A 47,713-nucleotide genomic window follows, 5' to 3' on the forward strand; every position below is an offset into this window, starting at 1 on the left:
GGATAGCCTTCGGCTGAGCGTAAAAGCCCTTCATCTAAATAAGGCACACCTGGCAATGATGTAATTTTGTTTTTCACATCGGCAATAATACCTGTAATATCATATTTCAATTTGCCAATTTTGTTGCGATAAGTTGCCGAAAATTCCCAACCACGATTTTCCATCGAACCAAGGTTTAAGTAAGCAGGACTAAGCCCTACGTAGTTAGGAATAGGTTTACGAAGTAAAATATCGGAGATTTGTTTTATGTAATAATCAGCCGTGATACTCAAGCCTTTGATAAGCACCAAGTCGATACCAATATCAGTTTGCTTTGATTTTTCCCAGCCAATTCCTGCATTAGCGGCTTCGGTAAGTGCATAGCCAGGATTAATAGTACCATTGAAATAATAGTCAAGTCCAGATGAATAGTTACTCGCAAAAGGATAATTATCAGGCAAACCTTGGTTTCCGAGTGTTCCGTACGAAGCTCTAATTTTGCCAAATTGCAAGAAAGAAAGCTCTTTCATGAAATTCTCGTTGGTAAATACCCACCCTGCTGAGGCAGATGGGAAGAAACCCCATTGCTTATTTAAGGCTTGTGAAAATCTTGAAGAACCTTCATAACGACCATTGACCTCGATCAAATATTTATCTTGAAAAGCATAGGTCAAACGCCCGAATCCAGCAGCTAAAGCACTCTGGCTTGTTCCTCCATTATTGTTACGATTCGCTCCACCTAAATCTAAATAAGGCAAATTTTCATTAATAAAATCGGTTCTTGATGCACCTAAACTACGATTTGAGCTTTCTTCACTTTGAAAGCCAAACATAATTTTAGCATCGTGTGCAGCTTTTGTAAGTTGGTAAGATGCTTGAGCCAAAAATGTATTACGGAAATTGAACGAATAACTTTCACCTAAGCTATTGGTGCCTGGGTATCTTGAACTAAGGTCGTAAGAGCGAGTGCCGATATTTGGTGTATAAATGTCGAAATTCTTTTGAAAACGCTTGCTGTTTGGAGTCCATTGTTCACGGGCATAAGAGGCTTCAAATTCCAATCCTTTGATTGGCGTATAATTGATTTGAGCTTTCCCAAAAATAGTTGGCGTAATGACAGTAAGTGTTCCACTCGACTCGGCTTGTCCAAGTGGATTTCGATTATTCGATTGACCTGCATTGCCATACATACCATCACCAAATTTGGCTGGACCAGTAGCAGGAAGACCAATTGCTTGACGAATAATGAATTCGGGAGTAGAGCCTGCTGGTTCGACTCGAGTGCCTTGGTTGAAAAACAATGTGCCTGACAAGCGTAATTTTTCATTTATTTTAATGTCAGGATTCATTCTAATATCCAAACGACTATATCTATTATTTGGAATTAATCCTTGTTGTGATAAATATGAAACTGAGGTAAACAAACTTGCCTTATCAGAACCAGCATCAATCGTAACATTATGATTTTGCATGATACCGCTATTTGTCAGCAATAATTTCACCCAATCATTATCAAAAACTTCGATATTATCAACAGGACTGGTTTTGTATTTTTCAATCAAAGCCAATGGGAAAACAGTTGCAGTTGGATTTCCTGTTTGTGTTTGTTGAGCAATATTGCTCAATTCCATGTGTTCAACTGCGGTAACTTTTCCAGGAATATTCGTTGCACTTTGTTGAGTCAAGAAACCGTTGTAACTAACCTTAATTCCACCTTTACTACCACGGCGAGTTTTTACAAGTACCACGCCATTTGCTCCACGAGTACCGTAAATCGAAGTAGAAGCAGCATCTTTCAATACGGTGATACTTTCTATCGAATTTGGGTCAAGATTATCCATGCTCGACACAACTCCATCAACCATAATTAAAGGTCCAACACCTGAAAAAATAGAACCAATACCACGAATACGAATGTTTGCCCCATCGGCACCAGGTTTTCCCGAAGATTGCCAAACTGAAATACCGGGAGCTAACCCTTGTAGCAATTGGCTCGATGAAGATACTTGTCGGCGGGTAAGTTCTTCGGTTTTGAACTGTGAAACCGAACCAGTAAGGTTAGCTTTTTTCTGAATTCCGTAGCCAACCACCACTACATCGTCTAATAATTTGTTTGATTCTGCCAAAGTTACTTCAATCGTACTTTGATTTCCTATAAGCACTTCTTTGGTTTCATAGCCAATAAAAGAAAAAATTAACACAGCTTTTTCTGAAACAGTCATGCTGAATTTGCCTTCTGTGTCTGAAATAACTCCTTTACCAGAAGTTTTTTCAAGAATTGATACATTCGGAAGAGCTTCGTTGGTAGCTCCGTCGATAATTTTTCCCTTAACGATTTTTTGCTGTGCTTGAAGCGTCAGCAACACCCAAAAGGAGAAAAAGAGCGTGAGTAGAGATTTTTGTTTCATATTTAATACTAATAGTTTAAAAAAAACATGATAAGCAGTGAAATAATGTAAGAGATTCTTGTAAAATTTTACATCATTAGAATGATAGCATTTGTTTAAATTTTAAGGGTTAAAGTGCAAAAATATTTGTTTTAATTCATTTTTTAACAAACTTATATAAAATTTTAAATAAAGATTGTAAAATATTTGAATTTATTTCTGACTTTTGTTCAATCATATTGTTAAATGGTAGTTTTTCTGGGGGAAAATACAGATTTTAGCATAATTACTGAAGCATTTTATTTAACCCTAATATTTGATAAACCAGTATGAGAAAAAACATAGTTATTGTCATTTATTTACTTTTTTGTATAGCTCTACCTTCAATCTCTCAGAATAAATATTCGAGTAAAATTTTGCTTATTCCATTAGATGACCGCCCACCGTGTTTGCAGTTTCCTATCAAGATGGGTTTAATAGGGGATGTTGAACTTGTGACACCGCCAAAAGAGCTATTGGGACGATTTTTAGAGTTTGGCAAATCAGATGAAATAATCAATTGGATTTCGAGCCAAAATTTAAAGACTTTTGATGCAGCCATTGTATCAATAGATATGCTCGCCTACGGAGGTTTGGTTGCTTCACGTGTGCATGAAACTCTTTTAACAAAAGCTTTGAAAAGAGTAGAAATTGTGAAGGCAATTCGTCAGAAATCGCCAAATATGAAAATCTATGGTTCGAGTGTTATCATGCGTTTAGCTCCAACAGGTGATGGGAAAAATGAAGATTACCGAGAAAAATTGGCAAAATGGGCAGAGGTTTCGCCAGATGAAACTCAAAAAAAATTGATTGAAAAACTCGAAATGGAGATTCCAAAAGATGCACTTTTCAATTATAAAGCTGCCAGAGAACGCAATCTCAAAATTAATCTTTACGCCGCAGAATTGACTAAAAATAAAGTTTTTGATTACCTGATTTTGTCACAAGATGATGCTAAACCCAGAGGGGTTCATGTAAAAGATAGAGAAATACTTACCCAATATGTAAAAAACAATAATTTGGGCGAACAAATAGCCATTCAACCAGGAGCCGATGAAGTTTCAATGTTATTATTGGCTCGTTCGGTAGCTGATAAATACAATTATCGACCGAAAATCAAAGCCATTTATTCGTCAGAAAGCATGGCAAATAAAGAAATGCCGTTTGAAGATCGTCCATTACGCAAAACGGTGAGTTTTCATATCAAAGCGGTGGGAGCAAAAGAAGTAACGGATGAAAAACAAGCCGATATTTGCTTTTTCGTATTCACTTCAAGACTTGAAGAAGGTCGAGCCAAAAGCTTTGCCGATACAATCAATCTGTTTTCAAAGCAAAATAATAAAGGAATTATCGTTGTTGATATTGACCCAAAAGGCGATGTACAAGGAGGGGATATTCCGTTTACTGAAGCATTGAAAAATGAAGCTGTTTTCTCAAAAACGTATGGTTATGCCTCTTGGAATACCGCAGGAAATGCAATCGGAACAGCTCTGCCTCACGGAATTTTGTATGGAGTATCGAAAAATGTGTCTAAATTAAACTCTAAAAATGAAATTATTACTCGAATGAGCGAAGCCCAAACTTGGTTTATGTTGAATCGCTTGTTAGATGATTATAGTTATCATTCGATCGTTCGGCCAATGGCAGCAAAAATGATTCGTGAAAATAAATGGAATGCTTACCGTTTGACTGATGAACAAACCAAAACAACCCAACAATTCTGTACCAAAGAATTATTGCCGATTGCTGTTAAAACTATTGAAGGCTTTTACCCAAAAAACAGTGGTAAATCTATACAACTTTTATCATTTACATTTGACTTGCCTTGGAATCGAACATTTGAAGCTGAGATTACTTGCCAAATAAAAAAATAAACACCAGCATATCTAAAGGAGATAATTCCTCAATCTTAATTTTTTAGCAACTAAATATGATTGCACTTGGTTTACTTCTGATATTTATCGTTTTCGCAACACTCATGTTTTTGCGAAAAATACCTGCTTTGCTGGCATTACCTGGAATGGCAATTATGATTGCATTAATTGCCGGCCTTCCTACAACAGATGTTTTGAATAATATTATTGCTCAAGGTTCTGTAAAACTCAGCTCAGTTTACGTGGCGGTTTTTGCAGGGGCTATGATGGGGCGTGTACTCATTCAGACAGGAATTGCAGAGGAAATAATTAAGCGAGCTGCCGAGTTTGGCGGAGAAAAACCATTAGTTGTATCTTTCGGTTTGATGTTTGTAACAATTATTTTATTTACGACTTTACAAGGTTTGGGAGCAATTATTACGGTTGGTTCGCTTGTTTTACCTATTATGATGAGCCTTGGAGTGCCTCGAAAATTGGCAGGTACACTTTTTATACTCGCTTTTGCCACAGGTTTTATATTTAATCCGATTTTATTTACACTTTATCGACAACTTTTACAACTCAAAGAAACCGAACCCATACCTACGCAGGTATCAACATTTGCCTTTATTTTGTTAGGATTAATGCTTGTAATGCTTGTGAGTTATGCTCTCATTGCCGCAAAGCGTTCGGGTGAAATGTTATTGATGTCGGCAGTTTCAAAAGATGAGCTACTCAAAAGAGATAAAAACAAAAAAGTGCCATTTATTGCATTGTTTACGCCCGTCGTACCATTGATATTGTTTTTTGGATTCAATTATTTTAATACCAAACTCGACTTTATAGCGGCATTTATCATTGGTTCATTGTTTGGAGTATTAGTAACTGACTGGCGAAATGCCATAAAAACACTCACCGCATCAGCCATAAAAGGTGTAGAAGATGGAGCTCCTGCGGCTATTTTAATGATGGGCATTGGTATGTTGCTCAATGCACTAAACCTACCAGTTATTAAAACAGCTCTTGAACCACTTATTTTATCATTGCCTTTTCATTCAACATTATTTTATATAGCTTTTTTTGGACTTCTTTCGCCTTTGGCTCTATATCGAGGTCCTTTAAATATTTTCGGCATTGGCATCGGTTTATTTACAATTATGTTTGGCACAACAGTTTTACCGCCAATAGCTTTGTTAGCTGCAATTATGTGCGTAGTACAGGTGCAAAATGTGTGTGATCCTACCAATACACATAGTGTATGGATTGCCAATTTTGTGGGTATTCGAGTAGAAGACTTTACTAAAGAAACCCTTCTTCCCATGATGTTGGTGTGTATTATTGGTTTGATAGTTTCAGCATTAATGTTTCTTTGATTTTAGATGTGAAAACTTGCGAAATTTGTCACATCCTTCCTAAAAATATGAAAAAACAAGTTCGAGTTGGCATTGATGTAGGTGGTACTTTTACCGATGTGGTGGTCATTGACCATTCTACCAGAGAAGTGATTTCTCAACTGAAAGTGCCAACTACGCACGATTCAACTGAGGGAGTAGCGGCGGGCATTATTGATGCTATCAATCGTGCATTATCTGAATTAGGTATTTTGCCCGAAGAAGTAGTTTTTATAGCTCATTCTACTACACAAGCAACTAATGCACTTTTAGAAGGTGATGTAGCAAAAGTTGGTATTATTGGTTTGGGAAGTGGGCTTGAAGGTTTAAAAGCAAAAATAGATACAAATATTCCAGCTATTGAACTTGCTCCCAATCGCTTTTTGAATATTGAACACGCTTTTTTGTCTGACCAAAATCTTACAGAAAAAACAATTATTGACCAAATAATTAGTTTTCAGAAAAAGGGGGTTGAGGTGATTGTTAGCTCGGAAGCATTTGGAGTGGATAAACCAGAAAATGAGTCTTTGATAAGCAAAAAAGCTCAAGAAATGGGTATTTTTGCTACTTCTGGTCACGAAGTTTCAAGCCTTTATGGGCTGAGAATACGCACCAGAACTGCTGTAATCAATGGAGCAATTTTGCCAAAAATGATACATACGGCCACCATGACCGATGAGTGCGTAAAACGTGCAGGAATTACTGCTCCCTTAATGATTATGCGTTCGGACGGAGGCGTAATGAGTGTAGAAGAAGTGCATCGAAGACCCATTATGACGATGCTTTCGGGGCCAGCGGCGGGTATTGCAGGAGCATTGATGCACGAACGAGTTTCGGATGGAATTTTTATCGAAGTAGGTGGAACAAGTGCTGATATTTCGGTGATTCGAGATGGACAACCACAAACAAAAGCTGCCAAAGTAGGTGGGCATCGCACTTATTTGAATACTTTGGATGTAAGAACTTTGGCCATTGCTGGAGGTAGTATGATTAGAGAATCGGGCGGAAAAATTGTTGATGTTGGCTCACGTTCTGCACATATTGCGGGTTTGCATTATGCTTGCTTTCAAAAAACAGAGATATTTGAAAATGCTCGATTGGTTCATCTTCGACCTACCGAAAAAGATGCCGATGATTATATTGCCATTGAAACTATCAGTGGACAACGTTTTTCGCTTACGCCAACTTGTGCCGCAAATTTATTGGGTATTATTCCTGATACAGCTTTTGCAAAAGGAAATGCAGAAACAGCTAAATTAGCTTTTAAGCCTTTGGCAGATAAAATAGGTAAAACGGTTGAAGAAACCGCCCAAGAAATACTCGAAATTTCATGCCGAAAAGTAGCTAAACAGTTAGATGAATTGATTGAAGAGTACCATTTAGATAGAAATACAGTCGAACTAATTGGCGGCGGAGGAGGTGCTGCTTCATTGGTTTTATTTACAGGAAAATTAATGAATCTTCCTGCAAGATTAGCCAAAAAAGCCGAAGTAATTTCAACCATTGGCGTAGCTTTAGCAATGGTGCGAGATACGATTGAACGAAATATTGTAGAGCCAACACCCGAAGATATTTTGTCTGTTAGAAAAGAAGCTGCAGAGGCAGTTATAAAAATTGGAGCTGTTCCCGAAACGGTAGAAGTACAAGTAGAAGTAGATACCCGAAGAAACTTGGTAAGAGCCACAGCATTTGGTACAACTGAACTTAAAAGGAATGATGGTAGCTCAAAATCAATAACCTTGGATGGTTGTAAGGCTGCGGCGGCACATTCGATGCAAACTGATATTGATACTGTTTATTTGTTAGGAGAAACGGCTTCTTTGTATGCTTTTGTAGCTGAAAAGGAATTTAAAAGCCTGTTTGAACTATTTAAAAATAAGCAAAAAGCAGTAAGAATTATTGATAAAACAGGCGTGGTTAGGCTTCAAAGAAGCAATGCAGTTGTTTATTCGTGCCAAATAGCTGAGGCTTTAGATTTACTCGAAAAAGTGATTAATGATTTAACCGACTTCGGTGATGCTGGTCGTAGTTTGCCCGACATACATTTATTGGTTGGCTCAAGAATTATAAACCTTTCGGGCTTGGCGGAGTTAGAACAAGCTATCGCTTTAGCAAGAACTGAACTCGAAAATATGCCGAACGATGCACCCATTGTGATAGTGGCTTCAATCAAATAATTACAATTCTAATGACAGATTTTCAAACAGATATATTAATTGTTGGTGGTGGAGTAGGTGGAGTTGCTTGTGCAAAAGCTGCTTGTGAAGCTGGCTTAAATGTGATTTTAACTGAGGAATCCGACTGGATTGGTGGGCAATTTACGAGCCAAGCAACGCCTCCCGATGAGCATGGTTGGATAGAGCGATTTGGCTGTACGAAGTCGTATCGAAAATTCCGTGAAGATGTGCGGGTATTTTATAGAAACCATTATCCACTAACAAAAGAAGCAGCTGAAAATCCATTTTTCAACCCTGGTGATGGTTGGGTTTCTCCACTATGTGCCGAGCCGAAGGTTTTTTTAGCTGTTTTGGAAGAAACTTTAGCACCTTTTCTTGAAAAAAAACAATTGACAATTTTAAGACAACATATTCCTATTGCTGCGGATTTTGAAGAAAATAAAGTCAAAAATATTACGCTACTAAATACTCAATCCTCTATAAATATAATTATTTCTGCAAGCTATTTTGTTGATGCAACAGAATTGGGAGATTTACTTCCTCTTACTCAAACTGAATTTGTAACTGGCTCGGAAAGTCGAACTGAAACGGGTGAACCGAGTGCAAAAGAAGAGGCAAATCCTCATAATTCACAAGCATTTTCGATGTGCTTTGCGATGAGCTATCACGAAGCAGAAGATTGGACAATTGAGCGACCTATGAATTATGAATTTTGGCGAAGTTTTATTCCTAATTTACAACCAGCTTGGAGTGGAAAATTATTGAGCCTCACAGGCTTGAGTCCCCGAACACTTGAGCCAGTCTATTATAATTTTAAACCAAATAATGAGCCAAACAAGGCTTTTGCGGGTTTATGGACATATCGCAGGATTTTACATAAAAATAATTTTCTTGAAAATGCTTACGATTCGGACGTGACTTTGGTAAACTATCCTCAAATTGATTATTTATTGGGCGATTTATTAGGGGCAACAAATAATGAAAAACAAAAAATAATAGCAAAAGCCAAAGAACAAAGTTTGTCATTTTTGTATTATTTGCAAACAGAATTAGGCTTCAAAAGCCTGAAATTAAGAAAAGATATGGTGGATACGGAAGATGGTTTGGCAAAGAGTCCGTACATTAGAGAATCTCGTCGAATCAAAGCGGAATTTACCATAAAAGAACAGCATGTTTCGGCAAAATATTTATCTAATCAGACTTTGGCAAGTCAATTCGATGATTCGGTTGGTTTAGGTTTTTATCGCATAGACTTACATCCTACCATTGGAGGCGATAATTATGTAGATGTTGAAAGTTTACCTTTTCAGATTCCTTTAGGTGCATTGATTCCGCAGCGAGTCGAAAACCTTTTACCTGCTTGTAAAAATATTGGAACTACGCACATTACTAATGGTTGCTATCGCTTGCATCCAATCGAGTGGAATATTGGAGAAGTTGTCGGTTATCTGACGGCATTTTGCCTTTCGAAAGACTTAAAACCAAGAGAAGTACGAAATAATAAGGCTTTTTTGACGGAATTTCAGGAATTAATCACCAATAGAGGTGTGGAAATTGCGTGGCCAAAAGATTTGAAATTAGAAGAAGGCGACCCTCATATTCATGCAATGTAATGGATAATTAAAAATGTCAGGCGAAGAATTAGCAAAAAATATCATCCAAGAGTTTAGTACGCAAGATATTTTTATGCTTTGTGAAAAGGCAGGTATAGTGCTTCGTTACGAATCGTGGTATCCAGTAACTTTGGGTGAATTTGACAGAAAAACTAAAAAAATTTGTATCAATTTGAATGCAAAAATTGACCAAAAACAAATAGTTGCCCATGAATTAGGACATTATTTCATACATCGAAATGGACTAAAACTCAGTAAAATAGAAGAAGAAATTATGGCAGAAGCGTTTGCAAAAACTCTTCTGTTTTACTGAAACACATTCTCCATCACCAAAGCATACGCTCCCAACATAGTTGTTTTGTCGCCTAAATGCGAAGTTTTGATTTCACAATCGGCAACTAACTGGGGCAAACCATATAAACTTAGACCCTTAATAACGGGGTATTTTAGCAATTCGCCAACATCGGTAAATCTCCCTCCTAAAATTATTAATCCAGGATTAAGCGTTTGAACCAACATCGAAAGTGCTTGCCCTAAACGTTCGCCCATTTCTATCAGTAAGGCTCTTGCACTATTATCGTTGGTATGGGTGAGTTGAATAATTTCTCGGTATTTTAATTTGTTTGATTCATTGCTTGTGCTTAATTCTCGAAATTGTCTTTCTAAAGCATAGCCCGAAACAACGGTTTCTAAACACCCTTTTTTTCCACACACGCATAACTTTTCATTGTCTTCAAAATGAATATGCCCAAACTCGCCCGCAAAACCCGATTCTCCATTATGCAGATGTCCATTCGAAATAAAACCAATACCTAATCCACGACTCAAATTGACATAAATTACGTTTAGTTTTTCACGAGCAAAGCCAAAATTTTGTTCGCCCAAAGCCATCAGACGAGTATCATTATCTATAAAAACAGGGTAGCCCCAACGCTCACTTAAAAGTTTTGCAAGTGGGGTTTCAAAATTCAAAAAGCTATAACTTATACCTTTTTTTCCATCAACTCGTCCTGTAATTCCGATGCCTATTCCAAGAATTTTATTATCAGGAATTCCTTTTTTGCTAATCAAATCAGGTACGATTCGAGCTACAAAATTGAAGGCTTCATCACGGTTATTGATGTCGAAATTATCAGTTTCGTATTCATAAATCAACTCATGGTTTAAGTTGACGATGCTAAATCTAAAAGAACTAATAAGTAATTCAATGCCAACAATATAGCCTAAAGAAGAATCAAGACAGAACAATGATGGTGGTCGTCCGCCCGTAGATTCTCTTTTACCAGATTCAACCAAAATGTGCTGTTCTACTAATTCATTGATAAGCTTGGTTGTTGTTGGTAAACTCAATCCCGAAAAATCTTTTATTTCAGGAATCGTTTTTTCGCCTTCTTGTAAAAGATATTGTAATATTTTTTTGGTTTGTGTATGTTGGTGACCCCTTCCATTTCCTGCAGTTAATGTTTCGATATATGTTCTCATGCTTTCTAATTTATCTGCCTTAGAGGTTGTTTAAGTTTTTTTTTGCTGGTAAAAAATGATACTTTTTTGACTTAATCAAGGTTGAAAAAGTGAAATTTTGCGAGCAAAATGAGCCTTTTTGAACGAAGAGAAATTTAAAAAGGTATATTTTAAGCCCAAATCAAAAAACTTAAACAACCTCTAAAAGTGCCTAAAATAAAATTAATTTAAGAGTTTTATAAAATATTTAATAAAGATAATAAAATTATTACAGAATTATCCTCATTTTTGTAATACACAATTCTTTTGGAGTAATAATTGAAATATTTTACTAAACTAAGCATAATCTTTGACTGTGAAAAATCTCGAAAAATATAGTAGCCAATACAAAGACGAATTATTAAAAAATATTATCCCATTTTGGCTCAATCACTCGAAAGATGATGAGTTCGGAGGCTATTTTACTTGCCTCGACCGTGAAGGGAAAGTTTTCGATACCGATAAGTTTATTTGGCTGCAAGGTCGTGGTGTTTGGATGTTTTCGATGCTATATAATCATTTGGAAGCCCGACAAGAATGGTTAGAGTACGCTCAACACGGAGCCGATTTTCTACAAAAATACGCTCGTGCCGCTGATAAAACTTGGTATTTTTCGCTTACTCGTGAGGGAAAACCTTTGATTCAACCCTATAATATTTTCTCTGATTGCTTTGCAACACAGGCGTTTGGGCAGCTTTATAAAGCTACAAACAAAGCAGAATATGCCGAAATTGCCCGAACTACTTTTTATTCAATACTGGAGAGAAGAAACAATCCAAAGCGAAAATGGTCGAAAGCAGTTGATAATACTCGTCCTTTAAAAAACTTTGCTTTGCCAATGATTCTTTGCAATTTATCGCTCGAAATAGAGCATTTGCTTGAGCCTTCGATGGTTGAGAAACTTATTAATGAATGTGTACATGAAGTAATGGAGGTTTTTTATGACAAAAACTCAGGTTTAATTTTAGAAAATGTATTGCTTGACGGACAATTTTCAGATAGTTTTGAAGGACGTTTATTGAACCCCGGTCACGCAATTGAGGCAATGTGGTTTGTTATGGATTTGGGCGAACGACTCAAGGATTCGGCTCTCATTGAGAAAGCAAAAGAGATTACATTGCGTACCCTTGAATATGCGTGGGATACTGAATATGGCGGGATTTTTTATTTTATGGATATTAAAAACAAACCCATGCAACAACTCGAATGGGACCAAAAACTTTGGTGGGTGCATATCGAAACAATCATTGCTTTGCTGAAAGGATATTTACACACGGGCGATGAGCGATGCTGGGAATGGTTTGAAAAAGTACACGATTGGACTTGGGATCATTTCCCTGACCCAGCATTTGGCGAGTGGTATGGTTATCTCAATCGAAGTGGCGAGCCTTTATTGACTTTAAAAGGTGGAAAATGGAAGGGAAGCTACCATATTCCGAGAGGTTTGTATCAATCATGGCAAACATTCGAGAAACTGAAAGTTGTTCAGCAAATAGAAGTTGCATAGGGTGTTTTCCTATTCTGCTTCATAATATTTATGAATAATCAGTGAAATAGGCAAACCCACACAAATCATTAATATTGCTATGTTTTTCATTACTCCCTCTACCGTAAAAGAGCTTGTTTTGATGCTCGAAAATGGTAAAATTCCTAGATTTATCACAAACCAAACAAAAATGTCGTAGAGCAAGCCGACAATAATTTTTTGATTCTTTAAAGGAATTTTCTTGAAAATAAAAAAGAAGAAAATCGTAAATATTAGAGCAATTGCGAAGTGAATAAGAATGCCATAAATAACCATCAAAGTGCCGCCCTCGAAGGCAGATTTGCCGAGAAGCCCACTGGCAATGTATTGAAAAAGAAATTGAAATTTCATATTTGCAAGCAATATGACAGCGGCCGAACCGTCTAAAAAACCTGCGATTAACCCTGCTTTGAGGATAGTATTTGTAGCATTTTTCATAGAAATTTAAGGTTTTACACTTTTATTATATTTATTTCGATATTCAATGGGTGTCATACCTGTTATTTTTTTAAATACATCTCTGAATGCCTTGGTGTCTGTATAACCGACATTTAACATTACTTCGTTGATATTTTTTCTACTGGTTTCAAAACTTTTCTTGGCCGCTTCAATCTTTACTCGTTGCATATATTCTATCACCGTATTATTGGTGGCTTTTTTAAATCTGCGTTCAAAACTCCTGCGTCCAATGGCAAACATATCTGCCAATTGCTCGACAGTTATTTTGTCGTGGTAATTTTCTTCGATAAAATCTTGTGCTTTTTTTATTTCTTCATCGGTATGCTCTCTTTGTCCTTGAAACATCATAAATGACGACTGACTTTCACGGTCAATATCAATAGCAAAATATTTAGCTGCAAGAATAGCCGTTTCACGGTCGGTATATTTTTCGACTAAGTATAAAAGTAGATTCCAATAAGAATTTGCTCCACCGCTCGAATAAATACCTTGTGCTTCAGTAATAATGCTACCATCAACTAACTCAACTTCGGGAAACATCGCTCTAAATTCATTGGCAGAGTTCCAATGAGTTGAACATTTTTTGCCATTCAATAAGCCCGTTGCTGCCAACAAAAATGCACCCACACAAAGAGAGGCTACTTCTGCCCCGTTTTTACGTTGCTCAACTATCCACGGTATCAAACCTTTATTCATTTCTATGGCAGTAGCCATATCACCACTTAGGGCTGGTATAAAAATAAGGTCTGTCTTTTTTACTTCTTTCAATAACTTATCTGTATGAACAGAAAATAAGCTATTGCCTAACCTTATTTCGTTGGAAAGTCCAATCAACTGAACATCAAATAAAGCAGTTTTTCCTGACATTTCTAAAAACTGATTGACAGCTTTAAACATATAGTTAGGGTCGGCTATTGCCTCTATTACAGCAGTTTCAGGAACAAGAATTGATACATGCTTCATTGATACAATTGATTTGATTTTAAGAAATGTGATATGTTTGTTTGACAAATATTCGTAACTTATTTCATCAAACCAAGATCGAAATATATCTTGTCGTAATCAACCCCTTAAATAGTCGTAATTACACATTTTCGTTTCTAAATAAGTAGCATACATTTGTATCGTAAAATAAAAATAATAATCGTAAATATTATTCTGATGAAAACAACGATAACAGTAGAAAGCACAGTTAATGCACCAGTAGCAAAAGTTTGGGAATATTGGACCTCGCCTAAGCATATCACCCAATGGAATAATGCTTCTGATGACTGGCACACACCTTATGCCGAAAATGATTTACGTATTGGTGGCAAATTTATTTCAAGAATGGAAGCAAAAGATGGCAGTTTTGGATTTGATTTTAAAGGTGTATATGATGAAGTAGAAGAAAACAAAACGATAGTTTATACACTTGAAGACGGAAGAAAAGTAGCAATAACTTTTATAAGTGAAGGTGGCTCAACAGAAATAACAGAATCTTTTGAAGCCGAAGATATTAATTCGATTGAACTGCAACAAGGTGGATGGCAAGCGATTTTGAATAACTTTAAAAAACACGTAGAAACTTCTATTTAAAATGACACATATAAACACGTATCTGACATATAATGGCAATTGCCGTGAAGCAATGACTTTCTACCAAGAATGTTTGGGCGGCGAGCTTTTTTTGCAAACCATCGGCGAATCTCCAATGGCAGACCAAATGCCGCCATCAATGAAAGATTGTATTTTGCACTCCACTCTCACGAAAGGAGCATTAATCATAATGGCTTCTGACATGGTAAGCGAGCAAGGGCTCATCAAAGGCAATAATGTTTCGTTGATGCTAAATTGTAGCAGCGAAGACGAAATCAGAACTTTCTACCAAAAACTTTCGGAGGGCGGGCAAGCCACTCATCATTTAGAAGACACTTTTTGGGGAGCATTATTTGGTGGTTTGACCGATAAGTTTGGTAATCAATGGTTACTACAATTTGATAAAAATCAACAATGAAACCTGCAAATTCAGATGGAAACTCCAGTAATTCCTTTAAAAGATACTGATAGCTATATCGCTACTCAGCCCGAAGCTACGAGGCTCATTTTGGAACAATTACGTCAAATAATTAAAGAAATCGCTCCCGAAGCAGAAGAATCAATTAGCTATCAGATGCCTGCCTTCAAACTAAACGGAATGTTGGTTTGGTATGCAGGTTATAAGAAACATGTTGGTTTTTATCCATCATCTAAGCTAATTCAAGTTTTCAAAGATGAATTGACGGATTATAAAACTTCAAAAGGTGCAATTCAATTTCCGCTTAATAAGCCGCTGCCAGTTGAACTAATTACCAAAATTGTAAAATTTAAGATTGATGAAAATTTAGCAAAATCACTTACTAAAGCAAAAAAGAAATGACAAAACAAATTTTTCCATGTTTATGGTTTGATGGTCAAGCCAAAGCAGCAGCAGCCTTTTATTGTTCAGTTTTTAAAGATTCAAAAATAATCTCTGAGTCGCCTATGGTTGTAATCTTTGAATTGAATGGTAGTAAATTCATGGGCTTAAATGGCGGCCCTCAATTTAAGTTCGATGAAGCGGTTTCGTTTGTTGTAAATTGCGATACACAAGAGGAAATTGATTATTACTGGGACAAACTCACAGCAGATGGAGGACAAGAAAGTATGTGTGGCTGGCTGAAAGATAAGTTTGGCGTTTCGTGGCAAATTGTGCCGTCAATATTAGCTGAATTAATGAGCGACCCGACTAAAGCAGAGCGTATCATGAAGGCTTTTATGACTATGAGAAAGTTGGATATTGAAGTACTGAAAAACGCCTAAAAGGTTAAATAATTATTTAAAATCTATTCAGAAAATGGTAGAAGTCTTTCAAACAAATGTTGAGCAAATAAAGCATTCAAAAATGCTTACAAAACAACTCCTTTGTCGTTTTTCTGAAAGTAAAGTAAGTTTTGATTTGAATGATTGCGATAGAATTTTAAGAGTTGAAGGTGAAAATATTGAGCCTCAATCGATAATTGAGTTATTGAATGTAAATGGCTACTATTGTGAAATTTTGAAGTAAAAACAGTTTATAACTTAAACCTTAAAACAATGCAACCAAAAACTACAAAAATCATTTTCTGGGTATCAACTACCCTCATTTTTCTCTTTGAAGGCGTATTACCAGCATTTACTTCTCAAACCGATATGGCAAAAGAAGGAATTAGACATTTGGGCTATCCTGAATATTTCGGAACAATGTTGGTCGTATTTAAAGTATTAGGCACACTTGCTTTAATTATTCCACAAGTGCCATCTCGCATAAAAGAATGGGCTTATGCCGGTTTTGTCTTTGATTTTATATTTGCTTGTGGAAGTCATTGGGCGGTAGATGGTTTTAGCGGACAAGCCATTTTTCCATTGATTGTTTTAGCAATTTTATTAGTTTCTTATGCTTCTTACCACAAATTACAAGGCACTAAAATACTCTAATGGTAAAACTATAATAGCAAAAGAATGAATTTTACTTCATTCTTTTGCTATTAATAAATACCTGATTACCAACGAATGAGTGCCGAACCCCAAGTAAATCCACTACCAAAAGCAGCTAAGCATACCAAATCGCCATCTTTTACTTTTCCTGCTTCCCATGCTTCGCACAAAGCAATTGGAATAGATGCGGCAGTGGTATTGCCATATTTCATGATATTATTAAATACTTTTTCATCTGGTAATTTCAATGCCCGTTGCACAAACTGAGCAATACGTAGATTAGCTTGGTGCGGTACTAACATATCAATATCGGCAACTGTCAAGCCTGTTTTATTTAGAGCTTCCATGATTACTTCTGGAAACTTCGTTACGGCAGTTTTGAACACCAACTGACCGTTCATATTTGGATAATAAGTCTTGTTTTCGAGCAAGTTTTCATAAACAAATATTTCGCCATATTCTACATCTGGAAAACCAAATTGCTCTGCTCCTAAATGATACCCACCATGACTTCCCGGGCTAATCAATGCCAATTCTTCGGCGTGCGTACCGTCAGAATGGAGGTGAGTAGTCAAAATTCCCTTGCCTTCTTCTTCTGTTGGTTGAAGCACAACTGCCCCTGCACCATCGCCAAAAAGAGCCGAAACGTTACGTCCACGGGTCGAGAAATCAAGACCCATTGAGTGCATTTCAGAGCCAACCACGAGTACGTTTTTATACATACCACCTTTAATAAATTGGTCAGCCACCGAGAGTGCATATATGAAACCAGAGCATTGATTTCTGATGTCTAAAGCCCCCATTTCTTTGTGTGTAATGCCTAATTCACGTTGTAAAAGCACCCCACAACCTGGAAAATAATAGTCAGGACTCAATGTGGCAAATATAATGAAATCTATTTCTTCGAGTGCGATACCTGCTCGTTCACATGCAATTTTTGTTGCTGCTGCACCCATTGTAGTAGGTGTTTCAAACCCTTTTTTTCCGTAACGCCTTTCTTTTATTCCAGAACGTTCCTGAATCCATTCGTCGGTTGTGTCCATCACTTTCATTAAATCGAAGTTCGTAACAACGGTTTCGGGAACATAAAAACCTATCCCAGCAATTTTTGAATGTAACATATCTTTTGTGTTTTAGAATCTTGCTGCGAAGTTAATAGAAAAACTTTTGATTGTGCAAAACAATCTTAGGAATGTAATATTTTCACCAATCGTATTTGCTATTCAAAATACTAAATTATATAAAATAAAGAATGATTATTTCGTTTTCATTTTCAAAATCAATACTTTATGTCGATTTTGCATTTTAAACTTGCATACTAATTTTTTTCTTAAACAATGAGAAAAACCGTACTGACGCTCGCACTATTGACTTTATTTTTTGCATTTACCTTTGAGGACGATTTAATTGATAAAATTGTTGCTCAATTTGACCTTTATAGTACTTCATTTCCACACGAAAAAGCCTATTTGCACCTCGATAAACCTTATTATATGGCAGGTGAAACTATTTGGTTTAAGGCCTATTTGGTTGAAGCAGCTTCATTATTGCCCGATACTGTGAGTATTCCTTTGTATGTCGAACTTATAGATAATAAAAAGGGCAAACTTATCGACAAAAAAATATTGAAATTGGAAGGTGGTAGCGGCTATGCAGATTTCGCTTTGCCCGATACACTCAACGCAGGTTACTATCGCATTCGAGCCTACACCAACTGGATGCTCAACTTTGATGAAAGCCTAATTTTTAGTAAAGATTTCAAGGTTTTTAAATCTAATCAAACCGATGAATTGATTAAATTAAATTCGCAAGAAATTGATTTTCGGTTCTTTCCTGAAGGGGGAAATTTGGTAGAAGGGCTCGAAAGCCGACTGGCATATAAGGCAGTAGATGCTTTAGGTAATGGACTTGATGTAACTGGTATCGTTCTGACCGAGAAAGGTGATACAATAATAAATTTTGAAAGTGAACATTTTGGTATGGGAATGTTTAATTTTAAACCAGAAGTAGGAGAGAAGTATATTGCTAAAGTTAAATACCGCAATATTTTTGAAAAAGAAATAGCACTTCCCGTGGCAGAAAGAGAAGGTTTTGTAATTGGTGTAGAATCGGTAGCAGACCGTGAATATATTCGCTTATACGTAGGACACACTATTGAGAACCTGAGTAGTCCAATTGCTATTATTGGGCAAGCATCTGGGCAAGTTTGTTATGCGGCTAAAACTATTCCAACCAAAAAAGGTTTATTAATGAAAATTCCTAAGAATAAGTTTCCTCAAGGAGTTGTACAATTTACAGTTTTTGATGAAAAAGGCGTGCCACGATGTGAGCGAGTGGTTTTCTTGAAGAAAGATAAACAATTGAATATCAGTATTTTATCTAATAAAGAAAAGTATTTGCCAAGAGAAAAGGTTATAATAGATATAAATGCCAAAGATGAAAATGGTAAACCAATAGAGGGTGATTTTTCGGTGGCAGTGTTGGATGCCAGTCAGGTTTTAGAGATGCCTAACGAAGAAAATATTCTAACATATTTACAGCTTAGTGCAGATGTTAACGGTAAAATTGAGCAACCAGCTTATTATTTCTCAAAAAACAATGGCGAAGCTGGTCGTCATCTTGATATATTGATGATGACACAGGGTTGGAGGCGTTTCAAATGGGCAGATGTGTTAAAAACCGAACTTCCTGCACCGAAATTTTCTTTGGAGCGAGGCATAAGCCTTTCGGGAGAAATTAGTAGGCAAAATGGAAAACCTTTTGAAAAACCAGTCAATCTGACTTTTATTTTTTCATTGAAAGACAGCACCCGACTTTTTGGAATGGGTTTGGCAGAAAAAAATGGCTCATTCACAATCAATAATTTGAATTTTATTGACTCGGCAAAAGTAATTGTGCAAGCCATTGCAGGACAGTATAATCGAAGTACAAAAATACATGTCAACCGAACCTTTTCTCCCAAAATTCAGCTTGTGGCTATTCCGTATAATGCCGTTGCTTTCGAAGAAAAAGAACTTGCCGACTACCTTAAACGAACCAAAGATGCCTTAGAATTAGAAAAGATTTTGCGATTCAATAAATCTCAGATGTTAAAAGAAGTAGTCGTAAAAGCCAAGCGAAAAGAGGTTGAAACCGATTCTCGTGTACTTTATAGCAGCCCAAGTAAATCAATCACTATTGACCAAACAATGATGGGTTATCTGAATGTGCTTGACTTGCTACGTGGGCGTTTGGCAGGTGTTCAGGTGTCGGGTAGTGCCAATGACCCGACAATTACAATTAGAGGAGTTAGTTCACTTTCGGGTTCGTCCGAACCACTGTTTTTATTGGATGGAATGCGAACAGATAAATCGGCAATTTTGATGATATCAGTTGCAGATGTGGAGAAAGTAGATGTACTAACAGGCGGAGAAGCAGGCGTTTATGGTTCGGCAACGGGAGTAGTGTCTATTTTAACAAAACGTGGAAATTCAAGCTATGATTATACTAAAGAAAAAGCAGAAGGTATAGAGATTGTTGGTATGGCAGGGTATTATCCAACGAAAGAGTTTTATGCACCAAAATACGATGAAAAGATTCCCGAGCATATTCGCCCAGATTTTCGTTCAACTATTTTTTGGTTGCCAAAAATAAAGACCGATGCTCATGGTAAAGCCCAATTTACCTACTTCAATTCCGAAGCCGAAACTAAGGTGAATATTTGTTTAGAGGGTTTGACGTCAAAGGGCATACCAATCGTAGCAAAAAGTACTTACTCCATTGTAAGGAAATAGCAATTAATTTTGTTTTTTTGGAAACTTAGAGGAGTAGATGCTTTCCAAGAAAATTATTGTAAAATCAATGAAAAATTGTACTTTTGTTGTAGAAGATTTCAGTTTTCCTATTATCTGATTTCTCAAAAAACCTTCGTCCAAACAAGTAAAATGATTTCTAAAAAAGCGAAATATGCTCTGAAAGCCTTAAAAGTGCTTTCAGAAAAATACGAATCGAAGCAGCCGATTTTGATTGCTGATATAGCTGAACAGCAGAGTATTCCGAAGAAATTTTTAGAAGCTATTCTGCTCGAACTTCGCAATAATGGAGTGTTGCATAGCCAAAAAGGAAAGGGTGGAGGATACCAATTACGAATGCCCCCCGAAGACGTTACTATTGCCAAAATCGTTCGTATTATTGATGGACCAATCTCGCCAATGCTTTGTGTTTCGCTTCATTTTTATGGAAAATGCGACGACTGCGTTGATGAAAAAACCTGCTGTATTCGCCCAATTATGGAAAAAGTGCGTGATGCAAATTTAGCTGTTTATGAGCATACAACCCTAAGAGATTTGATGGATAAAGAAGAGGTTGTTGTTGGTTAATTCATTTTTAAATAAATTTCATTTCTCAAAACTTAATCGGAGGCAATTTTTTAGCATTTACAGGAAGTTCACGAATCTTCAAATCTACTGGTAAAGGTTCTAAATCAACGCTGATACGTGGGTCCAGCAAAGTGGTGGCATTTTTTAGCCAACTATACGTATTTACAGGAAAAGGATTTCCTACTTCATCTATTCGTAAATAAGTCATGTGCAAGTGCGTATCTGAGCGAGGCTTGGCAGCATTGAAACCTGTTCTACCAACCAAGGCGATTTTTTGACCAGCCCTCACAATTTGCCCTGTTTTTACATAGATTTCTCGTTGATGGGCATAATACCAAAGTCCGCCCGTAGTGGTATCATAAATCCAAATATAATTTCCTCCCCGATATTCGCTGCCTGTTTGCCAATTGTTTTCTGTAGCAATCACTACGCCATCGCTTACTGAAAGTACCGCCACGTAGTCACCCGTTCGGTCGTCTTTGCAGTCTTGGTTTTTATCTTTCATAAAAATATCGTGTGCTGGGTGGCTTCCTTTTTTTGTTTGGTCAAACAAATCGTAGCCTCGAGGAATATAACCTTTGCCATAACCACCCACCGCTCGAAAATCGAAACCCATTAACGGAAATGCAATACTGACTTTCGTAGAATCGTAATAGGTAGTTGGAAATGCCTTTTTAAAAACAAACATCATGTCTTGAAAACGCTCCTTTGCCTCTTCGGGTGTCAGCTTATATTCACGAATATCCACCAATAGCTGTTTATACCCGTTGACAGCTTCTTGGTATTTTTTTAAAGTAATACTAGAACTATCTTTCTGTAAAACTAGCAAGTTTAAACAAAAAACAAAAACTTTAATCATACTTCTCAACTATTTGCTGCATTTGTTTGAAGCACGAATTTAAGAAAATACTTGTCGAATATAGAAATACAGGTCTTAAATTTGGAAAAAAGGTATTTATTTGGACTTGTATTTGTGTTTTTTTTAGAAAGAATTTAACTAAATTGATTTTTGTCGATATTTTAAGATTATTTTAATTTGTATTTATCTAACTTTGCACTCAGAACCAAATTTATATTTGAATGTTTAAAAAACTTTTGATTGGTTGGCTGTTTGTCGTTTATCCGTTATTAGGTCTTTCTAATGACGATATTCTCACCAAAAAAACAACTACTGGGCGGTACTCTGCTTCTACTACTGAAGTTTCGATAAAAGACCCATATTTAAAATTAGCCGACGACATTCAGCGATATTCCAAAAAATTTATTGGTACACCTTATTTACGAGGAGGAAAAGCTACCAAAGGATTCGATTGCTCAGGATTTGTAATTTATGTTTTTGCCAAATTTGGACTTAAATTGGGAGCGTGTAGCACCGAATTGGCCAAGTTAGGATACGATGTATCATCGGAAGCGGCAATGCCCGGTGATTTGATTTTCTTTAAAAGAGGAGCAAACTCAAAAAGCGGCGTTTCGCACGTTGGAATTGTGATAGATTCTAATGAAAGAGGTGTGAAATTCATTCATTCTGCGAGTAGTAAAGGTGTAACGATCAGTTATTTACACGAAAAATATTATACTACTCATTTTGTAGGCATCCACCGAGTAATTGATAGTTTGAAACAGTAATAGTTTGAAACAATATTAAGTATTAAATGAGTTTTTATTGAGTGAATGTGTGATTCTATGAATTTATTAAATCACACATTCATTAATTCAGTCCAATTACTCCGTCAAAATCTCCAAACTTTTAATTTTCGTAGGAAACCAAACCCGCATTTCGCCTTGCCCACGATTCGAACGGGCGTAATATGGAATCAAAATTAATGGTTGAGCTTTGGTGCTTACCGTCAAATTATTTTCGATATTGATTGCGTGAGCCGCACCTTTGAGCGTCATTACACCGTTCAGCAAATTAGGTTTAAATTCTTCTGAAAAGAACTGATCGTCAGGCACAACGAGGTTAGATGTTTTACCATTATTATCTGCAAATTCCGCACAGTAAACTATCGGCCCACGTTCGATAGCAATTTTTCCTATATTGTCTTTTACTTTCTCGTGGGCTATTACTTGTTGAATATTCATGGGTAGTTCAAAGATAATTTTGTCTCCTTTCTTCCAAGTTCGGTCTATAATGGCATAGCCATTTTCTTCTTTATATTCTATAGTTTCTCCTTTGATATTAGTGACTTTGAGTTTTTTCAATCCTATATTATCTTTATTATAATGGTACAAATCGGTAGGGAAAGCCACATTTTTTGCAAACCCTGGAATACGAATATACAATGGGAATTGTACACCATTTTTATTACTTGGCTCAACCGAAATATCAACCATTCCTTGCCAAGGATATTCGGTTTTTTGCGTAATCGTCACATTTTCTTTAGGCAAAACTTCCAACGTTGTCGTATTCGACATAAAAAGATTTACATAAACACGGTTGTCTTTTTGGGCATAAACATAACTCGGAATCGAAGGCATAAAACGGCAAATATTGGTTGGACAACACGAACAGCCGAACCACGGTGAACGTTTGTTTTCGCCACTCAGTTTACCTTTTTGGAAATTATATTCCATCGGATTCTCATAATTGAATGATTTTCCATCCAATCCTATGCCACTGATGAGTCCGTTATAAAGCGTTCTTTCCAAAATATCAATGTATTTTGAGTCGCCATACATCATAAACATTCGGTGATTCCAGTAAACACTGGCAATGGCTGCACAAGTTTCGCAATAAGCCGAATGATTTGAAAGCTCATAATCTGGGCCAAAACCTTCCCAATTTCCTGCTTGTCCGAGTCCGCCTGTGATGTAAGTTTTTTTCGTGAAAGCATTATCCCAAATTTTATTGAGGGAGGTCAAATATTCCAAATTATTGGTCATGGAAGCAACATCTGCCATGCCTGCATACAGATAGGCTGCCCGCACCGAGTGCCCGAGAGCTTCGGTTTGTTGTGTTACAGGAATATTATCTTGCCAGTAAGCCCCTGTCTGCCAGACAGTTGCGTCTTTTTCGCCAGTTTTTTTGTCATACTTTCGTTGCCCTCTACAATCAATAAAGAATTTCGACAAATCGAAATATTTTTGATTGCCTGTTACCCTGTAAAGTTTCACTAAACCTATCTCAATTACTTGATGTCCAGGAGCAACTGATTTTTTTCCTGGCCCAAAAACTGTCAACAAATGGTCAGCGTTTTTAATAGCAATATTCAGCATATTTCGCTTATTTGTTGCCAAATAATGTGCTGTTGCTGCTTCATAAAAATGCCCCATATTATAGAGTTCGTGGCTCAATTCATGCTCTTTTTCGTAGCGAACTTTGCCAATCCACGGGTGAGTGGTATCGCCCATTGTGCGAGTAGTATATAAATAGCCGTCAGGCTCTTGAGCTTTGCCGATAAGCGTAATGAGCGAATCTAAATAGGTGTCTAATTTAGCATCGTATTTTACATGAAGTGAATAAGCTGCTCCTTCGATGATTTTGTAAACGTCCGAATCGTCGAATGGGTAGGTGGTACAAAGTTTGCCTGTGTGAGAAACTGCCTGTTCAAAATTTTTGATACGTCCTGTTTCTTTCGATTTTTGGAAAGACCAAGGAATGGTAACCGTTCGGTTGATTTCGAGTTTGGGTAACCAAAAATTATCATTGAGTTTGACTTTCGTGAAAGGTACACCACGATAAGGATAATCTTTTTGGACTTGAGCCAATGAGATAAGAGATGTAAGACAAAAGACAAGAGACAGGTAGCGTTTCATGCGATGTAAGGGTTGATGATTTTTTATAAAGTAAGAAATAAATTTTCGTAATTTGCCAAAAAAAATCCTCTTAAAAATATGAAACCTAAAATTACACTCGAATATTGTCCAAAATGCCATTGGTTATTACGCTCGGCATGGTTGGCTCAAGAATTATTGACAACATTTGAAGAAGAACTCGGCGAAGTAAGCCTTCGTCCAAGCGAAATTGCAGGAAGTTTCAAAGTTTTGCTCAATGAAGAAGTAATTTTTGACCGTAAACATGAAGGTCATTTTCCTGAAATAAAGGAATTGAAGCAATTAGTCAGAGATTTGATTGCTCCCGAAAAATCATTGGGGCATAGTGATAGGAAATAACGAAATTTAAGATTTACGCAATTTCCAAAGAAGCATTCCACAAATTAATTATTTGATAATCAACAATTTGACTTTTATTCGTAAATATTTTAATCTTATCGGATTAAGTTATCTTTAAAATTTCGACTCATTCTTAAAACCTTTTCATTTTTCAGGATAACTGAATAATCGCCATTGAAATGCGACTGAATTTCTTTGATAAAATGTAGATTAACGATGGTTGAACGATGAATACGCACAAATGTTTTAGGATTAAGTTTTGACTCAAAATGGGCGAGTGTTTCGGAAAGTAAATGCCTTGATTTTTCAGTATGGAGCGAAATGTAATTTCCATCGGCTTCGATGTAAATAAGGTCGGCGGTTTTCAATAATTGAATCCTTCCACCGTCTTTTACCGTTACGATTTCGGCATAAGTAGGTTGCGACATTTGCTGAAAAAACTGCCCATATTTCTCAAAAACTGCTGTAAATTCTTGCTTATTTGTTAACTCTAATTGTTTAAGAGCTCTTTGGAAAGTTCGGTCAAAACGTTCATCATCAAATGGTTTTAATAAGTAATCAATAGCGTTTGCTTCAAAAGCTTGAATGGCATAATTGTCGAATGCCGTAACAAAAATAATCAATGGTAATCTGTTGATTTTTAGACTTTTAACTAAATCAATCCCATTCAATTCGGGCATTTGAATATCTAAAAAAAGAATGTCTGGTTCGTGTTTTTCAATGGCTATCAATGCTTTTTTCCCATCTGTGCAAGCAGCCAACAACTCAACTTGGGAGTAGCGTTTAAGTTGAGTTTGCAAGATTTCTCTCGCAATAGATTCATCGTCGGCTATCAAAACTTTGTAGGTCATGTCAGAAGAGGTAAAGTGATTGTTACAGTTATTCCATTTTCTGGCGAATTGCTTGAAATTTCGAGATTTGAGTCTTCTCCAAAAAGGTTTTTTAGCCGTTCTTGTGTATTCATCAAACCAATACCAAACTTAAAATCCGAGAAAGTTTCGATGCCATTATCTTTCACTGAAAGCAAGAGTTGATTTTGCTTAGTGGTTGCCGAAATCTCAATATTTCCTTGCTTGGCAAAAGGTTCAACGCCATATTTTATGGCATTTTCGACGATTGGTTGCAAAAGCATTGGTGGCACAAAAGAATCTTGTAACTCGTTATTTATCAGTATTTTATAATCTAATCGTGCTTCAAATCGAATCTTCAGAATGTCTAAATATAGTTCTAAAAGTTGAATCTCTGTTTTTAATCTTACCAAATCTTCATTATTTTCTTTGAGGCTTAGTCGCAACAAATCACTTAGTTTCATCAACATTTTTATTGCTTTTTCGGTATCGCCTTTTTGCATTAAACCGATGATATTGTGGTGAGTATTAAACAAAAAATGCGGTTGTAACTGCATTTTCAGTGCATTAAGTTTTGTGTCGGAAAGCTGTTTTTCGAGTTGCGATTTTTCGATGATTGATTGTTGATAATCTTGGTAAAAATTGATAGCCTTATGTGTAGCCAAAAGTAACCAGTAATTGATATATTCATTGAAAAAAGAGAGCGAAAAAACTCTTTTCATGAAAAACAAAAATCCATCATTTTGGTTAAGTAAAAAGTTTGTCAAAAATGCAACAATGATAGAGTTTACAAAAATAGCTAATACGCTTATTATCAGCGAAATAGATAAATGAAAGAATATTTTTCTGAAAAGTTTTGGTTGTTCTAATGGCAGTTTTTTGCCCAACCAAAACACAATAAAAGTGATAGGGATATACAAAAGCCACTTGATTTTCATAATAAAAATATGAAACCAATTGATGTTTTTGCCATCTAAACGATACACCAACACGTCTTGCCCAATCATCAAGAATGTAACGATTATCCAAAATGTAGGAATCAGCCAATATTTTAGTTTTTTGAGTTCCATTTCTTGATTTTATAGTTCTCTTTTTTTACCGTCTTTTCCTACAACTACAAGCGTAGAAGTACTTTTTTTGGCTAAAGCGTGAATGCCTACTTCGGTTGAATTATTCAACAAAACTAAGCCAGAACCGTCTTCATTTGCTCCAAGTTTTACCCTAATTGTGCCAGTTTTATCACGCAAACGAAGTATTACTTCTCCATCTGGCTCAACTTTGATGGCTGCACGAACTGTGCCTGCATTATCAACCAATTCAAATTCTTTGACACGAATTTTTTCAAAAACGTCGGGACTTGGCTTGGCAGCAAAAAACAAAAGAATAACCAAATTGAGTAAGCCAATTAGCATTGCTAATCGTTGATTTTTCATAAAAATAAGGATTAAATGTTGAATATTTTTTCAAAAAAGTAGAATCAAATCTCAATTAAATCTGCTTTTTTAATACGAATAACTCGCACTTGATCTAAGGCATTATTTTCAAGTATCCAAAGGTTAGCATTTTCATCAAAAACACCACCAGTAGGATGCCATGTAAGCGAACTTTTATAGATGATAGTCACTTTCCCATCAGGCGAAATCTTACGAATTTCGCTTTTGTTATAGACTGTTACATAAATATTTCCTGCTTTATCGTCCCATATACCAAAAATACTGTGGTTAGGCTTCCGTAATGGATTATAGTCTCCTACGCTGTCTAAATTTTTCGTAATCAAAGATACTTTTTTGCCTTTTATTTTGTATAAATCATTGTCATCAACGTAATAAAAAGTGCCATCTTTTCGACAAAATTGCCAACGAACATCAATGGTTTTGAGGTTTTGAAGAATAGAGGCTTCGCCATTATTCGCTTTTTTCATAAAAAGGCTTTCTGTTTTGCCTCGTTCTATCCAATATATATTTTCATCGGCATCACGATTGAAACTATAATTACTCAGAAAGCCTTCAGTATTTGGTATTTCTTTTGAAAATTTACCATCAGCACTATATTTCCAAGCAAAATGTCTCCATTTGTCAGTAGATTCTCCTTCATACCAAAGATGTTCACCATAGAGATTATTTTTTGCATCGAGATGGAGTTCGTGTGTATGCACATTTGGTACGACAACGATTTTAGTTTTTCCATCGCTTGAAATTTTCCAAACTTGAAATAAATCGGTGTAGAAAATCTCACCTTTGGTGTTTTTGACGATGCCAATACCAGGATGAGCATCAGTCAATGAAATAATTAATTGACTGATTATCAATAAAATAAATAGCTTTTTCATAAATCATTAAATTTGATGAACAAACTTAATACTCATGTAAAAGCTATGAAATATATTTTTGACAAGAAGAGAAAAAAAGAAGTTAAAACGATGAAATGTTTATTTAGAAAATTTTATTTCATGCCCCGAATCCATTCTTTGATGAGTTCTACGCTTTCTTTGTGCATAGTTTTTCGACCAACTTCGGGCATCATTACGCCTGGGTCGGTAGATTCCATGCGATAAATGATAATAGATTCGTCGGGTTTGTTTGGTACGATGTCATATTTTAGATTACCTGAGCCACGCCCAGCGGCTACTGGCGTTTTCATTATTCCGTAGGCGATTGGATCGGTTTCGTGAATACTCAAATTCAAACCAGAAGTTTGAGCGGGTCCACCCAAACGATGGCAATGGGCACAATTAATATCGAGCCAAGCTCTGGCACGTGCATCTAAGCTGCCACTTTCGGGCTTGTTCCAAATAGGTGCTTTTGGTACATTTTCGATGGGTGGTAAATTAGTTAAAACACCTAATTTATTCCAGTTAAGTAATTGATTATGCGAAACGCCACTCGCAGTTGATTGTGTCATATTCCAAGCGGAATACTCTCCGTTTAATTGCCTCGCAGAAGGTCCAATCGGCAACATTTTTTCGTTGCGATTATGACAACCTTTACATTGATTGAGATTTGGAATTACGTATTCGTGTTTTTTCTTTTTGCCGTTGGCATCAATGTAACTTACTTCTTTTGTATCACCTGCAACTTCCAAAAAAGCCTCGGTTTGCTCGTTATTCCAAACATAATCTAATGCTTTCCAACCGTCTTCTTCGTGAATAAGTAAGCGAGTTTCGATTAATTTTCTGCCCAATTCAGGTTTTCGAAAGTCGTTTGGATAATAAAAAGTTTTGATGAGAGTTGAGCCAACAGGAAAATCTAAAACTTCGTTCTCATTATAGGCAACCGACTGATTATTAGGTAGTTTTAGAAAACGAAGTTTCTCGGCATAATCAGTAAATAGAGGAGTATTTAATGAATAAGGAAGTACGCCCAACACAGGTTTTTGCTCCGAACCATTGCCTTCAAAGAAATGATAATCAGACAATTTTTCTTTGGGCATCAATGTTATATTATAAGCTTTTTGATGAAAAGCCGATAACGTAAAAATGCTTAGTGAAATTAGAAATAGAATTAGTTTTTTCATTTACTTACACAAATGTTTACTCATATCACGAGAGATATTCTTGAAATTATGCTCGACATCCATGTTGGCAAATGATTCGTTTTTGTTGTTTTTGAAACAAATTACAGGATTTGAATTTTTAGCATCAACAATGCCATCCCAAAGGATATGCGGCACTTTTTTGCCGAAACGTAGCTTGAATCTATAAATTTGCCCAAATCGACCTTTGTGTGTTGCCTTCACTTTCTCACGCTCAAAATTATTATTGTGAATACTAATTGCTTCCGAATATGGATAATACTCTTTGTCTTTAATTTTGTTTTCGGTAGTAAAATAACTAATCACTCCTACGCCCATTGAATTATTGTTAATAATCTGATTATCAAATATTTCTACGTGATTGGCGGCTAAAATTAATATACCCGTTCCATCTGGAACTTTACCTACAATGTTTCCTTTAGGAGCAAAGTTTGGTAAATTATTGTGGTGGATATTATTGTTAAAAATTTTGGTATAACCACCTTTTTTCAAAATTAAATCGGGTAAATCGAACACCAAAATGCCGCCTGTGTTTTCGGTAGCTTCATTTTCGTAAACTTCGGCATTGAGTGAGTTTTCGATTTCGATGCCAGCCACATTATGATAAGCCCTCGATTTTCGAACAATTATATCTTTCGATTGACCAACATAAATACCTGCATCCGATGCCCCGATGGCTTCGCAACCTTCAATCAAAACCTTTTCGCATTGCACAGGATACAGCCCATACGAGCCATTTTCGGCTTTTGGTTCGCCAGTCCATTCGGTTTTTACATTACGAAAAGTAATGCCTATCACGTTCATGGTTTTCACGGCATCTCCTTTGGTGTCTTGTACTGTCAGGTCTTCGAGCGTAATGTTTTCGGCATTCGAAACTCGTATTCCTTCCGCACCGTCGGTCTGACCTTTAAACGATAGAATAGTTTTGTCTTTTCCCTTGCCTTTGATGGTTATATTCTTTTTCCCTTCCATCGAAAGGCTTCCTGTAAATGTAAACGTGCCTTCATCAAGTATAATGGTTGAGCCATTTTCTGCCATGATGAATTGGGTTTGGATGCGTTTCTGCACATCCTTTTGAGCAAAAACTGCGGATGAAAACAGCAAAAGACTTAAAAAAGAGAGGCGTTTTTTCATTATTGTCGGAAGGTTATACAAATCTAATGCCCAAAATAGCACTATTTTCTTGAAATTAGTATTTGATAAATGTCAAATAATTGGTTTTGATGATATTTAGATTTTTGGTTGGGAATTTGGAATTTGCGGAAGTAAAGCCTAAAATCGAACGATTAATGAGCCAATATACTTTCATTGGCTTTGGCAATATTACTCCTAATTGACGGCTTTCCATATCTACATCAATTTGGGCTATTAAACTCACTTTTGACTTCTAACTCTACTCAGTGTTTCGAGTTGAATTCCTAGAAAAGAAGCAAGGTGTTTGAGCGGAATACGTTGGATAAATTCGGGTTTGTACGTAATGATATATTCGTAACGTTCACGAGCAGAAAGCGTTTGAAGAATCACTTTTATTTCTTCGATTTGCACCAAATACTGCTCAACAATGAGCCGTCCGAGGCGTTCGATGTCGTGGAATTGGTCAAAAAGCTTTTGTAAATCTTCGTGCTTGATAACAACAGTTTTGAGGTTTTCGGTTGCCTGAATATTGGTCAAACTTGGTTTTTGCGAGAAAAAACTATAAGTCGAAACTGCGATAGAATTTTCAAAACCAAACCAAGTATTAACTTCGTTGGCATTGGAATCTTCAAAATACTCTCGCACACAACCCGAATAGACAAAATACAATTCGGTCGAAATATCGCCTTGTTTGACCAAAAATTCTTTTTTTGCAAAATTTTTCTGAGAAAGAATAGACAAAATAGCTGCTATACTTTCAGGCTTTAATTTATGAATTTTCTGAAAAAATTGGAGGCAATGTTGAAATGCTTCTTGCATGATATTGTGAAAACTTTTCACAATAATGACTGAAAACCTTCGTAAAACAATATTTTTTTTCAACTTTGTATTTCTCTATTAACCTTAAACAAGCTGGCGTATGGAATACGCCACAACTACTAATGAAAAACTTTTTATTCACCCTATTTCTAATGGCTATTTTGGCAAACACATTCGCACAAAATGAAACAATTTTATTATTCCCCGAAGGCACACCAGGTTTGAAAACTGGAGTAAATATACCCGAAGATTCAAAAACTACCGATGGAATTACACGAGTGAAAGATGTTACTCAACCTGCTTTATATGTCTATGTACCCAAGAAAAAAACATCAGATGCTACCGTAATTATTTGTCCAGGTGGTGGCTATGGAATTTTGGCAATTGATCATGAAGGCTATGATATTGCTAAGTGGTTTAATGAGCGAGGAATGACCGCTTTTGTACTAAAATATCGCTTACCGCAAGATAATTTGTTTGAAAATAAAGAGATTAGACCTTTGCAAGATGCCCAACAAGCCATCAGAATTGTGCGTAAAAATGCCATAAAATATGGTATTTCGCCAGATAAAATCGGAATAATGGGTTTTTCGGCAGGAGGGCATTTGGCTTCGACCGCTTCCACGCATTTCACTACCCAAGTGGATGAAATTACCGAAGCAAACGTGAGCGTTCGTCCAGACTTTTCGTTATTGATTTATCCAGTAATTACTTTTAGCGATAAATTTACACACTTTGGTTCGAGAGATAATTTGATTGGTAAAAACCCTCCCGTAGAAAAAATGGAATGGTATTCTAACGACAAACAAGTAACGAAAGATACGCCTCCAACCTTTTTGGTAAGTACAACTGATGATATGGTTCAACCCGAAAATAGTATTGGTTATTTTTTAGCTTGCAAGAAAAACAAAGTACCAGTTGAAATGCATATCTACGAAAAAGGTGGTCATGGTTATGGACTCAAGAAAAAAGGTAGAGGCCCAGTCGAAACATGGTCAGCTCGTATGGAAGATTGGCTAAGAGATAGGAAGTTGATGAAATGATTTTTTAGATACGAGATTTGGGATTGGAGATACGAGATTATATTTTTCTCGTATCTCAACTTAATCTTCTCATAATCAATCCTTTAATTAATTCATAAAATAAATTTGGCTTCAAAGTTCGCCAATTATCAATTTGAAGAGTACCACCGAAATTGATATATGAATCTAAATGATAGCGTCTAAATTCTTCTAAAACAAAGTCTCGAAAACTTACGGCGGCAATCCAACCGTCTTCAACATCTTCAAACCATTCTTCGTAATAATCGGTGTCGCCGCCGTGAAACTGAAAGATATTTTCACCAATCAAAATGAATTGATTAATGCCTTTTTTTGTCAAATGGTCGATGATTGTTCGCTTTAAAAGCATAATGTCGTTGTGGAGCGTGTCGTTCCATTCGCCAAAAAGTTCGATAACGGCATAGTGAGCTGAATAATCAACCATCAATACTTTGGCGTAGAGTGTTTCGGAGCCAATATCGTCCCATAGTGGGTCGATGTAATAGCCATAAATGGTGTTTTGGTAGGTATTTCCGTAACTTAAACCGTAGAAAGGTGATTTTTTGTCGTCTTCGCTGATATAATATTTTCGCCAGTTGTAGGTGGGTTCTATTTCGTGCATAATAATAAAACAGCGTAGTTTTTAAGTTTTATTTCTTAAATAGCTCTATTTCTTGTTGAAGTTTCAGATTATCTTTATTGAGTGAGTCAGATTTGAAATAAAAATATAAAGTTGTCGCCAAGAATATTTTAGATAGAATAAAGATGGCAATAAAGGCTGGTCGCCAATATTTATGTACCCGCAAGTGCGTGTCGCTTACTTCTACTTCCAAATATTTTACTTCTTCTTTTGGTGTTTCATTTTTTTGATGAGATTGCTCATTAAAATCCCACTTTTTTAGGCTGGTATCTTCGTACTCTTTGATACGCTGACGCACATTTGGTGGAGGAATATTAACCGAAAAATGTTGATTAATGACTTGTCCTAAATCTTCGAGAGCAAAAGAAATTTCAGGATAGGTATGCGTATGTTTTTCTACATCTTTTTGTTGCTCGTCAGAGGCTAACCCTAAGATGTAAGTTTCCAAAATACCGCTTTCGATGTATGTTTTAGGATTCACTTTTATATAATTTAGGGTTTACGAAAAGATTTAACGTGTTGGCTGATAGCTTTCATGGTGGCTTCTTTTGACAAACCCAGTTTTATAGCAATTATTTCAAGAGATAAGCCTTGTTTAAAGGATAGATTAAAAATCAATTTGGGGAGCGAATCACCATCGAACTGAGATTCTTCATTACTTGATAATAATAAATTGAATCGTTTATTAAACTCAAGGGCTCTGGCTCGTGCATTGCGAATGATACAAATGGCATCACTCACTTCATCAATACAATTAAGTAGATGAGGCGAATTGAATAGTTCTACAAGCACTTCTTGAGCAAGGCGTTCTTGTGGAATTATCTGCAAAATCACGCCATAGGCCATTGCTCCGTATCGGTCATACAACGAAAGTGATGGCACTGCATTCGTTTTGTCTAAAGCTTTATTTGTAGGCCTTAATGTGCTCATTTTATTGTTTAACTACCGAGTAGTATTTTCATTGTTTGATTTGTGCCTATCACTAAAAAACCACAAGAAAGTGTTTATTTAAAAAAAAACGAAGTTAATGTGCAATAAATTTAAAAGCAAATTCTCTTGTTACTATTTTATGAGTTTGACAATTATATTTTCAATTCAAAACCTTTCTCATTCGCCAAATAGCAGCTTCTAATCTTCGCATTTGTGTGCCGAAATTTAGTCGAATATAACCTTTTCCGTCAAAATAAACCCCACCGTCCGAAATGCCTATGCCAGCATTTTCTAATAACTCAGCAATATTTTCAATGCCCGACTCTCGAATATCAATCCATGCTAAATAAGTGGCTTCCAGTGGTTGCATTGTAAAGCCGTTAAATGAATTCATTTCTTGCAAAACAAAGTCATGGTTTTTGCGTAAATAGCTTAATAATTGGTTGTGCCATTCATCGCCATCACGGTAAGCAGCAAGGGCAGCTTGATAAGCAAACGCCGAAACTTCTGGCTCAATAATAGAACGTAATGTAGCAAATCTTGCCCGAATTTCGTTATTTGGAATAACTGCAAATGAACAACCCAAACCTGCAATATTGAAAGTTTTACTCGGAGAAAGTAACGTAATCGTCTGATTTTCAGCATCTTTGTTCAAAGTTGCAATCGAAATATGTTTTTTTCTTTCATCCAAAATCAAATCGCAATGAATTTCGTCGGAGCAAATCACAATATTATGTTCTACACAAATATCAGCCAAAGTTTGTAACTCCTCTTTAGTGAAAACTGTACCCGCAGGATTATAAGGATTACACAACATAAATATTTTTGTACGAGGTGTAATTGCTGCTTTGATAGCCTCAAAATCAAAAGTCCAACGATTATTTTCTAAGAGTAAAGGTACTTTTACCAAATTCTTTTTAGCGGCTATTGGAGCTCTCATAAAAGGGCCATAAACAGGAACAGTCGTAATTATTTCATCACCATCATTGCCCACAGTCATACACGAAAGCGTTAACCCAGGTACAAGACCTGGAAGCCAAATAATCCATTCTTTCTTTATTTCCCAGTTGTGGCGTTCTTTAAGGCGTTTGATGACTACATTAAGCAACTCGTCTGGCGTGTGCCAATAGCCAATAACACCTTGTTTTACTACATTTTCTAATGCTTGCAAGATAGGTGGAGCCGCCTTAAAATCCATGTCAGCAACCCAAAGCGGAATAATATCACGGTCTTTATATTTATCCCATTTAACACTATCGGTATTTGTACGGTCAATTAATTCGTCGAAATCGTAAGTCATTGATTCTAAAGTGTTTGTATTGGTTTTATTACCGTTTGAATGAAAAATATTTGCAAGATAAAAGGATAAAACTTAATTTTCTGAAAATAGTTTATTAAAACAATCATCAATGCCAACTTACAACCAACTCAAACGCCAAATTGACTTAAATCCATTTGCCGAGCTGATGCTTCGCAATGAGTTAAAAGCTTTGCCAAGTATCATTCAAGAAAATGAATACATTGATGCTTCAGTTCATGGTTATTGGAATACCCGTCATGTGCTATTGTTGGCAACTACGCAACGAATATTGTTGATTGATAGCGATAATTATGGCGATGTTGAAGTTATAGAATTTCCTTATAATAATACAATTACAGTGCGTTGTCCAACGCCCGATTCGGTGGTTTTTGGTACGGCAACGCATAAGATAAAGATTGACAATACACTCGAAGAATACATTGCGGCTTTCTATGCAGTAGCCCATAACAGACTTGCGGGAAAAGAACCACTTATTCATCGTGAAAGAGATATTTATGCCAAACAAACACAACAAGAGTCGGTGGAGCAAGCTGATAGTCAGCCGAGTAATAATCCTTTTCATGTATTTTTGAGAGGTTTAGATGGACTTTCAAAAATGATAAAACCAGCCGTGGTTAAACAAAATATGCAGGAAGAAAAACAATCTTTTTCAACAAATAGTATTTCACCATCGACTGAACCCGAAAAGTCATTAGACGAACTTTTGATTGAATTGAATGCTTTAGTCGGACTGCAAAATGTTAAAGATGAAGTAAGTAGTTTGGTGAATGTTTTGAAAATTGAAAAGATTAGACAAGAGCAAGGAATTGATTTGCCCGACCGCTCGTTACACATGGTTTTTCATGGAAATCCTGGTACAGGAAAAACAACTATTGCACGACTTTTAGCAAAAATATTCAAGGCTTTGGGCGTATTGAGCAAAGGACAATTATATGAAACCGACCGCAGTGGTTTGGTGGCAGGTTATACTGGTCAAACTTCGCTGAAAGTACGTGAAGTTTGTGAAAAAGCAATGGGCGGAATTTTGTTTATTGATGAGGCTTACGCACTCAATAGCGATGATACTTACGGCCCCGAAGCGGTCAATACTATTGTGAAATTTATGGAAGATAACCGTGATGATTTTGTAGTAATCGTGGCAGGTTATGAACAGAAAATGACTGATTTTATTAACTCAAATCCTGGCTTACATTCGAGGTTCAACAAATACATTGGTTTTAAAGATTATACACCCGAAGAACTGCTCGAAATATATTTATTGCAAACGCAAAAAGTGCAATTAAAAGTAGAAGAAGCTGCCAAAAAGAAAGTTTATAAACTTTTCAAAAAAATGTACGAAGACCGTGATGCTGCCTTCGGAAATGGGCGACTTTCACGTAATATTTTTGAAAAAACCTACGAAAAACAAGCCAATCGTCTTGTAAAAGAAGGTATTGAGAAAGCAGATATTAGTTTGATAAAAGAAGAAGATATTCCTGTGATGGAGTAGCGGTTAGACTACGCTAACCAATCAACTAACCTGAGCCAAGACTAAGATCGAAATCTATAAATCCTCAATTTTATCAAGATAAAATTCTGCCTGTTTCAATATTTCATTTCGTTGTTCGACAGGCATTTTATTAAGCGTAACATATGCCATTCCGATGCGTGGATTTCGTTCCAATTTCGCTCGATGGCGGTCATAAAAATGCCAATAAAGCGAATTAAATGGACAAGCCTTTTGTCCTGTTTTCTTGCTTTTGTCATAAAAACATGAACTACAATAATCGCTCATTTTATCAATATAATTGGCCGATGCTACGTATGGCTTTGAGCCAACAACTCCGCCATCGGCGTACTGGCTCATGCCACGAGTATTTGTGATTTCGACCCATTCTATTGCATCAATATAAATACCCAAATACCATTCGTCAATATCATCGGGATTGATGCCCGCTAACAAACAAAAATTGCCAATAATCATCAATCTTTGGATGTGATGAGCGTACGCAAAGTTTAATGACTGCCCAATAGCGTGTTTCAGACAATTCATTTTGGTTTTGCCAGTCCAAAAGAAATCGGGAAGTTTTAATTCGTGTTTAAAAAAATTAAGTCTTTGAAAATCAGGCATTTGATTCCAATAAATGCCTCGCATATACTCTCGCCAACCGATGATTTGCCTTACGAAACCTTCAATTTGAGCAATCGAAATCTCATCTTGGTTTTGTTCCCAATGCTCAACTGCTCGCTCTACAACTTCTAAGGGAGAAAGTAACTTTATATTTAATGAAAACGACAATCGAGAATGATAAATCGACCAATATTGCATTGACATTGCATCTTCGTAAGTTCCGAAATTGGGCAAGCAGTTCTTTACGAAAAAGTCTAATAATTGTAGAGATTCTTGCCGAGTAAGAGGCCAAAAAAATGCTTTTGCATTTACGTTTCCAATGGTCTTTATTTCTTGTTTTTGTACAAGTTTATGAATTTCCGAAACATCCCTGTTAAAAACCAAAGGTTCAACGGGGCGATGTGTCTTCGGAAGTTTTTTTCGGTTGTCTGCATCGTAGTTCCATTGCCCTGTAATTGGCTCATTACCGTCCATCAAAATTCCATATTTTCGTCGCATCATTCGATAGAAACTCTCCATCAAGAAGGTCTTTTTACCTTTAAAAAAATCCGTCAGTTGGGTGCGGGAACTCAAAAAGTGCTCGGTATCGTATGTCTTAGTAGAGATTTTTAATGAAACTGAAAAAGCCTTTAATTGCTCATCAAGTCGGTATTCGTCGGGAAGTTGATATTCAAAATGCGTAACCTTATTTTCTTCAATGATCCATTCCAAATTTTTGGTCAAAGATTGTGTATTTTGTGCATCGTCCAAACGCAGATATATGATCTTATGCTTCTGACTATTAAGGTTTTGACTAAATAAACGCATTGCCGAAAAGAAACCCAAAATCTTCTGTATATGGTGATTAACGTAGTCAGTTTCCTGCCTCATTTCCATCATTACATAGAGATTAGAGTCATTTTTTTCTTGAAACCACGAATGATTATGATTGAGTTGGTCACCCAATATGAGTCGAAGAACCATGAAGTTTTTTAGATAGATGTTTCATGGAATTAACCAATTATTGGCGTATTTGTTTCGATAATCCTAAACTAATCCTTCTGGATTGGGAATAAAGTTCAAGAACGAATCAGCATGAGTTTTATATTTTTCGGTGTCGAGGGCGTATAGAAAAGCACCTTTTTTTGAGAACCCTTTCTGTTTCTCTTTCAATTTTATCAAAAGCCCAGTTGAGAGGATTTTTCGGCTAAAATTTCGCTTATCAAAATTATTGCCATAAATGGCTTCGTAAAGATTTAATATTTGAGGAATCGTAAATTTTTCGGGCATCAATTCAAAGCCAATCGGGTGAAATGCTGCCTTGTAGCGTAGTCGATCAATCGCAATTTTAATCATTTCACTGTGGTCGAAGAGCAATTCGGGCAAATTGTGCATCGAAAACCATTGAGCGTGGTGCGTGTCCGAAATATTGGTTTCGTAATCTTTCACATTCACCAAAGCATAATATGCCACCGAAACTGTTCGCTCTACAGAGTCACGGCTTGGGTTTCCAAAAGCATTGATTTGTTCCAAAAAAATGCCTGAAACGCCCGTTAATTCAAATAAAATCCTTTCGGCTGCTTGGTCGAGGCTTTCGTCAGGTTTTAGCCACCCACCCATTAGCGACCAAGTATCGTGGTCGGTCTGAACGCCACGTTTCACTAATAATAATTTCAATTCTTCGCCATCAAAACCAAATATAATGGAGTCCAGAGCCACCAAGCATTTGGTTTGTTGTTTATATAGTTCTAACATTCAATATTTTAGGGTAAATTATATTATAGGCAAGCATGGTCAATAATTAGCAATATATGAAAGTAGATACCTATGCACAACAAAAATAGGTAATTTCTCTAAAAAACTCGTATTTTTACACAAAAAAGCCTAAATGTTACTCTTAGAAATCAAGCATCTGCACAAATCGTTTAACGAAATTAAAGCAGTAAACGATATTTCAATCAATCTCGAAAAAGGTAAGATTTTAGCAATTTTGGGTGAAAGTGGCTCAGGAAAAACAACCCTACTTCATTTAATTGCGGCACTCTACGAACCAGATTCGGGAACACTCACGCTCGACGATGTACGCATCACCCCACCCTCCGAAAAACTTATTGCTGGAAATCCTGACATTAAATTAGTCAGACAAGATTACGGACTTTTTCCGAATATGTCGATTCGTGAAAATATTGCTTATGAACTGCGTTATTATGAAGAAAAATATCGTAATAAAAGAATAGATAAATTATTAAAAATCAGTGGTTTACAGAAAGTTCAAGCTCATCGTCCTCGCCAAGTTTCGGGTGGTGAGCAGCAACGGGCAGTAATCGTAAAAGCTATTGCCGAGCAACCCAAACTACTGCTTTTAGATGAGCCTTTTAGTCATTTAGATATTCTCAACAAGCGAAAATTAAAGAACGAAATATTACACATCATAAAACAAGATGCCGTAACGTGCATTTTCGTAACGCACGACGTAGCCGATGCCTATGATATGGCCGACAACTTGGCAATTATGCGAAAAGGCAAGATTCTCCAAATCGGAACACCAGAAGAAGTTTATCAAAAGCCTGTAAATCAATATATTGCCGAAATTACAGGAGAATTGATGAATGCAGCTTTTAGCGTAAAAAGTGCTAAGTCAGACTTAGAAAAATTCAATACAAAACACGCTACACTCAGCACTCAGTTCTTACGCCCCGAACAAATTCGTATTTCTGAAAAATCTGATATAACGGCAATTGTTCAATCTATTAAGTTTGGGGGAGCATATTATGAGGTAATTTTGAAATTAGATAATTCATGCTTGAAAATGTATAGTTTTGATAAATTGAGAGTAGATGATGAAGTTAGGATTGAAATTATTTGAGAAAAGTAAATTCTTCAAAATCAATCATTTAAATCTTATAAATCTCTTAAATTCTCTTTAAGAATGATTAAGTTAAAATATCCTATTTTTACTTGAATAATAGATAAAACGTCCATTCTTGAAAACGTTTGTAGATATTTTCTGTGAACGATTAATAAAATTTAGATAAAAATTTATTCTATTCTTTGCATTTGTTTGGCTAATTACTCAACTTTGCATCGGTATCAAGAATTTCTAATAAAAATTTAGAAAACCAACCGAGTCGAAACGCTACGGTGGTCAAAAGATGCGGGCTCTTTACAAGTCAAAAATGTTTTATTTTTCTCTTCAAGGCTCCCCTCCAATTACTTGATAGCTATCAACTCACAAAATATTTAACCAAAAACATAGGATTTATGCCTTATTTATTCACTTCTGAGTCAGTATCGGAAGGACACCCAGACAAAGTATCAGATCAAATCTCAGATGCTCTTATTGATAATTTCATGGCGTTTGACCCTTCATCTAAAGTTGCTTGCGAAACTTTGGTAACAACAGGTTTAGTAGTTTTGGCAGGAGAAGTGAAAACACAAACATACCTTGATGTTCAAGCAATTGCCCGTGAGGTAATCCGTAAAATCGGTTATACCAAATCAGAATATATGTTTGAGGCAAATTCGTGCGGAATTATCTCAGCTATTCACGACCAATCGGCCGATATTAATCAGGGTGTTGATAGAGTGGTAATTGCAGATGATTTTGAATCAAAAGCAAACGCTCAAGGTGCAGGCGATCAAGGAATGATGTTTGGCTATGCCACCCGTGAAACCGACAATTATATGCCATTGGCTTTGGACTTGGCTCACACCATCCTCCAAGAAATGTCATATATACGTAACAATGAGCCAACCTTGATTCCTTACTTACGCCCCGATGCAAAATCTCAGGTTACAATCGAATATTCTGACGATAATGTGCCTCAAAGAATTGATACAATTGTAGTTTCTACGCAACACGATGATTTTGCAGAAGATGCAATAATGTTGGCAAAAATCAAGACAGATATTATAAATATTGTTATGCCACGAGTGAAAGCAAAATTGAAAACTGAATTGCAATTATTGTTCAATGATGCGATTACTTACCATATAAATCCAACAGGAAAATTTGTAATTGGTGGCCCACACGGAGATACAGGTTTGACAGGACGTAAAATTATTGTTGATACTTATGGTGGTAAAGGTGCTCACGGTGGTGGTGCTTTTTCAGGAAAAGACCCATCTAAAGTTGACCGCTCTGCAGCTTATGCTACTCGCCACGTAGCCAAAAACTTAGTAGCCGCTGGTCTTTGTGATGAAATATTGGTACAAGTTTCTTATGCAATTGGTGTAGCAAAACCTTGTGGATTGTTTGTAACAACTTATGGAACTGCCAAAGTTGATATGACTGATGGAGAAATTGCACAAAAAGTAGCCGAAATCTTCGATATGCGTCCTTATGCTATAGAGCAACGCTTAAAATTACGTAACCCAATTTACTCAGAAACGGCAGCTTATGGACACATGGGACGTAAGAATGAAATAGTTACAAAAACTTTTAAAGGCCCAGATGGAGCAATTGTAACCAGAGAAGTAGAACTTTTTACTTGGGAAAAATTAGATTATGTTGATGCCGTGAAAACTGCATTCGGACTATAATTTTTCATATAAAACAATAACTGGTAGGGGTTCAAAATTTTGGACTCCTACTTTTTTTGTTTTTACATATCGGTTTTTTAAAATATCAAGTTCAGAAAATATTCTCTTAAAACATTCTTCAAAAACAGATTGTTTTCAATTGAAAAATAATGAGTATTTTCGCAAAAATAATCTCCAAGTTAATGAAAGTCATTCAATTACGTTCTTTAATATTTTTAATAGTTTATTGCTCATTTTCTATTGCAACATTTGCCCAAACACCCAAACCTGCGATTAGTGTAGCCAAGCCAACGGTCTATTCTATTATTGAACAAGTTCGCAAAAAATATGCTCCTGATAAACGAGTGGCCATTTTTCAAGCAGAATTAGATTCAAACCGAATTGTAGGTAAAACTAATTTGCCATTAGCTAAAAAAGATTTATTAAATCGCTTAAAGTCAAATGGTTATATCTTGGCAGATGCCGTAAGGATTTTGCCAAATACTGAAGAATTGGGTGATAAAATATATGCTTTTGTGAATGTTTCGGTGGTCAATATGCGTAGTCAGCCCAAAGAACCTGCCGAGTTAGCATCACAAGCTCTGCTTGGTACATCCCTAAAAATATTTGATAAAGACCGCTATTGGTACCAAGTACAAACCCCCGACAATTATATTGGTTGGGTAGAAGGCACCACTATTGACCGCATAACCAAAGAAGAACTTGATAGTTATCAAGCAAAAACTAAACTTATTTTTTCTAAACCTTATGGGTTTTCATACACTAAACCTGACGAAAATGCTCAGACCGTGTCTGACCTTACTTGGGGCGATTTGTTGGTAGTAAAAGATACTTTAAAAGATTTTTACGAAGTAATTTATCCAGATAATAGGAAAGCGTTTATTGCCAAAAATGAAGCTATTCCTTACCAAAAATGGAAACAATCGGTAATGCCAACCGAACAAAACTTGGTAAATACAGCTACTCGTATGATGGGTTTGCCTTATTTGTGGGGCGGTACTTCGTGGAAAGGGGTTGATTGTAGCGGTTTTACACGAATGATTTACCAAAATAATGGAATTTTACTTCCTCGTGATGCTTCCCAGCAAGTTTTTGTTGGCGAAGAAGTGGCATTCGAGCAATTGAAAGCGGGCGATTTACTGTTTTTTGGAGAAAAAGCAACTACCGAAAAATCCGAAAAAGTTGTTCATGTAGGCATGTGGATAGGAAATAATCAATTTATCCATTCGTCAGGAATGGTCAAAGTTAGTAGTTTTGATAAAAATTTTACTAACTATGATGCCCATAATGCAAGCCGTTATTTGCGTGCAAGACGAATATTAGGTTCAGAAAAAGGTATCGTATCGTTGAAAAAATAATTAAGTCGATTTTTTAATCGGAGTGTCGAAAGTCCGATATTTAGCGTAACTCAATATTTTATTTGTCAATTATACACTTATTCCATATTTTTCGTACTTTCGCAATGATATTCAACCAAAAAATAAACTAATGAAAAAATCTCTCATTTTTTCTCTTCTCATTCTCTTCGTTGCACTTGCTTGTAAGCAGACTCGAAAAATGCTGTCGGACGAAAGTTATGCCAAATTATCTGAAGATGAAAAACACAAAGTCAAACACGCCCTTGATGGTATTCAGCTTGCCGACCCTGACCTCGAAGTAACGCTATTTGCTTCCGAGCCAATGATGATGAACCCCACCAATATGGATATTGATGCCAAAGGTAGAGTTTGGATTTGTGAGGGCTATAATTATAGGAACAAGTTAAATCCTAAAAACCCTTACAACAAAAAAGGCGACAGAATCTTGATAATGGAAGATACCGACCAAGATGGAAAAGCTGATAAAAGTACTGTTTTCTATCAAGGCGAAGACATAAACTCTGCACTCGGAATTTCGGTTTTGGGCAATAAAGTTATCGTTTCGTGCAGTCCAAATGTATTTCTTTTTACTGACGAAAATAACGATGGAAAAGCTGATAAAAAAGAAATTATTTTCACAAACTTAAAAGGAGTGCAGCACGACCATGCTATTCACGCTTTTTCGTTCGGCCCCGATGGAAAATTATATTTCGACGGTGGAAATGAAGTAGAAACTTTAAGTGATAAAAATGGTAAGGAACTGACCGATGATTTGGGCAGACCATTTTCGACGTATAAGCAAGGGAAAATTTTTCGTTGCGATATTGATGGCTCAAATGTGGAAATTTTAGCACATAATTTTCGTAATAACTACGAAGTTGCCGTTGATTCTTATGGCAGAATGTGGCAATCGGACAATGATGATGATGGAAATAAGGGCGTGCGTATAAATTATGTGATGGATTATGGTAATTATGGTTTCAAAGATGAAATGACGGGAGCGAGTTGGCAAGAACGCCGTACTAACTGGGAATCTGAAATTCCGTTACGTCATTGGCACTTAAATGACCCAGGTGTTGTGCCAAATTTATTACAAACTGGTGCTGGTTCACCAACAGGTATGATTGTTTATGAAGGGAAATTATTGCCCCAAAAATACCAAAACCAAGTTATTCATTGCGATGCTGGTCCAAGTATTGTGCGTTCGTACCCAGTCGAAAAAGTGGGTGCTGGTTTCAAAGCAACAATCAATAATATTTTGGATGGTGCAAAGCGTGACCAATGGTTCCGCCCTTCAGATGTAACAACCGCACCCGATGGTTCGATTTTCGTTGCTGACTGGTACGACCCAGGTGTTGGTGGACACGCAATGGGCGATTCGGTACGTGGACGAATTTATAGAATTGCACCAAAAGGAGAAGATTATTCTGTACCAAAATTTGATTTTGAAACTGCCGAGGGTTGTGTAGAAGCTTTGCAAAATGCCAATTTAGGAGTACGTTATTTGGCTTGGACAAAACTAAATGCCATGCAAGATAAAGCTGAAGAAGCATTAGTGAAACTTTGGAAAGGAGACGATTCGAGAATGCGTGCAAGAGCTTTATGGTTATTGGGCAAAATCAAAGGAAAAGAAGCAAAATATGTGCAGGAAGCAATCGAAGATAAAGATGAGGATATTCGTTTGACGGGTATTCGTTTGTCTCGTGAATTACCATCAGATAATTTGACAATATTGAAAAAATTGGCAAATGATGCTTCTCCTCAAATTCGCCGTGAAGTTGCATTGGCAATTCGTCATAAAACTTCGCCAGAGGCGGCTGCAATTTGGACAACTTTGGCCAATCAATACGATGGAAAAGACCGCTGGTATTTGGAGGCGTTGGGTATTGCAGCCGATAATCAGTGGGATGAGTTTTTCGCCAATTATATTGCTCAAGTTGGCGAAAAATGGAAAACAGATGCCGCTACAAAAGACATCGTTTGGCGTAGCCGTTCGACTGATAATATATTTCGTTTGGCTGAATTGGCAAAATCAGAAAAGGAAAATCTTCGTTTTTTCCGTGCCTTTGATTTTCAAACAAATCCAGAAAAAACCAAAGTTTTACTCGGAATGTTAGATGGTGGAAATGCTTCTAGCGATGTTATGACCTTAGTTTTCAAGCATTTAGATGTAACAAGTGCCAAGAAGGATGCAATGTTTCAAAGTCTGTTACCCAAAGTTTTAAGTGGCATTAAAAACCCAATGGATTACTTAGATTTGGTGAAACGTTATGAAATGAAAAACCAGTCTGACCGCCTAACAGCAATGGCTATGAATGATTCACTTTTGGGCAATGAAGCGGCAAAAGTTCAGATTAAACTTAATGGTTTGGGTGAATTTCAGAGATTAGCAAAAAGCAAAGATGAAGATCTAGCTCGCAAGGCTATTATGATTTATGGAGGGGTAGATGATAAGCCAGTAACTGATTATTTGGTAGCTTTATTTAATAATAAAAATCTTGCAAAAAACCTTCGCAACGAATCAATGAGAGCTATGAATGGCTGGAATAGTGAAGCTATTTTGTGGGATTTAGTAAAAGCTAACAAAGTATCGGAAGAGGTAATGCCTATTGCAAAGAAAATCCTTTTGGGGACCTGGCACGGAGATATTCGCTCAGAAGCAATGAAAATGTTTGGTGCAGAAATGGACAAAGAATTGGGCGATATTAACGATTTAACTAAGGGAATTGGTAACGCCACAACTGGACAAGCAGTATTTAAAACTTACTGCGTAGCTTGTCACCAAGTGAAAGGAGAAGGTATCAACTTTGGACCAAATTTAACAGAAATCGGTAGTAAACTATCAAAAACAGCTCTTTATTCGGCTATTATTAACCCAAGCCAAGGCATAAGCTTTGGTTATGAAGGCTATAAACTCAAACTAAAAGACGGGACAGAAGTAGAAGGAATGATTTTAAGCAAAACCGAAAACGATGTAAATCTAAAGCAAATTGGCAGTACAACTCCAACTGCTTTTAAGCGTGCCGATATTGTTTCGATGGAAGAAAACGAAGAATCATTAATGCCAAAGTTTCCACTTCAAAAGCAAGAAATGGTTGATTTAGTGGAGTATTTACGCACTTTGAAGAAGCAATAAAATTCTTAAAATTTGAATTGAAAAGGAGCGTAATTTTAAGAATTATGCTCCTTTTTTGTATAAGGTATCTTTTTGATTATGTTTGTGAAAATCTAAACAGGTTCACCATCAATTCTAACTTTTCTTACTATATTCATTTATGAAAAAAAATCTTTGGAGTTTGGTACTCCTTTTGGGAGTTTGTCTTGATGGTTTCTCTCAAAATCAGTCAACTTTTACCAACCCATTATTGCCTTCTGGAGCTGACCCGTACAGCTTTTATAAAGATGGATATTATTATTATACACATACTTCACAAGGAAAACTGGTGATTTGGAAAACCAAAAATTTGGCAGATTTGAAAACTGCTGAGTCTAAAATAATCTGGACTCCACCAGCAGGAACTATGTATTCTAAAGAATTATGGGCTCCAGAGATTCATTTTATTCGTGGGAAATGGTATATGTATTTTGCTGCTGATGATGGCGATAATAACCATCATCGAATGTATGTTTTGGAGAATAACTCGCCTGACCCAATGATAGGTGATTGGACTTTTAAGGGAAAAGTAGCCGATACTTCAAGCGACAAATGGGCAATTGATGGAGATGTTTTTAAGTATCGTAGGAAATTATACATGATTTGGTCGGGGTGGGAAGGTGACAAAAATGGACAGCAAAATATTTATATTGCCAAAATGAAAAACCCTTGGACAATTAAAGCGGGGCGTGTAAAAATATCAGGTTCGGATTTTGATTGGGAAAAACATGGCGACCTAAACGACCCAAATTTGCCCCATGTCAATGTAAATGAAGGCCCACAGATATTAAAACATGGAAAAAAGCTATTTATTGTTTATTCTGCAAGTGGCTGCTGGACAGACTTTTATGCCTTAGGAATGTTGAGTGCCGATGGAAATGTCGATTTAATGAAACCAAGTAATTGGAAGAAATCAGCTGAACCTGTTTTTAAGCAATCTCCCGAAAATGGTGTTTTTGCTCCAGGTCATAATTCATTTTTCAAATCTCCTGATGGAAAAGAAGATTGGATACTTTATCATGCCAATTCAAAATCTGGACAAGGGTGTGGGAAACTTCGTTCGCCAAGAATGCAAAAATTTTATTGGAATAATGACGGCACGCCTAATTTCGGAGTTCCTGTAAATGAAAATCAAGAATTGACAATTCCATCAGATAAGAAAATCCAAAAACATTAACAATGAAAAAATACATTGCTTTCCTCAGAGGGATAAACGTAGGAAATATCCGCATCAAAATGCCTGATTTGAAAACAGCTTTTGAAAAAATGGGTTTTCAAAATGTAGCAACTTACTTACAAACAGGAAATGTAGTTTTTGATTCTGAAAAAAGTATAACAGAAATTGTTACGACTCAGGTTCTACCCTGAATTAGTTAAATTGAATAAAAAGTATTAATCTTACTTCATCTTGTTAGATATAGAAATCATATCGAAATTTG

At 36.3% G+C, this 47,713-nt stretch carries 45 protein-coding genes and 1 riboswitch; of the genes, 24 read left to right on the plus strand and 21 right to left on the minus strand.

Features of this window, described 5'->3' with window-relative positions; translation table 11 throughout:
• The coding region (locus ACH2CJ_RS12030; RefSeq protein ID WP_394993052.1) for a SusC/RagA family TonB-linked outer membrane protein at positions 1–2,387 on the minus strand (2,387 nt) is incomplete at its 3' end.
• A gap of 308 nt (positions 2,388–2,695) precedes the next feature.
• Here ACH2CJ_RS12030 and ACH2CJ_RS12035 point away from each other — a divergent pair.
• Genes ACH2CJ_RS12035 through ACH2CJ_RS12055 form a run of 5 tightly spaced genes read left to right on the plus strand, consistent with a single transcriptional unit; the run spans position 2,696 to position 9,752 of the window.
• The gene (locus ACH2CJ_RS12035; RefSeq protein WP_394993053.1) at positions 2,696–4,279 is read left to right on the plus strand and encodes a DUF4127 family protein; all 1,584 of its coding nucleotides are present in this window, start codon (positions 2,696–2,698) and stop codon (positions 4,277–4,279) included.
• 56 nt (positions 4,280–4,335) lie between these two features.
• Complete coding sequence (locus tag ACH2CJ_RS12040) at positions 4,336–5,631, plus strand: citrate transporter (protein WP_394993054.1); 1,296 nt, start codon at positions 4,336–4,338, stop codon at positions 5,629–5,631.
• A gap of 47 nt (positions 5,632–5,678) precedes the next feature.
• Complete coding sequence (locus ACH2CJ_RS12045; protein WP_394993055.1) at positions 5,679–7,826, plus strand: hydantoinase/oxoprolinase family protein; 2,148 nt, start codon at positions 5,679–5,681, stop codon at positions 7,824–7,826.
• An 11-nt stretch (positions 7,827–7,837) separates the two neighbouring features.
• Positions 7,838–9,439 carry an FAD-dependent oxidoreductase gene (locus tag ACH2CJ_RS12050; RefSeq protein ID WP_394993056.1) on the plus strand — a complete coding sequence of 534 codons (1,602 nt, stop codon included), beginning with the start codon at positions 7,838–7,840 and terminating at the stop codon, positions 9,437–9,439.
• A 13-nt stretch (positions 9,440–9,452) separates the two neighbouring features.
• Positions 9,453–9,752 (plus strand): ImmA/IrrE family metallo-endopeptidase, encoded by a 300-nt coding sequence (locus ACH2CJ_RS12055; RefSeq protein WP_394993057.1) that lies wholly within the window; start codon positions 9,453–9,455, stop codon positions 9,750–9,752.
• On the opposite strand, the gene ACH2CJ_RS12060 is transcribed toward ACH2CJ_RS12055, so the two are convergent.
• Complete coding sequence (locus tag ACH2CJ_RS12060) at positions 9,746–10,921, minus strand: ROK family transcriptional regulator (RefSeq protein ID WP_394993058.1); 1,176 nt, start codon at positions 10,919–10,921, stop codon at positions 9,746–9,748. The genes ACH2CJ_RS12055 and ACH2CJ_RS12060 overlap by 7 nt on opposite strands.
• A 334-nt stretch (positions 10,922–11,255) precedes the next feature.
• Here ACH2CJ_RS12060 and ACH2CJ_RS12065 point away from each other — a divergent pair, with 334 nt between their 5' ends.
• Complete coding sequence (locus tag ACH2CJ_RS12065; protein WP_394993059.1) at positions 11,256–12,446, plus strand: AGE family epimerase/isomerase; 1,191 nt, start codon at positions 11,256–11,258, stop codon at positions 12,444–12,446.
• A 9-nt stretch (positions 12,447–12,455) separates the two neighbouring features.
• Here ACH2CJ_RS12065 and ACH2CJ_RS12070 read toward each other — a convergent pair whose 3' ends face one another.
• Positions 12,456–12,902 (minus strand): hypothetical protein, encoded by a 447-nt coding sequence (locus ACH2CJ_RS12070; protein WP_394993060.1) that lies wholly within the window; start codon positions 12,900–12,902, stop codon positions 12,456–12,458.
• Between the two features lie 6 nt (positions 12,903–12,908).
• Positions 12,909–13,886, minus strand: a complete 978-nt coding sequence (locus tag ACH2CJ_RS12075; protein WP_394993061.1) for a GlxA family transcriptional regulator — start codon at positions 13,884–13,886, stop codon at positions 12,909–12,911.
• A 198-nt stretch (positions 13,887–14,084) separates the two neighbouring features.
• On the opposite strand from ACH2CJ_RS12075, the gene ACH2CJ_RS12080 reads away from it, so the two are divergent.
• From ACH2CJ_RS12080 to ACH2CJ_RS12105, 6 genes are read left to right on the plus strand one after another with little or no spacing between them, the layout of a single operon-like run.
• Positions 14,085–14,501 carry an SRPBCC family protein gene (locus ACH2CJ_RS12080; protein WP_394993062.1) on the plus strand — a complete coding sequence of 139 codons (417 nt, stop codon included), beginning with the start codon at positions 14,085–14,087 and terminating at the stop codon, positions 14,499–14,501.
• A gap of 1 nt (position 14,502) precedes the next feature.
• Positions 14,503–14,919 (plus strand): VOC family protein, encoded by a 417-nt coding sequence (locus tag ACH2CJ_RS12085; protein ID WP_394993063.1) that lies wholly within the window; start codon positions 14,503–14,505, stop codon positions 14,917–14,919.
• A 15-nt stretch (positions 14,920–14,934) separates the two neighbouring features.
• Complete coding sequence (locus ACH2CJ_RS12090; RefSeq protein ID WP_394993064.1) at positions 14,935–15,321, plus strand: iron chaperone; 387 nt, start codon at positions 14,935–14,937, stop codon at positions 15,319–15,321.
• Entirely contained in the window at positions 15,318–15,743 is a 426-nt protein-coding gene (locus ACH2CJ_RS12095; protein ID WP_394993065.1) for a VOC family protein, read from the plus strand. The genes ACH2CJ_RS12090 and ACH2CJ_RS12095 overlap by 4 nt, the downstream gene beginning before the upstream one ends.
• Before the next feature lie 34 nt (positions 15,744–15,777).
• Complete coding sequence (locus ACH2CJ_RS12100; protein ID WP_394993066.1) at positions 15,778–15,987, plus strand: hypothetical protein; 210 nt, start codon at positions 15,778–15,780, stop codon at positions 15,985–15,987.
• A 29-nt stretch (positions 15,988–16,016) separates the two neighbouring features.
• Positions 16,017–16,397 carry a DoxX family protein gene (locus ACH2CJ_RS12105; protein ID WP_394993067.1) on the plus strand — a complete coding sequence of 127 codons (381 nt, stop codon included), beginning with the start codon at positions 16,017–16,019 and terminating at the stop codon, positions 16,395–16,397.
• A gap of 65 nt (positions 16,398–16,462) precedes the next feature.
• Here ACH2CJ_RS12105 and ACH2CJ_RS12110 read toward each other — a convergent pair whose 3' ends face one another.
• On the minus strand, positions 16,463–17,518 hold the full coding sequence (locus tag ACH2CJ_RS12110; RefSeq protein WP_394993068.1) for a 3-oxoacyl-ACP synthase III family protein: 1,056 nt from the start codon (positions 17,516–17,518) through the stop codon (positions 16,463–16,465).
• Positions 17,519–17,734: 216 nt separating this feature from the next.
• Here ACH2CJ_RS12110 and ACH2CJ_RS12115 point away from each other — a divergent pair, with 216 nt between their 5' ends.
• Entirely contained in the window at positions 17,735–20,170 is a 2,436-nt protein-coding gene (locus ACH2CJ_RS12115) for a TonB-dependent receptor plug domain-containing protein (RefSeq protein WP_394993069.1), read from the plus strand.
• Positions 20,171–20,320: 150 nt separating this feature from the next.
• Entirely contained in the window at positions 20,321–20,755 is a 435-nt protein-coding gene (locus tag ACH2CJ_RS12120; protein WP_394993070.1) for an RrF2 family transcriptional regulator, read from the plus strand.
• A gap of 25 nt (positions 20,756–20,780) precedes the next feature.
• On the opposite strand, the gene ACH2CJ_RS12125 is transcribed toward ACH2CJ_RS12120, so the two are convergent.
• Positions 20,781–21,584, minus strand: coding sequence for a M23 family metallopeptidase (locus ACH2CJ_RS12125; protein ID WP_394993071.1), 804 nt, complete (start codon positions 21,582–21,584; stop codon positions 20,781–20,783).
• Between the two features lie 251 nt (positions 21,585–21,835).
• On the opposite strand from ACH2CJ_RS12125, the gene ACH2CJ_RS12130 reads away from it, so the two are divergent.
• Positions 21,836–22,381, plus strand: coding sequence for a C40 family peptidase (locus tag ACH2CJ_RS12130; RefSeq protein WP_394993072.1), 546 nt, complete (start codon positions 21,836–21,838; stop codon positions 22,379–22,381).
• 96 nt (positions 22,382–22,477) lie between these two features.
• On the opposite strand, the gene ACH2CJ_RS12135 is transcribed toward ACH2CJ_RS12130, so the two are convergent.
• Complete coding sequence (locus tag ACH2CJ_RS12135) at positions 22,478–24,511, minus strand: glycoside hydrolase family 127 protein (RefSeq protein ID WP_394993073.1); 2,034 nt, start codon at positions 24,509–24,511, stop codon at positions 22,478–22,480.
• Positions 24,512–24,589: 78 nt separating this feature from the next.
• On the opposite strand from ACH2CJ_RS12135, the gene ACH2CJ_RS12140 reads away from it, so the two are divergent.
• Complete coding sequence (locus ACH2CJ_RS12140; protein ID WP_394993074.1) at positions 24,590–24,868, plus strand: SelT/SelW/SelH family protein; 279 nt, start codon at positions 24,590–24,592, stop codon at positions 24,866–24,868.
• A gap of 95 nt (positions 24,869–24,963) precedes the next feature.
• On the opposite strand, the gene ACH2CJ_RS12145 is transcribed toward ACH2CJ_RS12140, so the two are convergent.
• From ACH2CJ_RS12145 to ACH2CJ_RS12180, 8 genes are all read right to left on the minus strand, one after another.
• Complete coding sequence (locus ACH2CJ_RS12145; RefSeq protein ID WP_394993075.1) at positions 24,964–25,719, minus strand: LytR/AlgR family response regulator transcription factor; 756 nt, start codon at positions 25,717–25,719, stop codon at positions 24,964–24,966.
• Entirely contained in the window at positions 25,716–26,786 is a 1,071-nt protein-coding gene (locus ACH2CJ_RS12150) for a sensor histidine kinase (RefSeq protein ID WP_394993076.1), read from the minus strand. Before ACH2CJ_RS12150 ends, ACH2CJ_RS12145 begins: the two co-directional genes overlap by 4 nt.
• Before the next feature lie 9 nt (positions 26,787–26,795).
• The gene (locus ACH2CJ_RS12155; RefSeq protein WP_394993077.1) at positions 26,796–27,149 is read right to left on the minus strand and encodes a hypothetical protein; all 354 of its coding nucleotides are present in this window, start codon (positions 27,147–27,149) and stop codon (positions 26,796–26,798) included.
• 44 nt (positions 27,150–27,193) lie between these two features.
• Positions 27,194–28,045, minus strand: coding sequence for a hypothetical protein (locus tag ACH2CJ_RS12160; protein ID WP_394993078.1), 852 nt, complete (start codon positions 28,043–28,045; stop codon positions 27,194–27,196).
• 113 nt (positions 28,046–28,158) lie between these two features.
• Positions 28,159–29,229 carry an SO2930 family diheme c-type cytochrome gene (locus tag ACH2CJ_RS12165; RefSeq protein WP_394993079.1) on the minus strand — a complete coding sequence of 357 codons (1,071 nt, stop codon included), beginning with the start codon at positions 29,227–29,229 and terminating at the stop codon, positions 28,159–28,161.
• Positions 29,230–30,381, minus strand: coding sequence for a parallel beta-helix domain-containing protein (locus tag ACH2CJ_RS12170; RefSeq protein ID WP_394993080.1), 1,152 nt, complete (start codon positions 30,379–30,381; stop codon positions 29,230–29,232).
• Between the two features lie 55 nt (positions 30,382–30,436).
• Positions 30,437–30,625, minus strand: coding sequence for a hypothetical protein (locus ACH2CJ_RS12175; protein ID WP_394993081.1), 189 nt, complete (start codon positions 30,623–30,625; stop codon positions 30,437–30,439).
• Complete coding sequence (locus ACH2CJ_RS12180) at positions 30,622–31,200, minus strand: Crp/Fnr family transcriptional regulator (protein ID WP_394993082.1); 579 nt, start codon at positions 31,198–31,200, stop codon at positions 30,622–30,624. The genes ACH2CJ_RS12175 and ACH2CJ_RS12180 overlap by 4 nt, the downstream gene beginning before the upstream one ends.
• A 122-nt stretch (positions 31,201–31,322) precedes the next feature.
• Here ACH2CJ_RS12180 and ACH2CJ_RS12185 point away from each other — a divergent pair, with 122 nt between their 5' ends.
• On the plus strand, positions 31,323–32,243 hold the full coding sequence (locus ACH2CJ_RS12185; RefSeq protein ID WP_394993083.1) for an alpha/beta hydrolase: 921 nt from the start codon (positions 31,323–31,325) through the stop codon (positions 32,241–32,243).
• A gap of 55 nt (positions 32,244–32,298) precedes the next feature.
• Here ACH2CJ_RS12185 and ACH2CJ_RS12190 read toward each other — a convergent pair whose 3' ends face one another.
• The 4 genes from ACH2CJ_RS12190 to ACH2CJ_RS12205 all read right to left on the minus strand — a co-directional run bounded on the left by ACH2CJ_RS12190 (position 32,299) and on the right by ACH2CJ_RS12205 (position 35,110).
• Positions 32,299–32,862, minus strand: coding sequence for a hypothetical protein (locus ACH2CJ_RS12190; RefSeq protein WP_394993084.1), 564 nt, complete (start codon positions 32,860–32,862; stop codon positions 32,299–32,301).
• Positions 32,863–32,890: 28 nt separating this feature from the next.
• Positions 32,891–33,361, minus strand: a complete 471-nt coding sequence (locus ACH2CJ_RS12195; protein WP_394993085.1) for a hypothetical protein — start codon at positions 33,359–33,361, stop codon at positions 32,891–32,893.
• An 11-nt stretch (positions 33,362–33,372) separates the two neighbouring features.
• The gene (locus ACH2CJ_RS12200; RefSeq protein WP_394993086.1) at positions 33,373–33,810 is read right to left on the minus strand and encodes a hypothetical protein; all 438 of its coding nucleotides are present in this window, start codon (positions 33,808–33,810) and stop codon (positions 33,373–33,375) included.
• 160 nt (positions 33,811–33,970) lie between these two features.
• The gene (locus ACH2CJ_RS12205) at positions 33,971–35,110 is read right to left on the minus strand and encodes a MalY/PatB family protein (RefSeq protein WP_394993087.1); all 1,140 of its coding nucleotides are present in this window, start codon (positions 35,108–35,110) and stop codon (positions 33,971–33,973) included.
• A gap of 109 nt (positions 35,111–35,219) precedes the next feature.
• Here ACH2CJ_RS12205 and ACH2CJ_RS12210 point away from each other — a divergent pair, with 109 nt between their 5' ends.
• A complete protein-coding gene (locus ACH2CJ_RS12210) occupies positions 35,220–36,620 on the plus strand; it encodes an AAA family ATPase (RefSeq protein WP_394993088.1) in 1,401 nt (466 codons plus the stop codon).
• Positions 36,621–36,674: 54 nt separating this feature from the next.
• Here the strand turns inward: ACH2CJ_RS12210 and ACH2CJ_RS12215 are convergent, their stop codons facing one another.
• Positions 36,675–38,204, minus strand: coding sequence for a cryptochrome/photolyase family protein (locus tag ACH2CJ_RS12215; RefSeq protein ID WP_394993089.1), 1,530 nt, complete (start codon positions 38,202–38,204; stop codon positions 36,675–36,677).
• A 63-nt stretch (positions 38,205–38,267) separates the two neighbouring features.
• Positions 38,268–38,975 carry an NUDIX domain-containing protein gene (locus ACH2CJ_RS12220; RefSeq protein ID WP_394993090.1) on the minus strand — a complete coding sequence of 236 codons (708 nt, stop codon included), beginning with the start codon at positions 38,973–38,975 and terminating at the stop codon, positions 38,268–38,270.
• Between the two features lie 133 nt (positions 38,976–39,108).
• On the opposite strand from ACH2CJ_RS12220, the gene ACH2CJ_RS12225 reads away from it, so the two are divergent.
• From ACH2CJ_RS12225 to ACH2CJ_RS12250, 6 genes are all read left to right on the plus strand, one after another.
• Complete coding sequence (locus ACH2CJ_RS12225) at positions 39,109–40,086, plus strand: ABC transporter ATP-binding protein (protein ID WP_394993091.1); 978 nt, start codon at positions 39,109–39,111, stop codon at positions 40,084–40,086.
• Positions 40,087–40,302: 216 nt separating this feature from the next.
• Positions 40,303–40,408: riboswitch (SAM-I-IV-variant riboswitch) on the plus strand.
• Positions 40,409–40,481: 73 nt separating this feature from the next.
• A complete protein-coding gene (metK, locus tag ACH2CJ_RS12230) occupies positions 40,482–41,762 on the plus strand; it encodes a methionine adenosyltransferase (protein WP_394993092.1) in 1,281 nt (426 codons plus the stop codon).
• Between the two features lie 182 nt (positions 41,763–41,944).
• Positions 41,945–43,120, plus strand: coding sequence for an NlpC/P60 family protein (locus ACH2CJ_RS12235; RefSeq protein ID WP_394993093.1), 1,176 nt, complete (start codon positions 41,945–41,947; stop codon positions 43,118–43,120).
• Between the two features lie 130 nt (positions 43,121–43,250).
• On the plus strand, positions 43,251–46,256 hold the full coding sequence (locus tag ACH2CJ_RS12240) for a PVC-type heme-binding CxxCH protein (protein ID WP_394993094.1): 3,006 nt from the start codon (positions 43,251–43,253) through the stop codon (positions 46,254–46,256).
• A 139-nt stretch (positions 46,257–46,395) separates the two neighbouring features.
• Positions 46,396–47,451, plus strand: a complete 1,056-nt coding sequence (locus ACH2CJ_RS12245) for a family 43 glycosylhydrolase (RefSeq protein ID WP_394993095.1) — start codon at positions 46,396–46,398, stop codon at positions 47,449–47,451.
• A 2-nt stretch (positions 47,452–47,453) separates the two neighbouring features.
• Positions 47,454–47,642 (plus strand): DUF1697 domain-containing protein, encoded by a 189-nt coding sequence (locus ACH2CJ_RS12250; RefSeq protein ID WP_394993096.1) that lies wholly within the window; start codon positions 47,454–47,456, stop codon positions 47,640–47,642.
• Positions 47,643–47,713: the final 71 nt, after the last annotated feature.

Source organism: Emticicia sp. (assembly GCF_043780375.1).
Classification (GTDB): Bacteria; Bacteroidota; Bacteroidia; order Cytophagales; family Spirosomataceae; genus Emticicia.

Coding starts and splice junctions, on each gene's coding strand:
- ACH2CJ_RS12035 (WP_394993053.1), top strand. CDS start 2,696: ATGAGAAAAAACATAGTTATTGTCATTTATTTACTTTTTTGTATAGCT.
- ACH2CJ_RS12040 (WP_394993054.1), top strand. CDS start 4,336: ATGATTGCACTTGGTTTACTTCTGATATTTATCGTTTTCGCAACACTC.
- ACH2CJ_RS12045 (WP_394993055.1), top strand. CDS start 5,679: ATGAAAAAACAAGTTCGAGTTGGCATTGATGTAGGTGGTACTTTTACC.
- ACH2CJ_RS12050 (WP_394993056.1), top strand. CDS start 7,838: ATGACAGATTTTCAAACAGATATATTAATTGTTGGTGGTGGAGTAGGT.
- ACH2CJ_RS12055 (WP_394993057.1), top strand. CDS start 9,453: ATGTCAGGCGAAGAATTAGCAAAAAATATCATCCAAGAGTTTAGTACG.
- ACH2CJ_RS12060 (WP_394993058.1), bottom strand. CDS start 10,921: ATGAGAACATATATCGAAACATTAACTGCAGGAAATGGAAGGGGTCAC.
- ACH2CJ_RS12070 (WP_394993060.1), bottom strand. CDS start 12,902: ATGAAAAATGCTACAAATACTATCCTCAAAGCAGGGTTAATCGCAGGT.
- ACH2CJ_RS12075 (WP_394993061.1), bottom strand. CDS start 13,886: ATGAAGCATGTATCAATTCTTGTTCCTGAAACTGCTGTAATAGAGGCA.
- ACH2CJ_RS12080 (WP_394993062.1), top strand. CDS start 14,085: ATGAAAACAACGATAACAGTAGAAAGCACAGTTAATGCACCAGTAGCA.
- ACH2CJ_RS12085 (WP_394993063.1), top strand. CDS start 14,503: ATGACACATATAAACACGTATCTGACATATAATGGCAATTGCCGTGAA.
- ACH2CJ_RS12090 (WP_394993064.1), top strand. CDS start 14,935: ATGGAAACTCCAGTAATTCCTTTAAAAGATACTGATAGCTATATCGCT.
- ACH2CJ_RS12095 (WP_394993065.1), top strand. CDS start 15,318: ATGACAAAACAAATTTTTCCATGTTTATGGTTTGATGGTCAAGCCAAA.
- ACH2CJ_RS12100 (WP_394993066.1), top strand. CDS start 15,778: ATGGTAGAAGTCTTTCAAACAAATGTTGAGCAAATAAAGCATTCAAAA.
- ACH2CJ_RS12105 (WP_394993067.1), top strand. CDS start 16,017: ATGCAACCAAAAACTACAAAAATCATTTTCTGGGTATCAACTACCCTC.
- ACH2CJ_RS12110 (WP_394993068.1), bottom strand. CDS start 17,518: ATGTTACATTCAAAAATTGCTGGGATAGGTTTTTATGTTCCCGAAACC.
- ACH2CJ_RS12115 (WP_394993069.1), top strand. CDS start 17,735: ATGAGAAAAACCGTACTGACGCTCGCACTATTGACTTTATTTTTTGCA.
- ACH2CJ_RS12120 (WP_394993070.1), top strand. CDS start 20,321: ATGATTTCTAAAAAAGCGAAATATGCTCTGAAAGCCTTAAAAGTGCTT.
- ACH2CJ_RS12130 (WP_394993072.1), top strand. CDS start 21,836: ATGTTTAAAAAACTTTTGATTGGTTGGCTGTTTGTCGTTTATCCGTTA.
- ACH2CJ_RS12135 (WP_394993073.1), bottom strand. CDS start 24,511: ATGAAACGCTACCTGTCTCTTGTCTTTTGTCTTACATCTCTTATCTCA.
- ACH2CJ_RS12140 (WP_394993074.1), top strand. CDS start 24,590: ATGAAACCTAAAATTACACTCGAATATTGTCCAAAATGCCATTGGTTA.
- ACH2CJ_RS12145 (WP_394993075.1), bottom strand. CDS start 25,719: ATGACCTACAAAGTTTTGATAGCCGACGATGAATCTATTGCGAGAGAA.
- ACH2CJ_RS12150 (WP_394993076.1), bottom strand. CDS start 26,786: ATGGAACTCAAAAAACTAAAATATTGGCTGATTCCTACATTTTGGATA.
- ACH2CJ_RS12155 (WP_394993077.1), bottom strand. CDS start 27,149: ATGAAAAATCAACGATTAGCAATGCTAATTGGCTTACTCAATTTGGTT.
- ACH2CJ_RS12160 (WP_394993078.1), bottom strand. CDS start 28,045: ATGAAAAAGCTATTTATTTTATTGATAATCAGTCAATTAATTATTTCA.
- ACH2CJ_RS12165 (WP_394993079.1), bottom strand. CDS start 29,229: ATGAAAAAACTAATTCTATTTCTAATTTCACTAAGCATTTTTACGTTA.
- ACH2CJ_RS12170 (WP_394993080.1), bottom strand. CDS start 30,381: ATGAAAAAACGCCTCTCTTTTTTAAGTCTTTTGCTGTTTTCATCCGCA.
- ACH2CJ_RS12180 (WP_394993082.1), bottom strand. CDS start 31,200: ATGCAAGAAGCATTTCAACATTGCCTCCAATTTTTTCAGAAAATTCAT.
- ACH2CJ_RS12185 (WP_394993083.1), top strand. CDS start 31,323: ATGAAAAACTTTTTATTCACCCTATTTCTAATGGCTATTTTGGCAAAC.
- ACH2CJ_RS12190 (WP_394993084.1), bottom strand. CDS start 32,862: ATGCACGAAATAGAACCCACCTACAACTGGCGAAAATATTATATCAGC.
- ACH2CJ_RS12200 (WP_394993086.1), bottom strand. CDS start 33,810: ATGAGCACATTAAGGCCTACAAATAAAGCTTTAGACAAAACGAATGCA.
- ACH2CJ_RS12205 (WP_394993087.1), bottom strand. CDS start 35,110: ATGACTTACGATTTCGACGAATTAATTGACCGTACAAATACCGATAGT.
- ACH2CJ_RS12210 (WP_394993088.1), top strand. CDS start 35,220: ATGCCAACTTACAACCAACTCAAACGCCAAATTGACTTAAATCCATTT.
- ACH2CJ_RS12215 (WP_394993089.1), bottom strand. CDS start 38,204: ATGGTTCTTCGACTCATATTGGGTGACCAACTCAATCATAATCATTCG.
- ACH2CJ_RS12220 (WP_394993090.1), bottom strand. CDS start 38,975: ATGTTAGAACTATATAAACAACAAACCAAATGCTTGGTGGCTCTGGAC.
- ACH2CJ_RS12225 (WP_394993091.1), top strand. CDS start 39,109: ATGTTACTCTTAGAAATCAAGCATCTGCACAAATCGTTTAACGAAATT.
- metK (WP_394993092.1), top strand. CDS start 40,482: ATGCCTTATTTATTCACTTCTGAGTCAGTATCGGAAGGACACCCAGAC.
- ACH2CJ_RS12235 (WP_394993093.1), top strand. CDS start 41,945: ATGAAAGTCATTCAATTACGTTCTTTAATATTTTTAATAGTTTATTGC.
- ACH2CJ_RS12240 (WP_394993094.1), top strand. CDS start 43,251: ATGAAAAAATCTCTCATTTTTTCTCTTCTCATTCTCTTCGTTGCACTT.
- ACH2CJ_RS12245 (WP_394993095.1), top strand. CDS start 46,396: ATGAAAAAAAATCTTTGGAGTTTGGTACTCCTTTTGGGAGTTTGTCTT.
- ACH2CJ_RS12250 (WP_394993096.1), top strand. CDS start 47,454: ATGAAAAAATACATTGCTTTCCTCAGAGGGATAAACGTAGGAAATATC.